The following is a 55,453-nucleotide window of genomic DNA, read 5'->3' as shown; positions in this document are numbered from 1 at the left end:
TGCTGGCGGCGATCCTGGAGCGCGGGATGGTGCGGGCCGGGCGACTGGCACGGGTGCGGGTCAGCGCGCGCGATGTGCCGGGGTCGCTCGCTCGCATCACGGCTATCGTGAGCGAAGCAGGCGCCAATATTGACGAGGTGCATCACCAGCGCGCCTTCACCGTGCTGGCAGCACAAAACGTCGAGATTGAACTCGTGATCCAGACGCGAGGGCGGGATCACATCCGCGCCGTGCTGGATGCCCTGCATGAAGGCGGCTTTCAGGCCGAGGAGCAATGATGGGTCAGCAAATGAATGAGCAGATGAACATTGAAGTGTTGCAAGGCGCGTTGGCGCAATATTTCGCGCCGTGGGTGCAGGCGCTGGGGCTGGCGGTGGAATCGTTCGACACCGACAGCGTGACGCTACGGCTTCCAAGCAACGACCAGCTCTCGCGTGTCGGCGGGATGCTGTGCGGCCAGGCCATGATGGCGGCGGCGGACACGGCGATGGTGCTGGCGCTGATCAACCAGTTCGGCGAGTTTCGCCCTTGCACGACGGTGCAGATGAACAGCAGCTTCCTCAAGCCCCTGTCCAACCAGGACGCGCTGGTGCAGGCCCGGGTGATCCGCGCCGGCAAGTCGCTGGCTTTCGGCGAAATCGACCTGAGGGGTGCCGACGACGGCAAGAGCGTGAGCCGGGCCAGCGTGACCTACGCGCTTCTTTGACCGTGCCGTTCACACGCTAAAATCCCGCAACCCCGAAGAATCCTCAAGGAAGCACCATGTCCAGCCCCGAAGCGCGCCACAGCCACGGCGAAGAAAAGCCCGAGCCCCAGGATGGCGTCGAAGCCATCGTTCCGATGATGCCCATCGTGCTGCCCCTGATGGGCGGCGTCCTGATGTTCCTGCTGGCGTTTATTGCTGTTTACATGGCCTGAAGCCGCAGCCCGGCGGCTAGCCGCCAACGCCACTGAAAGCCGCCTTCGGGCGGCTTTCGGCGTTTTGGGGTCATACGCTTGCATGCATAACCCTATGCAAGTTTTGCATTGTTTTCCGCCAAAGCGTAAGGCAGGACCCCTGCGGCGTCCCTAAAATCAGTTTCCCAGCCGACCCGCGGACCCGTGGAACATCCTTCACGATCCTCATGCTGCTCACCCTGCAGCACCCGCCCGCCGACTGCGCCAAGCCCGATTTCAAAAGGGCGCGCGCTCGTCACAGCCGTCCCGAGCCCTGCGTCCTCCTGAAATCAGGTTTTTACTTTAGGAGCTTTGGATGAACTCTCCCGTGATGCAGGGGCTGAACTTGAGCACGCCCGCCTACGTGAAGAACGCGAAACTGATCGCGTGGGTAGCCGACATGGCCGCCCTTTGCAAACCCGACAGCATTCACTGGTGCGACGGCAGCGACGAGGAATACAACCGCCTGTGCCAGTTGCTGGTGGACGCCGGAACCTTCAAGAAGCTCAACGAGGCCAAGCGCCCCAACTCCTTCCTGGCCTGCTCCGACCCGTCGGACGTGGCCCGCGTCGAAGACCGCACCTACATCTGCAGCGAAAAGCGCGAAGAAGCCGGCCCGACCAACAACTGGATGGCGCCCGCCGAAATGCGCGCAACGCTGCAACCGCTTTTTGACGGCTGCATGCGTGGCCGCACGATGTATGTGGTGCCGTTCTCGATGGGTCCGCTCGGCTCGCCCATCGCCCACATCGGCATCGAACTCTCCGACAGCGCCTACGTCGCGGTCAACATGAAGATCATGACGCGCATGGGCAAGGCCGTGTATGACGTGCTGGGCGTCGATGGCGATTTCGTGCCCTGCGTGCACACCGTCGGTGCGCCGCTGCAACCTGGCGAAAAAAGCGTCAGCTGGCCCTGCAACAAGACCAAGTACATCGTTCACTACCCCGAGACGCGCGAGATCTGGTCGTATGGCTCCGGCTACGGCGGCAATGCCTTGCTGGGCAAGAAGTGCTTCGCGCTGCGCATCGCGTCCAACATGGGCCGCGATGAAGGCTGGCTCGCCGAGCACATGCTGATCCTGGGTGTCACCAACCCGGCGGGCAAGAAGTACCACGTCGCGGCGGCATTCCCTTCGGCATGCGGCAAGACCAACTTCGCGATGCTGATTCCGCCGGCTGGGTTCGACGGCTGGAAGGTCACCACGATCGGCGACGACATCGCCTGGATCAAGCCGGGCGCCGATGGCCGCCTGTATGCGATCAACCCCGAAGCAGGCTATTTTGGCGTGGCACCGGGCACCAATACGCTGACCAATCCCAATTGCATGGCGAGCCTGAACAAGGACGTCATCTTCACCAACGTCGCGCTCACCGATGACGGCGATGTCTGGTGGGAAGGCATGGGCGAGCCGCCTGCACACGCGATCGACTGGCAAGGCAAGGACTGGACGCCGGAGATCGCCAAGGCAACCGGCGCCAAGGCTGCGCACCCCAACGCCCGTTTCACGGTGGCCGCCACCAACAACCCGGCGCTCGACCCGCAATGGGACGACCCGGCCGGCGTGCCGATCGATGCCTTCATTTTTGGTGGCCGACGCTCCACCACCGTGCCGCTGATTACCGAGGCACGCAACTGGGTCGAAGGCGTTTACATGGCCGCGACCATGGGCTCGGAAACCACGGCCGCCATCACCGGCCAGGTGGGCGTCGTGCGCCGCGATCCGTTCGCGATGATTGCGTTCGCCGGCTACAACATGTCCGACTACTTCCAGCACTGGCTCAACATGGGCAAGAAGCTCGAAGAGACAGGCGCCACACTGCCGCGCATCTACACCAGCAACTGGTTCCGCAAGGGCGAAGATGGCAAGTTTGTCTGGCCGGGCTACGGCGAGAACATGCGCGTACTCAAGTGGATGATCGACCGCATTGAAGACACCGCCAGCGGCACCGATCACGTGTTTGGCGTGAGCCCCGCTTACGAAGACCTGAACTGGGCCGGCCTGGAATTCACTGCCAGCCAGTTCGACAGCGTCATCAGCCTGGACAAGGAAGTCTGGGAGAAAGAACTGGAGCTGCACGCGGAGCTCTTCAAGCAGCTGGAACACCGCCTGCCGCGCGAGCTCGACGAGACGCTGACCCGCATCGAAAAGCGCCTGGCCGCCTGACCGCCTGCGCGGCCTCGCGCCATGCAAAAAGCCACCGCATGCGGTGGCTTTTTCAATTGGGGCGCAACCTGTGCTGCCCCTGGGTCAGCAGGTTCAGATGGCCGTGCGAATCAGGCGCTGCGAGCGTTGAGCCAGCTTCGCCTTGCGGCTGACTTCGGTCAGTTCGCGACGGGCGGCAGTCCAGTTCGTGAAGATGCCGCCAATGTCGTGGGCGAGTGCCTTGGCCGCAAAGGCCACGCGCTCGAAGCGGGCGACGCCGGGATGCTGGGCGATGCGATTGCTGTGTGAAAGAGTGGTCATGATGTTTTCCTTCGAGATTTGATTCGGTTCAGTCAGTTGTTCAGCGGCGGATTCAATCGCGCCAGGGCCGGACCTGGTAGTCGGTCGGCGGTGGAACGACGGGGGCCTTGCCCGCGTTGCGACGGCGTTCTGCATGCTCCATCGCGATGCGATAGGACCAGGCGTCAAGCGCGCTTCGCAGCGTCGCAGGCATCAGCCGCACGACGCCGGCAAACCAGGAGATGTGGACTGCGGCAGTCATTTCGTCGGCCTGGTTTCAGAAATAGTTCTTCAGGTCGCGCGACGCGCCTGCGGACATCGCCCGGCTGATGTCAGCCATGACGCGGGCATCGGTCAGTGCGACATCCCAGAGCTTCTGGTCTTCGGCAGCTTGCTTGCGGGCGGCCTTGAAGCCAGCGTAACCGGCGCGCATCGAGAGAGCGGCACGCTGAGCGGGTCCGGCCAGCAGGGCAAGCGCCGCAAAAGCCAGGGTCCACATCACGATCCAGGCACCCAGCAGGTGACCTTCGGTCCAGGTGTCGACGACCTGGTTGGCAGCCACCAGCAAGGCGGCGACGATTGCTGCGAGCAGCATGCTGGCGTTGGCGCGGGCGCTGTCCAGCCGATTGGCGATGTTCTTCACGCTTTCGGCGACACGCTCGGCGCGAATCACGCCGGGATGTTCGGCGGGATGGTCCACATGGGCAAATGCAGTCATGGTTTCTTTCCCTTCGTTCGCGAGGTGAAATTACCAATCGCGTTCGGCAATACTAGGGTTATCACTGATATATATCCAATTTAGATTAGTGATGGCTATCATTCACCACAGTGATTAATAGCCCCAACTTCAGGACACTGGACCTCAATCTGCTTCGCGTCTTCGACGAAGTCATGTCCGAGCGCAACCTCACGCGCGCCGCGCGCAACCTCCACATGACGCAGCCGGCGGTGAGCAATGCGCTCAGCCGCCTGCGCGATGCCGTTGGCGACAAGCTGGTGGTGCGCAGCGGCTACGGCGTGGAGCCGACGCCCCGGGCCATGTCGCTCTGGCCGGCCATTGCAGAGGCGCTGCGCCAGATGGAGGCGTCGCTCACGCCGGGCAATTTCACCGCCTCCGAGGCCAACAACACCTTTGTGCTGGCGATGGCAGACGCCACAGCGGCCAAGCTGATGCCGGGCCTGGTGGAAATCATCGAGCGCGACGCACCGGGCGTCTCGATGCGCGTGCTGCCCCTGCTGACCCGCGACCCGCGCGCGTTGCTTGACGAGGGGCAGATGGACCTGGCCGTCGGGTATTTCCCGGCCGTGCTCGCCGACCTGACTTCGCAGGAACAGCAGGCCGGGATGTCGGCTTTCGACCACCAGAGGCTCTACAGCGGGGAATATGTCTGCGTGATGCGCACCGGCCATCCCCTGGCTCGCGGCCCGATGACGCTCAAACGCTACTGCGAGGCGCACCACCTGCTGGTGAGCTTTTCGGGCAAGCCGTTCGGGTTCATTGATGAGGCACTGGCGTCGCTCGGACGCACCCGGCGGATCGTTCTGACGGTGAACCAGTTCTTCACCGCCGGCCGCGTAGTGGCGGCGTCGGACCTGCTCACGGTGCTGCCGAGGCACTTTGTATCGGTGACCGGAATGGCCAACGACCTGGTCCTGCGCGACCTGCCGTTCGAGGTGCCGCCTGTGCATGTCGACTCGCTCTGGCATCGCCGGCAAGGCACCCGAAGCGACCACGCATGGCTGCGGCTGGCCGTCGCCGCTGCGGCGATGGGTGCGTTTGGAGCCGTCGGGGATTAGCGGACCACGCGCAGGTAGGCGAATGCCGCTTGCCGCATTTCGTTGACTTGGGCGGAACCGAAGCCAGCGCGCGCTTCTGCGCTTTCCAATAAGGAGCGCGGCACTCCGCCTTTGCGGGACTTGTTCTTGGTGATGGGAATCTTGCGGAAAATCTGGGCAATCAGGGAGTACATGCTGTGTCGCGCGGGAAGGCGCTTTCGGATAGATGCCCAAAGAATAAGGGTTTTCCCTAGGCTTTCAAGCCGAATTCGGGCGATCGGTCATGCCGGTCCGGCATGGGTTGGACCGGGGGCTGGCATGTGATCGCTGCCGGTATGCTCGCTGGATGACAGCTCTCGCATCGGCTCCCGGATCAGATATTTCGCGCCGCGAGGCAGCCGAACGCGCGCTGGCCGAGTCAGAAGCCAAGTACCGCCAGGTGGTGGAGAACGTCAACGAAGGCATCCTGGTCACCGCGGCGGGGCGCATTCTTTACGCCAATCCGAAGGCGCTCGCACTCACCGGCCTGGATGACGAGACGGCGCGATCCCGGCCGTTCATCGAGTTCATCCATCCTGACGACCGGGAGCGTGTGCTGGGCAACCATCTCAAGCGCCTGCGCGGCGAGCCGGTGGAGAACTACTACCAGTTTCGCGTGATCCATCGCGATGACAGCGTCCGCTGGCTGGAGATCAGCGCGGTGGTCTTCCGGTGGCAGGACGCGCCGGCGACGCTGAACTTCCTGACCGATGTCACCGAGCGCAGGCGCATCGACCAGGAAATGCGGGCTGCCCTGGCGCGCGAGCGCGAACTGTCGGAGTTGAAGTCACGCTTTGTCGCGGTCGCCTCGCATGAGTTCCGCACCCCGCTGGCGGCCATCCTGTCTTCGGTCGAGCTGTTGGGCGACTACGGCTCGCGCTTGCCTGACGAGGAGCGCAAGGAGATCGCGGAGCAGGTCAAGAGCGCAGTCGGCCGGCTCAACCAGATGGTCGAGCAGGTACTGCTGACGAGTCGCCTCGAATCGGGCAAGTTCGAGTTCGAGCCGCGTCCGCACGATGTGTCGCAACTGCTCGTGAGAGTTGCATCCGGGATGGACCAGGCCCACCCGCAGGCCCGGCGGATCGCCATGCAATGCGAAGGCGTCGAGCAGCGCCGGCTGGTCGATGAAGAGCTGGTGAGCCACATCCTGGTCAACCTGCTGGGCAACGCGCTGAAATATTCAGCCGCCGACAGCGAAGTGACCTGCGTCGTCAGCGCCCAGGGGGATAGCCTGCACCTGGCCGTCACCGATCGCGGCATAGGGATTCCGGCGGCGGACCTGCCGCGGCTCTTCGAGAGTTTTCACCGGGGCACCAACGTCGGCAACATCCAGGGCACCGGGATCGGGCTGCACATCGTGAAGGAGTGTGTGGACCTGCATCGCGGCGCCATCGAGATCGACAGCAGCGCAGGCGCCGGCACCACCTTTCGCGTCAGGCTGCACGCACCCATTGCCGCAGGCCAGTGACGATGAAGATCCAGCTTCTCTCCGACCTTCACCTCGAAGTGCACCCGCATTTCGTGCCGCACCCAGCGCCGGGGGCGCAGTTGCTCGTGCTGGCCGGTGACATCGGCTCGTATCAAAACGGCAGCCTGCTCGCCGACGCCGATTTCGGCCTTGGGCGCTTCTCGCCCGAGAACGGATGGCCCGTCCCCGTCCTGTTCGTCCCCGGCAATCACGAGTACGACGGGCTCGACTTCGACGAGACGCATGCACGGCTTCGCCAGACCTGCGAACGGCTGGGGATCACCTGGCTGGAGAAGGAAGTCGTGCAGGTGGACAAGGTGCGCTTCATCGGCACCACGCTGTGGGCCGACTTCGACGCGCTGGTGACCGACGAAGACCGCGCCCAGCCCGGTCCGGCCGCCATCCTGCGCAAGCGGGACAAGGCGTTTCGCGCAGCCAACTTCTATCTGCGCAAGGCGGCGAGCACGCGGCGCGGCGAGCCCCTGCTTGCTGAACAATGGCGCGAGGTCGCCCTTGAGTCACAAGCCTGGCTGCGCAGCGCACTGCAATCGCCCTTCGATGGCACCACCGTGGTGGTGACGCATTTCGCGCCGACGCTGCAGAGCGCCGATCCGCGCTACGGGCTCACACCTGGCACTGCCGGTTTTTGCAATGCGCTGGACGACCTGCTGCCCAGGGCACAGCTGTGGCTTCACGGCCATCTGCACTGCCAGCACGACTACGTCGCGGGAGGATGCCGCGTGGTGGCCAACACGCTGGGCTATGCAGCCAAAGGCGAGCAGGCGGGATTTCGGGAACAACTGCTCATCGAAGTGCCGCAGGCAACCGCCAACGTCAGCTCATCCACAGCCGCCCCCAACTGAACGCGGCGCGCATCTTGCGTGCGGCGAGCAGTGCGAGCCGGGTGCACCATTCGCGTTACCTCCACCTACAAATCGGTTGTGGTCTTTACAAGCGCGATGCACCTTTTCGCAAGCCCCGTGAAACACTGTGGATCAGTGAGGCGATGATGAAAAGAACAATGTGGACACCGACGCTGGCCTGGCTCGCGGCCGCGTCAGCCGCGCTCGTGCTCGCCGTTGCCGGGCCTTCAGAAACCATCGTCATGGGGCAAGTGCCTTCATTCACGGCAAAGCGCCTCGACCAGACGCGCGTCGTCGTGCCCAGCGGCCTTTCTGCCGATCGCACGCTGGCATTGGTGGCCTACACCCGCAACCAGCGCGAAGAGATCAACAGCTGGATCAAGGGGCTGCAACTCGACAGTAACTCCAGCATCGCGTGGATTCGCATGCCCGTCATCAATGACCCCGGTGACGAGACCAAGCGAGCCGCCATCGAGAACACCCTGCTGGAGCGGCATCCCACGCCCAGGGACCGCAGCCGACTCGTGCCGGTCTTCACCAATCGCGAAGCATTCATCCGCGCAGCCGGCATCTCCAGCAGCGACCATGCGTCGGTTCTTGTGCTCAACCGCGAAGGCAAGGTGCTTGCGCGCGCCGAGGGCCACTACGACGAAGCCAAGGCGCAGGCGTTGCGCGAAACGCTGCTCGCCCGCAACGACTGAACCCGCGCGGTGGCCGTTTCAGGCCAGCGCCTCGCGCGCCGCCTGGACCAGCGCAGCGGTCAACACATCCAGCACGTCCGATTCGAGATTCCAGCAGTGCCAGTACAGCTGGATCGGTAGCGCGTGCTCCGGTGCCACGTTGACCAGCTGCCCCTGCTGGATCAATCCGCTGGCGAGCAACTCGGGCACCACGCTCACGCCCCAGCCGGCCAAGACGGCACGCACCTGCCCCTCGGAACTCGGCACGAACACCTGGTGCAATGCAACGCGCTTCAGGCCGAACGCGTGGCTGACGAACTCGCACTGCATGTCGTCCTTGCGATTGAACGCGATGAATGGCACTTCCCGGAAATTGTGGGCGTCCAGGCCCCTGGACAACCTGGCCTTCGCAAACTCCGCGTGAGCGACCGCCACATAGCGCATCGCGCCCAGGGGCAAGACCTTGCATCCGCGCAGCGCCTGCCTGAGCGTGGTCACGCAGCCCAGCACCTGCCCTTCGCGAAGCCACTCCTGCGTGAAGTCCTGGTCGTCCGCAATGATCTCCATCGGCAGTCCCTGCCGTGCCAGCTCACCCAGTGCAGGCAGGGCCCAGGTCGCGATGCTGTCGGCATTGATGGCGATGGAGACGCGCTCTTCTTCGCGCCCGCCGCCTATCGAGCTGGGCGCCAGCTCTTTCAGGTCGCGCTCCAGGTCGGCGCGCAGCAAGCGGATCTGGCGGGTGTGCTTGAGCAGCAGATGCCCGGCTGATGTGGGCTTGAGCGGCCTGCTGCGCACGATGAGCACCGTTCCCACCTGCGCCTCCAGCGCGCGCAGGCGCTGCGACACGGCTGATTGCGTGATGGACAGCCGCTGCGCCGCGCGCTCGAAGCCGCCCTCTTCCACGATGGCCGCCAGGCATTCCAGCGCGTCCGGATCAAAAGTGCTCATTCATCCCTCGTTCATTAGTCAAGCTGATGCTTTTTGCGAGAGTTTAATTTCACTGTTCAGCTGGCCTGGAATACGCATACTTGGCTTCCATGCAACTCCTCGTTCTTGGCGCTGGCATCATCGGCATCAGCACCGCCTGGCACCTGAGCGTGCTGGGCCATGAAGTAACTGTCGTCGAACGCCAGGACGGCGCTGCGCAGGAAACCAGTTTTGCCAACGCCGGGCAGATCTCGGTGAGCTACTGCGAGCCCTGGGCCAGCCGGCACGCACCAGCCAAGCTGCTCAAGTGGATGTTTCGCAATGACGCGCCGCTGCTGTTTCGCCCGCAGATGGATTGGCAGCAGTGGCGCTGGGGTCTGAAGTTTCTCGCGCAGTGCAACGACGCCGCGTTCGAGCGCAACTTGCAGCAGCTCGTCGCGCTCGGCGCCTACAGCCATCTCGCGTTGAAGGATGTCGTGCGCACGACCGGCATCGACTACCACCGGCTGGAGCGCGGCATCGCGCACTACTTCACCGATGAAGCGTCGTTCGACGGCGCAGCGCAGGCGGCGAACCTGATGCAGAAATACGGCGTCGAGCGCAAACTGGTGAGCCGCGATGAGCTGCTGAAAATCGAGCCAGCCTTCCAGTCGTTCGCGCACCGCATCGTTGGCGGCACCTTCACAGCGAGCGACGAGAGCGGCGATGCGCGCACCTTCACCGAGCAGCTCGCGCAGCGATGCGCAGCGCGCGGTGTGCAGTTTCTGTACGGCCATGACATCGAACGGCTGCAGGTCGCGGGCGGCCGGCTCGAAAGCGTCCTGGTCCGGGATCGCAGGACGCGCGAAACGCCCACCGCGCACGCATCAAGCGCTCTCAAGGCCGATGCCGTCGTGGTGGCCTGCGGCTCGTATTCGGCGCCACTGCTGCGCACGGTTGGCGTCGATTTGCCGATCTATCCGGGCAAGGGCTACAGCGCGACCTTCAGATTGAAAGAGCCGGGCCGCGCGCCCTTCGTGAGCACCATCGACGATGAAGTGAAGTGCGCAATGACACGCCTGGGCGATGAACTGCGCGTCGCAGGAACGATCGAGCTGGCCGGGTTCGACACATCGCTCACCACACCGGCGGCGCGAGCCCGTTGCCGCATGCTGGCCGCGCGAATCGAACAAGTCCTGCCGGGCGTTTGCGATACGCGAGCCGACGCCGAAGGTGGCAACCCGCGCTACTGGACGGGCCTGCGGCCCGCGACACCGACCAACATTCCGTACATCGGGCGCACCGCCGTGCAGGGGTTGTGGGTGAATGCCGGCCACGGCACGCTCGGCTGGACGCACGGCGCCGGTTCGGGCAAGGCGATCGCCGAGCTGATCGCGGGGCGGCAGCCGGAGATGGCGTTCAACTTCTACGGCATCGAACGCCGGGCATCACTTCGCGTGTGAACCGGCCCCACCCGCCATGCGCTCGCCCATCCACCGGTGCAGGTCCAGCCACATCTGGCGCATCTCGGAATCCAGCGGTGCGCGCATCGAGTTGGCCAGTTCAATCGTCACCACCGGCACACCCTTGTGTACGCCGCCGTAGTTGCCCAGCGATCCCGGAAAGATGCCGACCTGATCCAGGTAGAGGCGACCCAGCCGCGACGGCGGCACCGACGGGCCGTCGAAATCGAGCACGCCATACGGCGCATGAATCGCCACGATCAGGTTGGGCTTGAACGACTGCATCTGCTCATGCAGGAACCGGCTCTCCGGCTCTGACAGCGGCTTGGGGCCGGGCCAGCGACGCGGGTCTTTGCGCGTGCGCTTTTCCCAGTAAATGGCGGCGTCGCGCTCCCAGTTCGGCGTCGGAAAATTGCGGTTGAGGTCGACGCCCCTGGCATTGACGCGCCTGGGCGGAGTGGACAGCACGCCGTCCGGGTTGAGCATGGGGATGAAGCGCCAATGCACCGGCTGCGCAGTCTGCAGCGTCTCGACCTGGGCCAGGCGTAACCAGTGCAGCGCCACCGATGTCGAAGAAAGCTCGTCGCCATGAATCGCGCCCGTCACCAACACCCGAAGCTTCGCCTGGCCGGGGTCCACATCGCGCACATAGATCGGGTAGCCGCGCACGGACTTCACGCCGCTCGCGCGCAATTGCGCTTGCTCGCACAGCTGCTTGTTCACATGCGGAAGCCTGCGCACGAAGTCGATGCAGTGATGGGCTGCAGGCGTGAAGGCGCTCGCGCCTGCAGCCGCACTTGCAGCCGCACTTGCAGGCTTCGCAGGCGGCTGCGCGAGGCTCATGCCGGCTGCGAAGATCGCCGCGACCGCGAGCAGTGTCCGATCCAGCCGCATCAGGCGTCGTCCCTTTCGCCGGATTCATAAAGTGTCTCGCGTCCCATGCGGTCGAGCACAAGTTCGGCTGTCCACGGCAGCATGAGCGAGCCGCAGCGGCTGTCGCGGTAGATGCGCTCCAGCGGCAGGTGTTTCATCATGCCCTGCCCGCCGCAGGTTCGGATCGCCAGGCGCGCGATGTCATTGGCGCCTTCCATCACGCTGTAATGCGCGGCGTACAGGCGCATGCGCACGTCTTTCGAGGGGTTGGGTCCTGCCTCCTGGATCGCGCGGGCGAACAGGCTCTTCATGGCCTCCAGCTGTATGCGCATTTGCGCAACTGCAATCTGCTTGGTCGGATACATGCGGCGCTTGATGGGTGGCTCGCCCGCAACCTCACCGCGCAGGTAACTCACCGTGAAATCGTAGGCGGCGGTTGCCAGCCCGAGGTAAGTCGGTGAGAGCGTGAAGAACATGGCCGGCCAGGTCTGTGCGCCCTTGAAATACACGCCGCGCGGCATGAGCTGCTCATCGTCCGAAACAAACACGTCCTTGAAGGTGAGATTGCGGCTGACCGTGCCGCGCATCCCCAGCGGATTCCAGTCGCCACTGATCGCGAAACCCTCGCTGCTGGCCGGCACCGCCAGATAAAGCGTATCGCGGGCATCGGGCTTTTCGTCGCCCTTGTCTTCGGTGCACAGCACGCCGTAGTAGTTGGCCGCGCCGGACAGCGACGCAAAGATCTTCCGGCCGTTGACCAGCCAGCCGCCATCGACCTTGCGCGCTGTCGTGCCGAAGGGCGCGCGGCCCGCTGCGGCCGCGCTGCCTTCGGAGAACGGCTGCGCGTAGATCGCGCCTTCATCAACCACGCGCCTGAAATGAATCTCACGGCGGCGCGCATGTTCGGCCCGCTGTTCGTCGGTCATGGCGATGCCGTCGGCCAGCACGCCGGTCCACATCGTCGAGCAGATGTGCATGTTGTAGGTCAGCGCAGTGGCACCGCAAAAGCGCCCGATCTCCGCAGCCATCATCATGTAGGTCGCATAGTCCGCGCCCAAACCGCCGTTGGCTTCGGGCACGCACAGGGCCAGCAGGCGATTGGCGCGCAAGTCCTCGTAGTTGGCGAACGGGAAAGTGGCCGTCTCGTCCACTTGCGGCGCGCGCGGCGCGAACTTCGTGCGGCCCAGTTCATGGACCAGCGTCAACAGCGATTGCTGCTTGTCGGTCAGCGGCAGATCGCCGACTGCGGGTGTGAAGTTCATGTGATGGGCTCTGTCGTCAGCGTCAATGCAAGAGCGCGCGAGGCAGCGCCAGGAAGTTCAGGACCAGCCCATCGAAGTCATCGGGCTTTTCCAGGTTGGCCAGGTGCCCCGCACCGCGCAGCTCGATATAGGTGCTGTCCGCAATCGCATCGGCCATCTTCTTCATGACCGCAGGCGGTGCAACCTTGTCTTCGCTACCCGCGATCACCAGTGTCGGAACGCGGATGCGCGCAAGGTCGGCGCGTCGGTCGAACGTGACCAGTGCTTCCAGCGCGCGGCGATAGGTGGATGCCGGTATCTGGCTCATGCAGTGCATGGCGAGCTGCACGCCTTCTGGCAGCGCCTGGCTTCCAATCATCTGCGGCACCAGCATCTGCGCGAGGTCGGCCATGGTCTTGCCGGCGTCCAGCGGCGCAGTGCGACTGGCAATGAAGTCACGTTGCCAGCTGCCATCGGCTTTGCCAAAGGAAGGCGAGGTACCCGACAAAACCAGCTTGTCCACCAGCTCGGGCCGCCGCGCCACCACCTCCTGCGCCACCATGCCGCCCATGCTGTGACCCACCAACGTGACATGGCCGCAGTTGAGGCTTTCGATGAGGGCGATGCAGCTCTGCGCGAGCCCCTTGAAGTTGTAGGGCTCGATGGGCGCGCTGTGTCCGTAGCCGGGCATGTTCCAGGCGACTGCGCGGTACCCGAGCGACGCAAATGTCTCGACCTGCGGCGCGAACGCGAGATGCCCGCCGCCGATGCCATGCAGCATCAGCACCGTGGGCCCGCTGCCCAGCACGGTAAAGGTTGGAACGATCATGTTTCGACCTGCCCCTGGTTCACAACGACGACGCCATCGAGTGCCACCGTGCAGTTGCGCATCGGCAGGTCGAAGTGACCGCGTGTGTAGCGTCCGGCCACCTCATTGGCGCCGGTGCTGTACAGGAAGTTGCCAGAAAAGGCGCGCAGCTCGGTGCCGTTGAAATCGCGCTTGTCGTACAGCGCCATGCTGTCCCATCGCGCGTGTGCATTGAGGCCGTAACCGACGTGGCTCACGGCGTAGGCATCGCGATCGCCCCATGCCGCGATGTAGCTGCGCATCAGGTCGGCATCGACACCACTGCCTTCGATGGCGCGGATGTAGTCATCTTCGATTCTGAGGGTGATGGGTCGCTCGATGTAGCGCTTGAAGGTGAGATTGACATCGCCTTCGGCCAGCACCAGCGTGCCGTTGACGCACCCCGCTGCAGGAAACGCCAGCGCGAGGCCGCCGGGCCAGTGCGTCATGGTGCCGGGCCTCGTGGTGTAGCCCCAGTTGCCGCCGCAGGTCGCGCCCGCCAGCGAGATCGTGAGGTCGCTTCCCGCTGCGGAGGTGACGCGCATGTCGCGCGCGCCGCGCAGGCGCTTGATATGCGCCTTGACCAGCGGCTCCAGCGCATCGCCGGGAACGAGCCGCGCTAATGCTTCGGGATGCTCGTTGCTCACGTAGATCACGCGTGCGCCGCCGGCGAGGATGGCGGGCAGCTCAGGTGCATGCATGAGACCTTCAACCGTGCAGTCGACAACCAGCGTGCTCGCAGCCAGCGCGCCGACAACCGGCGCAATGCCCTGGAGCGCGGTGGATGCACCTGTCGATCGCACGACCGGGCCGGCGGCTTCAAAGGGGGTGGGAAGACAAATTGAAAAGGGTTTGCAGCCCAGGCGGGCGGCGGCCAGCAGGGCAAGCTGAGCGAGCACCGGACGGCTCTGGCTTTCGCTGAGAACGGCGACCGTGTCGCCGGGGACGAGTCCGCAACGCGACAGCACGGCCTGGAAGGAATCGAGCCACAAGGGCTCCAGTGTGTCCTGCAACATGGTTTTTGCTTCCGATTCATAATACATGAAAATTCATGCAACCCCACTCGTGAACCCGCCCCGAAAAGCCCTTCCGCCGAGCTTCTCCTCCAAAGAGTTTCGCACCGCGCTTGGCACCTTTGCCACCGGCGTCACCATCGTGACGACGCGCACGGCCCAGGGCGAAACCGTCGGGCTCACCGCCAACTCATTCAACTCGGTCTCGCTCGACCCACCGCTGGTGCTGTGGAGCTTGTCGCACGCGGCCGCTTCGCTGGCGCACTTTCGCGCCGGCTCGCACTACGCCATCCATGTTCTTGCTGCTGACCAGAAACCACTGGCCGAGCGTTTCGCCCTCAAGGGTGGCGACCGCTGGACCGGCGTGAGCTTCACCGAAGGCATGGGCGGCGCGCCGCTGCTGGAAGGCGCATGCGCCACGTTCGAGTGTTTCAACCGCAGCCGTTACGACGAGGGCGATCACGTCATCTTCGTGGGCGAGGTCGAGCGGTGCAGCCTGCGCCCGGGTGCGTCTCCGCTGCTGTATCACGGCGGACGCTTCTTCACCGAAACGCCCTTCTAGGCCGACCCGCCATGGCCGCCCCGCGCTTTGTCGATGACTATCTCGGCTACCTGCTGGGGCAGGCGAATCACGCGCTCTACAAGGACTTCGATGCGCACGTGCGTGCTGCCGGCCTGAGCTCCATCGAATGGCGCGTGCTCGCCACGCTGCACGATGGCGAGCCGCTCACCATCAGCCAGCTCGCGCAGGAAGCACTGTCCAAGCAGCCCACCGTCACCAAGCTCGTGCAGCGCATGTGCGATCAAGGCTGGCTCGCGTTGCACGCCGACGCGACCGACCACAGGCGCACACTGGTCACCGTGACTGCCGCTGGCAAGCGACTCGTGCGCCCGCTGGTGCGGCAGGCTCGCAGGCACGAGGCCATCATCCTGCAACCGCTGGGCGCCACCGAAAAAACAGCGCTGCGCCGGTTGCTGCAAAAGCTCGGCTCACGCGGCTGACCGCCACCCGCCCCCCACAACATGCGACAACGCAAAGAGCATCTCGATTCCCTGGCCGTTTCCCTCTTGCTGGTGTCATGCATTTTCTGGGGCTACCAACAGATCCTGATCAAGTCCACCGTCGGTGAAGTGCCGCCGCTGTGGCAGGCTTCGATCCGCTTCGTGGGTGCGACCGCGCTGCTCATGCTGTGGTGCTCCATTCGAGGCGTGAAGCTGTTCGAGCGCGACGGCACGCTCAAGGCGGGTCTTCTGGCCGGGCTGCTTTTCGCGGGTGAGTTCACCTGTATCTACCTGGGCCTGCGCGACACCACGGCATCGCGCCTCACCGTGTTTCTCTACACCTCGCCATTCGTGGTGGCGCTGGCCTTGCCGCGCCTGGTGCCGTCCGAGAAGTTGCGGCCCATCCAGTGGGCTGGCCTTGCGATTGCATTCATCGCGGTGGCCATTGCGTTCAGCGAGGGCTTCTCCGGCACCACCACTGCGCGGCAACTTCGCGGTGACGCGCTCGCGCTGGCGGGTGGCGTGCTGTGGGGCATGACCACGCTGGTGATTCGCAGCAGCAAGATGGGGACGGTCAGCGCCGAAAAAACGCTCTTCTACCAGGTGGCAGTAACCGCCGCTGTCGCGCCATTCGTCTCACTCGCGCTCGGTGAAACATGGTCGTTCAATTACTCGACGCAGGCGTGGACCTCGATCGGCCTGCAGACCGCCATCGGTGCATTCGCCAGTTATCTCGCCTGGATGTGGCTGCTGCGGCACTACCCCGCGACGAAGATGTCGTCGTTCACTTTTCTGACGCCGGTGTTCGCGCTCGTGTTCGGCGTGGTGCTGCTGAACGAACCGCTCACCCTTCAGCTGGTGCTGGCGCTTTGCGGCGTGGCAATCGGTATCGTCCTGGTCAACCGCAGGGCCTGATCGGCCTGCTCTTGCGCGACCAGTGCGTCGAACACCCGGCGAAAGTGGACCAGTGGCGCATCGGCCACCACCGCCAGCAGCTTGAAGTCCGGGTCTTCTTCCATTGCCTTTTGCTGCGCTTCGATGATGTGCTTGTCTTCCATGAAGCCTTCGATCAGGCTCGCATGCAGTGAGCGCGAAATCGTCGTGTCGTCACCCTCGAAGTTGTTCAGGTAGATCCAGAAGTGGTGCGAGGTGCTGCGCGTCTCCGGCGTCATGAACTGGCAATTGCGGTACTCGCGCGCGCCTTGCAGGTTGCCCTTCTCCGCGCCACTGCCGGCAGGCGAGAACAGGGTGAACAGAAAGAAGTTGCCAGGGATGTGCATGTGCCCGATGTTGCGGCGATCCACGTTCTGCACACGCTCTGCCGCAGGCAACACCTTCTTGTGAAACGGCGGCGGCGCGGCATTCATGTGCCAGCGCTCGACCCGAAAGCCGCGCTCCAGCCGCTCCATCGTGACCGGCTTGGTCACGTATGCGTACTCTTCCGATCCGCCGAGTGTCTTGGTGTGCACGAACGCAAGGTGCGCGAAGTCCGACAGGTTGTCCACGATGAGCAGCCAGTTCGCGTCGTAGTGCAGATAGCCCGGAATGCCCTTCCACTGCGGATCGCGCAGATACGGAAAGTCCAGGATGTCATCGGGATTGGCCAGCTCGGGCTCGCCCATCCAGATCCACACCAGATGGTCGCGCAGGACCACCGGATAACTGCGCACGCCAAGTTTGGCCGGGATGTTGTCCTGTCCAGGAATCTGCACGCACTTGCCGGTCTGGTCGAACTTCAGGCCGTGGTACATGCAGCGTATGCAATCGCCTTCACGCCGGCCCAGTGACAACGGCGCGCCCCGATGGCAGCAGCGATCTTTCAGCGCAACGACGTCGCCGCTATCGCCCTTGTAGAGCACGACGCGTTCTTCGAGCAGCGTGCGTGCCAGCAATTTTCCATCGATCAACTCGTGGTCCCAGGCGGCCACGTACCAGCAGTTTTTCAGGAACATCGCAACTCCGGTTTGCAAGGCGTGATCGTATGGCAACACAGCACTGTTCACCATCCGTTCAGCATTCGTTCATGCGCCTGCATGCATAGTGGGCTATCACTCATGGGAGCTTTTGAATGAAACACGTGCACCCGGGTAGTACCATCCGCCCCATCTCGTTGTCACGTCCCTGGTTGACGCCCTTGCGAATGAACCTGTTCATCCTGCCAATCCTCGCCGCGCTCGTCGTGCTGGCGACGCCCGCGTGGGCGGACCTCAGCCGTGACGAAGCTGTCGCAGCCGCCGCGCGAGTCAGCAGCGGGCGCGTGCTCTCGGTTGAAAAGGCAGAGGCTGCGCAGCGCCCGGTATGGCGCGTCAAGCTGGTGACGGCCCAGGGCGAGGTGCGCGTCATCCTCATCGACGCCATCACCGGAAAACCGCTCTAGGACGACACCCCGCATGCGCCTGCTCCTCATCGAAGACGACGCCGCGCTGCGGCTGGGGCTGGCGCGCAAGCTCGAAGCCGACGGCTATCGGGTCGATCAGGCCGTCGATGGCGAAGACGGCCTCTTTCAGGCGAGCGAGTATCCATTCGATCTGGCCATCGTTGACCTGGGCCTGCCACGCCTGAGCGGGCTGAAGGTGGTGGAGCAACTGCGCGCGAACGGTCGCACCGTCCCTATCCTGATCCTCACCGCGCGAAGCACCTGGCAGGACAAGGTGGTGGGCCTGGAATCCGGCGCGGACGACTACCTGGTCAAGCCCTTCGAGTACCCCGAGCTGGCTGCGCGCGTGAAGGCGCTGCTTCGCCGCTCGCTGAAGGCCGCGTCCGATGTGCTCACACTGGGACCGCTGGCCATCGACTTCTCGGCGCAGTCGGCGGCGATGAATGGCGTTGCTCTGGAGCTCACCGGTTTCGAGTACCGCGTGCTGGAGTTCCTCGCACGCGAACGCGCGCGCGTGGTGAGCAAGCAGGAACTGTCGGACTATCTCTATCCGCACGACGAAGACCGTGACAGCAACGTGCTGGAAGTCCTGGTAGGCCGCCTGCGTCGCAAGCTGGACCCGGACGGCACGCTCGCTCCCATCGAAACACTGCGCGGGCGAGGCTATCGCCTGACGCTCGGATGACGCCGCGCGGCTCCATTCGCACCCGGCTCATCGTCGGTGCCGCCGTGGTGTTGCTGGCCTTCATCGCGGGCGCTGGCGTCGCTGTACAGCGCGCACATGCGGACAGCGTGCAGGCAGCCCATCTGGCGCGCCTGCAGGGCACCGTCTACCTGCTGCTCGCAGGCACCGAGATCGATGCGGCCGGCAAGCTGTCCATGCCCGAATCGTTTGCCGAGCCCAGGCTCTCCCTGCCCGGATCGGGCCTCTACGCCAGCATCTTCAACATCAACCGGAGTGAGCAGTGGCGCTCGCCCTCCGCTGTGGGCATGAGCCCGGCGTTCAAGCGCGATGTGGCCGTGGGCAAGTGGGAATACGACACCGTCACGGACTCGGGCGCGAGCTACCTCGCAGTCGCCTACGGCGTGCGATGGGCAGGCCCGGGCGTGCAGGCGCCGCTCGTGGTTTCGGTTCTTGAAAACAAGGCCGGGTTCAACCGCGAGATCCGGGTCTTCGAACGCACGATGTGGAGCTGGCTGGGCGCGGCAGCCGCCTTGCTGCTGCTGTCGCAAACCATCCTCTTGCAATGGGGCCTGTCACCGCTGCGCCGCGTGGCACAGGAACTGAGCCGCATTGAAGCCGGCGAACAGGGGCAGGTCGAAGGCAGCTACCCGGCGGAGATCGCGCAACTCACCGGCAACCTCAACACGCTGATCGCCCAGGAGCGCGTGCGGCAGACCCGCTACAAGGAAGCGCTGAGCTATCTCGCGCACAGCCTGAAGACGCCGCTGGCCGTGCTGAAGAACGCCCTGTCGGAGCCGGCGCAGCTGGCGGACACCGTCACCCATCAGGTCGCGCGAATGGATGCGATCGTGCAGCACCAGCTCGGCCGCGCAGCCGCGAGCGGCGCTGCTCGGTTTGCGCCGCTGCTGCCGATCGCGCCGGTGCTGGGCCGCATTCGCGATTCGCTCGCCAAGGTGTATGCCGACAAGCAACTCGCCGTCACGATCGACTGCCCGGATGACCTGGCCTGGCGCATCGACGAAGGCGACGCATTCGAGATGTTCGGCAACGTGATGGACAACGCATCCAAGTGGGCGCGACATCGCGTGACGGTGCGTGCATGGCGCGAAGAAAAACAGCTGCACGTTCGCGTGGAAGACGACGGTCCCGGCTTCACCGATACCCAGGCCATACTGCAGATCCATGTGCGCATGGACGAGCAGGTGCCGGGGCATGGCGTGGGTCTCGCCGTGGTCAACGACCTGGTGGCGAGCCACCACGGCACGCTCGCGCTTTCGCGCTCATCACTGGGTGGCGGACAGGTCGATTTCGCACTGCCTGCCGCCTGATTCGCGGCTGGCGAAGAATCTGCAATCGGTTCAGGTTGCGTTCATGCACCCAGCAGCATCATGAAGCCATCCCAACCAAGGAGCTCTCATGAACCGCTTCATCTCTCCCCGAATCTCTCCCCGCTTTGCAGCCACTGCCGCCCTGGCGCTGGGCATCCTCGGCGCAGCCACCGCCGCGCAGGCACGCAGCGACGTGGTGTTCAGCATTGGCATCCAGCCCGCACCGGTTTACTACGAACCGGCTCCGGTCTACTACAACAACGCACCCGCCTACGTGCAGCCGCGCCCGGTGTACAGCCAGCCGCAGCCTGTCTATGCGCAGCCGGTCTATGCGCAGCCGGTCTATGCCCAGCCTGCGTACGTCCAGCCTGCATATGGCAATGACTGGCGCTCGCAGCGCTGGGAACGCGAACATCGCCATGCACGCGACACCGGTCCGTGGGGTGACATCGACCGCGACGGCATCCGCAACCAGGATGACCGCGATCGTGACGGCGACGGCATTCGCAACCGCAATGACCGCTTCCCCGACAACCCGTATCGCCGCTAAATGAGCAGCATCCGCCCGCGTCCTACACGCGGGTGGGTCCCGCGCTGACCCTTTGTACATGAGCTTCGCGCGTTACAGAGGTATCGTTGAATCTCTCCAAAAGGCTTCGTCATGATGACCACACAAACTCGCAATCTTCGCAACCATATCGCCGCAGCATTCCTGCTGATGCCCGTCGCCGCAACGCTGATGGCCCTGCCCGCTACCGCGCAAGCGCAGCGCGTCGCGCCCCAACTCGACTCGTTCGATGTCGCTGCCGATAACGGCCTCGCCCCTGGGTCGGAGCTGAGCTTCAAGGTAGAAGGCGCCCCACGTGCACAGGTCACGCTGCGCATCCGCGGCGTGCAGCGCCTGATCGTGCTCAAGGAAACCGATCGCGGCATCTACACCGGCACCTACACCATCCGCCGCACCGACCGCATCAACGAAGAGAGCGCGATTCGCGCATCGCTGCGCGCGCGCAACGTGACGACCAGCACCGTCTTCAACTTTCCGGCCAACATCGACCGCCCGGTCGTGACGCGTCCCCTGCCCCCGGTGGTTCAACCGGCACCGCTGCGCATCGAGCGATTTGTCGTCACCCCGATCAATCGGCTGGAGCCCGGCGCCGAGCTGGCCTTCTCCCTGACCGGCATGCCGGGTGCCCGCGCCGAATTCGACATTCCGGGCGTCGTGCAAAACGTCGCGATGCGCGAAGTGCGTCCCGGCGTTTATGAAGGCAGCTACACGATCCGCCGCATGGACAACTTCGCGCCTTCGCGCCCAGTCGTCGCAACCCTGCGCATCGGCGACCGTGTCGTGACGCAAGCGTTGACCCAGCCGCTGATCGCCGATGCGCGCCCGCCTGTGATTCGTCACACCGCGCCGCGTGACGGCGAAGCCATCATCGGCCGGGGCGCATCCATCACGGGCACCTTCGACGATGCCGGTGGCGTGGGCGTGGACCCGCGAAGCGTTCGCATCGTTGTCTCGGGCCGCAACGTGACGGCGCAAAGCGAGATCACGCCGCAGCACTTCACCTACCGCGCCGACCTGCCGCCAGGCCGCCACAGCGTTGAAGTGACGGCCAGCGATCTCGGTGGCAACACCGTGCGCCGCGCCTGGGACTTCGAGGTGGTGACCGTCGTGGCGCCAGCACCCACGGTGCTGCCGCTGCAGGTGACCAGCCATGCCAACAACGCGCAGATTCCTCCGGGCGCGACGCTGGTGCAAGGCCGCACGCTGCCGGGCGCGACAGTCGATGTGCGGGTGTTGGCCAGCGCTTCGGTGGTGGGCCTGGGCATCAACCAGGAAGTGCTGTCGCAGCGCATTCAGGCTGACGGCAACGGCAACTTCTCGTTCAGCTTCTCGCCGAAGTTCCCGCTGCCCGGCACGCGTTACGACGTCGAGATGACATCCACACGCGGCAACCTGAAGTCCGAGTCCACACTGGTCCTGTTCCAGCGTCAGGGCTGACGCAGGCGGCGCGAGGCCAGCTCCACATACCAGTCCAGGCATGCGGGGTTGGCCATCGCTTCCTTGTTGACCACTTTCTCCAGGGGCTGACCGAGCAAGAGTTTCTTGATCGGCAGCTCCTGTTTCTTGCCGGACATCGTTCGCGGAATTTCAGCCACGCTGAAAATTTCGTCGGGCATGAATCGCGGTGAAAGCGCAGTGCGAATGGCGTTGTTGATGCGTCCGCGCATCGCGTCATCGAGCGCAATGCCCGGGCGCAGCACCACGAACAGCGGCATGTAGCTTTCGCGCCCCAGATATTCCAGATCGACCACCATCGAGTCGAGCACTTCGGGCAACGCTTCCACCGCGCTGTACAGCTCGCTGGTTCCCATGCGCAGTCCGTGACGGTTGATAGTCGCATCGCTGCGGCCGTAGATCACGCAGCCACCAGTCGGCGCGACCTTGAGCCAGTCACCGTGGCGCCAGATGCCGGGCCAGGTATCGAAGTACGACGAGAGATAGCGCTTGTTGCCTTCGTCGCCCCAGAAGTAGAGCGGCATCGACGGAATCGGCTTTGTGCAGACCAGCTCGCCCACTTCGCCGATAACCGGCTCACCCTGTTCGTTCCACGCTTCAACCGCACACCCGAGCAACCGGCACTGCATCACGCCCGGCTCCATCGGCAGTTCGCGGTTTCCCCCGATGAAGGCACCCGCAAAGTCGGTTCCGCCAGAGATGTTGCACCACCAGATATCGGGCGTGCCTGCCCTTTCAAACTGGCTCGTGCCCCAGGCCTGCACGTCGGCGCTGAGCGGCGAGCCTGTCGTGCCGAGCGAGCGAATCGCCGTGAGGTCGCCGATGGCAGATAGCTCCAGCCCCGCCTTCATGCAACTGGAAAAAAACGCCGCCCCCGCGCCGAAGAACGTCACGCCGGTTTCGGCAGCGAACCGCCACAGCACGGTCCAGTCGGGATTGTCTTTGGTGCCTGCGGGGTTGCCGTCGTAGATGCACGCCGTCGTTCCGTTCAAGAGGCTTCCGGCCTGCAGGTTCCACATCACCCAGCCGGTCGAGCTGTACCAGTGGAACCGCTCGCCGAAACTGTTGGCGTGATAGCTGCATCCGACATCGTTGTGCAGGATGTTCAGCGCCATGCCGACGATGACGGTGCCGCCGTGTCCGTGAACGATGGGTTTGGGCAGGCCGGTGGTGCCGCTTGAATAAACGATCCACAGGGGATGGTCGAATGGCAACCAGACGGGCTCGAAGGCCGCAGTGTCTTGCGGCTGCGCTTGCAGCGCACGGGTGAAGTCCGTCCATGGCGCCAGCTGTGTCAACGGCTCATCCGGCGCACCCAGGTTGCGAAGCACGATCAGGTGTTCGACCGAAGGCAGCGCCGCCCGCATCTCGCCAATCACCTCCACGCGATCGAACTCGCGGTGTCCATAGGTCACGCCATCGGTCGCGATCAGCACCTTGGGCGCGATCTGTTTGAAGCGGTCGAGCACCGCATGGGTGCCCATGTCAGGCGCGCACAGGCTCCACACGCCGCCGATGCTGACCACGGCCAGGAAAGCGATGATGGTTTCCGGGATGTTGGGCATGTAGGCCGCCACCCGGTCGCCGGGCACGACGCCTTGCGCCTGCAGGTGCAGCGCCAACGCAGCGACCTGGTGGCGCAACTCGCGCCAGCCGATCTCGCGGTGATCGCCTTTTTCATTGCGGCTCACGATGGCTGGCAGTTGCGCTTCGCTGGCCGCATCGACATGGCGAAACACCTGCCTTGCATAGTTGAACTGCGCGCCCTCGAACCATTGCGCGCCGGGCATCTTCGGGTTGGCCAATACCGCGCGGTGCGGCGTGGGCGACTGCAGTTCGAAGTAGTCCCAGATGCTTTGCCAGAAGGCGTCAAGGTCGGTGGTGGACCAGCGCCACAGCGCGTCGTAGTCGGGAAAGGACAAACCTCGCTTGTCCTGCAGCCACTGCTGGTAGAGGCGGATCTGGGGAATGAACGCGGCGGTCATTGGCGCAGCGTAGCAGCGCAAGCGCGAGGTGACCTTCGCGACTTACCCTGACGGATGTGATCGCGAGCACGACGGTTGTCATTGCCACTCTGCCTGTCATTGCGGGCTTGACCCGCAATCCATCTGTGATCAAGCGCCGCTTGCGCTTCGCGGTGGATGCCGGATCGAGTCCGGCATGACTTTCAAAGCCTTGTGCAGTCCCGCCATTGCCCCTAGCATCGCTTCACCAAAAAAGCGAAGGAGCGGGGATATGGGCATGTTCGACTGGACCGAGAAGTCTTCCGAGGTGTTGAACCAGGGCGGGGTCATCGCTCCCGATGAACGCCTGCCCTGGCCGCAGACGGCGGTGATGGGCGTGCAGCATGTGATCGCGATGTTCGGTGCTACCGTGCTGGCGCCCATTCTCATGGGGTTCGATCCCAACATCGCCATTCTCATGAGCGGCATCGGCACGCTCATCTTCTTTTTCATCACCGGCGGCAAGGTGCCCAGCTACCTGGGTTCCAGCTTTGCTTTCATCGGCGTGGTCATCGCAGCCAGCGCCTATGCGGGCAAGGGCCCGAACGCGAATCTGGGCGTCGCACTCGGCGGCATCATCGCGTGCGGTGCCGTCTACACCATCATCGGTGCGATCGTGCAGGCTGTCGGCACGAACTGGGTCGAGCGACTGATGCCTCCGGTTGTCACTGGCGCAGTCGTCGCGGTGATCGGCCTGAACCTCGCCGGCATACCGGTCAAGAACATGGCAGCCAGCAATTTCGATTCATGGATGCAGGCCGTGACCTTCGTGTCGGTGGCCGTGGTCGCGGTGTTCACGCGCGGCATGGTGCAGCGCCTTTTGATCCTGGTCGGACTGATCGTTGCATCGGTGATCTATGCGGTGCTGACCAATGGATTGGGTTGGGGCAAGCCGATGGATTTCTCGGGCATTGCCAATGCGGCCTGGTTCGGCGCACCCGCATTTGCAGCGCCTGTTTTCAGTGCCAACGCCATGCTGCTCATCGCACCGGTGGCCATCATCCTGGTGGCAGAGAACCTGGGCCACATCAAGGCCGTCACGGCGATGACCGGTCGCAACCTCGACCCCTACATCGGCCGCGCCTTCATCGGTGATGGTGTTGCAACGATGGTCAGCGGCGCGGGCGGCGGCACCGGCGTCACGACGTACGCGGAGAACATCGGCGTGATGGCGGCGACCAAGATCTATTCGACTGCGGTGTTCGTCGTGGCTGCAGTGATCGCGATCGTGCTGGGCTTCTCGCCCAAGTTCGGCGCGGTGATCCAGGCGATTCCGCTGCCGGTGATGGGGGGCGTATCCATCGTGGTGTTCGGGCTCATCGCAGTGGCTGGCGCAAAGATCTGGGTCGACAACCGCGTGGATTTTTCGCAGAACAAGAACCTGATCGTCGCGGCCATCACGCTCGTGATCGGCACCGCCGACTTCACGCTCAAGTTCGGCTCGGGCCCGTCTGCCTTTGCGCTCGGCGGCATCGGGACCGCAACGTTCGGCGCCATCTTGCTGCATGCGCTGCTGAGCCGTGGAGGTGTCAGTGAACGCGGCGAAACCATCGCTCCTAAAATCGACCGATGACCTCCACGACCCCTTCAACATCCTCTCGCATCTGGAAGAAGCCGATCTCCATCGAGCTACTCGCAAAGTCGCACATCGGCACGGCACCCGAACACCTGGGCATGGAGTTCCTGGAAGTCGGTGATGATTTCATCCGTGGCCGCATGCCGGTGGACTCGCGCACGAAGCAGCCCTACGGCCTGATGCACGGCGGGGTGTCGGTGGTGCTGGCCGAGACGCTGGGTTCGTGCGGCGGCATGTATTCCAGCGATGTGGGCTATCGCGTCGTGGGCCTGGACATCAACGCCAATCACCTGCGCGGCGCGAAGTCGGGTTGGGTCACCGGCATCACGCGACCGGTGCACATCGGGCGCAGCACGCAGGTCTGGCACATCGACCTGCATGACGATGAAGGCCGGCCGACGTGCGTGTCACGGCTGACGCTGGCGGTGTTGAAACTGTAGCCAGACTGTCACTCCTGCGATTGCGAACGCGCGAGCCGCTCGCTTTTCCAGTAGACGTCGTCGCCGCCATTGATACGGTTGCACACGCGTGCCAGCACAAACATCAGATCGCTCAGGCGATTGAGGTATTGGCGCGGCGCATCGCGCAGCGATTCTTCTGTGCCCAAGGTCACCACGGCTCTCTCCGCACGCCTGGCAACCGTGCGGCACACGTGAGCCTGCGATGCAGCGCGGTTGCCTGCGGGCAATATGAATTCCTGCAGCTTGGGTAGCTGCGCGTTGTAGTGCGCGAGCGCGTCGTCGAGCGCCTCGACGGCCTCGGCCTTCAGCAACTCGAACCCGGGTATCGACAACTCGCCGCCCAGATTGAAGAGCTGGTGCTGGATCTCCACCAGCACATCGCTCACGCCTTCAGGCAGTTCTTCGCACAGCAGCACACCGATGTGCGAATTGAGCTCGTCCACTTCGCCCATCGCATGGACGCGAAGGCTGCCCTTGGATACGCGCGTGTTGTCACCCAACCCTGTCGTGCCGTCATCGCCCGTGCGAGTGGCGATCTGTGTCAGTCGCTTGCCCATGCCAAACCTCTGCTGTGTGCTTCGCCTCATTGTGCTTGAACGGATTGCCCCAAACCCCATCCGCCTTCCCAGCGCTAAGCCAAAGGTTTGCGGCGCTCGCCCCAAGTGACGGCCCTGGGCGCAGGCCTTAAACTGGCCCGGCTCCCGGAGACAAGCATGAACGCCCCCACCGATTTCGCGCACCTGGTTCCTGAGATCAACCAGCGTGACGTACCGCAAGCCCTCATAGACGCGCTCAAGGCGCGCTTTGGCGCCAACTGTTCCACCGCCATGGCGGTGCGCGAGCAGCACGGCCGCGATGAGTCGTCATTCGCGGCGCCGCCCCCCTCCGCCGTCGTCTTCGCCGAGAGCACGCAGGATGTGTCCGATGCGATCAAGCTCGCGGGTGACTACGAAGTCCCCGTCATCGCATTCGGTGTCGGCTCTTCGCTCGAAGGTCACCTGCTCGCGGTGCAAGGCGGCATCAGCATCGACGTGTCGCGCATGAACAAGGTGCTCTCGATCAACGCTGAAGACCTGACCGTCACGGTGCAGCCCGGCGTGACGCGCAAGCAGGTCAACGAGGCCGTCAAGAGCACCGGCCTGTTCTTTCCCATCGACCCCGGCGCCGACGCCTCCATCGGCGGCATGAGCGCCACGCGCGCCAGCGGCACCAATGCGGTTCGTTACGGCACGATGCGCGAAAACGTGCTGGCCCTCGAAGTCGTCACCGCCAGCGGCGAAATCATCCGCACCGGTACGCGCGCCCGGAAGTCCAGCGCAGGCTACGACCTCACCCGCCTGTTTGTCGGCAGCGAAGGCACCCTCGGTGTCATCACCGAAGTCACGATCAAGCTCTATCCCCTGCCCGAGGCCATCTCGGCGGCGATCTGCTCTTTCCCGAGCATCGAGGCCGCTGTGCGCACCACCATCCAGGTCATCCAGCTGGGCGTGCCGATCGCGCGGGTGGAGCTGATCGACGACAACACCGTGCGCATGGTCAATGCGCACAGCAAGCTCGGGCTGCGTGAAGAGCCCATGCTGCTGATGGAGTTTCACGGCTCGCCCGCCAGCGTGAAAGAGCAGGCCGAGACCGTGCAGGAGATCGCCACCGAGTTCGGCGGCAACGCATTCGAATGGGCCAGCACACCCGAAGAACGCACGCGCCTGTGGGCGGCCCGGCACAACGCGTACTTTGCGGCGATCCAGTCGCGCCCCGGCTGCCGAGCGATTTCGACCGACACCTGCGTGCCGATCTCGCGCCTGGCCGATTGCCTGCTCGACTCGGTGAAAGAAGCCGACGAAAGCGGCATCCCTTACTTCCTGGTGGGCCATGTCGGCGACGGCAACTTCCATTTTGGCTACCTGCTGAACCCCGATGACCCGAAAGAGCGCGAGGTCGCCGAGAAGCTCAACCATCAGCTGGTGGCGCGTGCCTTGAGCCTGGAAGGAACTTGTACGGGTGAACATGGCGTGGGCCTGCACAAGATGGGCTTTCTGGTGGCCGAAACAGGTGCCGGTGCGGTGGACGTGATGCGCACGATCAAACGCGCGCTGGACCCCAAAAACATCATGAATCCCGGGAAAATCTTCTCAATCTAGCCCCCGTGATCGAGGGGTATCCGTAGAGTGTGACCACCAGTAACCTCTGGTCACATTTCCAACCTAGCGGAGTACCCTGATGTCAGCAGTTACCAAACGACCTGTCCTGCTTTTGTGTGCGGCGCTTGCCGCTGTCGGCCTGATTGCGGCCTGCAGCGATGGCGGCGGTACTTCAACCCCGGCAACCCCTGCGCCCGTAGCCACCACCGCGGTCTCCGGTTCCGTGATCAAGGGCCCTGTCAACGGCGCCAATGTTTGCGCCTTCAAGGCCGTGGCCGCCGGCAAGGGCGACCAGCTCGCCTGCACGACGACCAACTCGACCGGCGGCTACACGCTCAACCTCGAATACATGGGCGACGTGGTGATCGAAGCCAGCGGCGGCACGTACATCGACGAAGCCACCAACGTTTCCACCCCGCTGTCCACCCCGCTGCAGGTCGTGATTGCCAGCAACGGCAGCGCCACCACCGGCATGGTGACGCCGCTCACCTCGGTCGCGTACAGCATCTCCAAGGGCTTGACGGGCGGCGTGAGCAGCGCCAACTTCGGCACGGCTTCATCGACGGTCGCGACGCAGTTCCAGCTTGGAACCGGCGTGAACGTTGCCACGCTCGCGCCGACGTTCGGCGCGGCTGCCAATGCCTACGGCAAGGCGCTGCAGGCATTTTCGAAGTACGTGGCCAACGGCGGCTCGTTCGCAGCCTTCGTGACCTGGGCCAACCCGTCCTCGTTCGCCGCCGCTTACTCGAGCGCCTACGTCACCATCAACGGTAACGGCATCACCTTCACCTTCACAGGTACGGGCATTCCTGGCAGCAGCACCGGCGGCACCGAGTCGTGTGGCATCACCGTGTCGGCCAGCGGCACCGTCACCACCAACGGCCTGACCATCCCGGTCAACCTGCCACCCACGAAGATCTGCATCACCGGCGTTCCTGCCGGCACCTGCAGCGCCGGCAATGCCAACCTGAACTCGCTCGCAGCCGCGGGATCGACACCGGGCGCAGGTTACTCGCTGAACTACACCTATGCCTACGCGGCCGGTGACTGCTCGGGTGCGCTGGTGACGGTGAACTACCAGTAAGTTCGCGGCGACAACATCGGTTGGGGACGCCACGTCCCCAGCGACTTCCAGGGGGCGGGCAAGCAATTGCCCGCCCCTTTTTTTTCGATCAGTCAGGCACTGCGCGCGGGCGGGGCTGCGAGCTCGTACCAGACACCGCGGCCGGCACCATGCAGCTGCAGGTGACCACGCTCCATCAATGCCCGGAAATGTTGCTTGAGCGTGTTGCGATTGCCACCGGTCAAGCGCATCGCATCGCCCATCGTGACACGCCCATGTTCGCGGGCGAACTCGACGATCTGTAGCGACAACTCGGGCAACGCAGCCAATACCAGCTTTTCGCGCTCGACCTTCCGGTTGAGACGGCGTACCTGCTCCGCCAGCGCCCGCAAAAAATAAATCAGCCAGGGTTGCCAGTTGGCGGCATCAGTGCGGATTGTTCCCTGCGTCTGCCGCAATGCGAGGTAATAGGCTTCCTTGCTTTGCTCGATGACGCTTTCAAGTGAGCTGTAAGGCACGTAGGCGTAGCCGGCCTGCAAAAGCAGCAATGTGGTGAGAACACGGCTAAGGCGGCCGTTGCCATCCTGGAAGGGGTGAATCTCCAGGAACACCACGATGCATATGCCAATGCGCAGCAGCGGGTGCAGGCGTTCTGCAAGCGAATCGCCACTCCCGCCATTGAACCAGGCCACCAACTCTGCCATCAAACGCGGGGTGTCGAACGGCGTTGCGGTCTCAAACACCACACCCAGTGGCTTGCCTTCTTCGTCGAACGCAACGACGCTATTTGATGATGTCTTGTAGTTGCCGCGGTGCCATGTGTCCTTCTCGCTGTACACGAGCAAGTCTCGATGCAATTGCCTGACGTGATTCTCGGTCAGCGCAATGTCCGCCCAGGACGAGAACACCAGTTCCATGACCTCGGCGTAGCCCGCCACTTCCTGCTCGTCGCGTGTGGCGAACGACTTGATCCTGAGATTGGAGAGCAAACGCTCGACCTCCCGATCGGAAAGTCGGCTGCCCTCGATGCGGGTGGATGAGCCAATGCTCTCGATCGTGGCCACGCGACGCAGTGCCGAGAGTCGGTCTGGCGCCAACGTGCCCAGAGCGCGCCACGCACCCTTGAACTCATCGATGCTCGCGATGAGACTCAGGATTTCCAGGGTGATAGGAATGGTGTTGGGGAGGGGCACCGTTCCAATATAACACCCAATAACACCCAATACGGCACTTGAAGCGCACCCTGACAGTCATCAAGACGCTGGCCAGCCCCGGGCGCGCCGCGTCAGCTGCGCAGCCGGTCGATCAACCCGTTCAACTCTTCGAGCGAGCCGAACTGGATCGCGAGCTCGCCCATCTCCTCGACGCGGCCGTGGCGCTTCACGCGCTTTTTCACGCGCACTTCGACTTCTGCGGTGAGCAGGTCGGAAAGCTCTTCTTCCACGCGCCGCAGGTCACGCGACTTTTCGTTCTTGGGTTTGGGCGAGACCAGGTTGAACTCGGCGCTGAGTTTCTTGACCAGGCCCTCGGCTTCGCGCACCGACAGTTTCTTCGCCGCGATCTGGTTGGCCGCCGTGATCTGCGATGCACGTTCCAGCGCCAGCAGCGCGCGCGCGTGTCCCATGTCGATGTCGCCTGCCATCAGCATCGTCTGCACCGGGTCGGCGAGATTGAGCAGGCGCAGCAGATTGCTCGCGGCACTGCGTGATCGGCCCACCGCCTGGGCAGCTTGCTCATGCGTGAGTCCGAATTCCTTGACCAGGCGCTGCAGTCCGTGCGCCTCTTCCAGCGGGTTGAGGTCCTCGCGCTGGATGTTCTCGATGAGCGACATCGCGGCCGCTGCTTCGTCAGGCACATCGCGCACCAGCACCGGCACGCTGTCCAGGCCAGCCAGCTTTGCCGCACGAAAGCGCCGCTCGCCGGCAATGATTTCGTACTTGCCGCTGTTGGGGCCGTTGGCGACGCGCCGCACAAGGATGGGCTGCATGATGCCCTGGGCCTTGATGCTCTCGGCGAGTTCGTAGAGCGCGCCCTCGTCCATGCGCGTGCGCGGCTGGTAGATGCCGGGCACCATGTCAGCCAGCAAAAGCGATGCGGGCTGGCCGGGACTGGCCGCCTCGGCTTCGTGTGCGGATTCGCTGGCCGTGGGGCCGAGCAATGCTTCCAGGCCGCGTCCGAGGCCCTTGGGTTTCTTCGTCGCCATTGTTTTTCTAGTCTTTCATTAAGTCCTGGAGCAGGACATGGCCTTCGGGCCAGCTCGCCAGGCCGGAGTCGGCGTTGATGTGGCCGCAATCGCCGTAGTCGATGAACTGCGAACCCCAGGCATGGGCAAACAGGCGCGCACGCTCGAACTCGCAATAAGGGTCGTTACGGCTCGCGACCATGACGCTCGGGAACGCCAGCGCGCTCAGGTCGATGGGCGACCAGGTCGGGATGACATCGCGCGCGTCGGGATGTTCGATGTCGCCGGGCGCAACGAGCAATGCGCCCTTCACCCGGTGCGTGTTGAGCGAGCGCTGCGACCATGCGGCCGTCAGGATGCACCCCAGGCTGTGGGCGACCAGCACCACCGGCTCATCACGCGACAACACCATTTCTTCAAGACGCGCGAGCCAGTCGCCCCGCAGCGGCTTGTCCCAGTCGTGCTGCTCGACGCGCACGTAGCCATGGCGCTTTTCCCACAGGGTCTGCCAGTGTTGCGCGCCGCTGTTGAACCAGCCGGGCAGGACGAGGACGTTGGATGGCTTCATTGCTCTTTATTTGATAGCTATCGAGTCAGTATTCATAAGGCTTTAGCGGCAGATGACTACAATTTCTTGATGCGATCGACCATCTCTTTGGCAAACTCGACATAGGCCTGGCTGCCCCGTGCATTGGGGTCGAAGACGACGCCCGGCAAGCCATAGCTGGGCGCTTCGGCCAGTCGCACATTGCGCGGGATCACGGTATTGAAAACCTTGTCGCCAAAGTGCGCCTTGAGCTGCTCGCTGACTTGCTGCTGCAGCGTGATGCGTGGATCGAACATGACGCGCAGCAGGCCGATGATCTGCAGGTCCTTGTTCATGTTGGCGTGCACCTGCTTGATCGTGTTGACCAGGTCGGTGAGGCCTTCGAGGGCAAAGTACTCGCACTGCATCGGCACGACGACTCCATGCGCAGAACACAGACCGTTGAGCGTGAGCATCGACAGTGAGGGTGGGCAGTCGATCAGCACGAAGTCATATTCAGCCGCGACCGCAGCGATGGCTTCTTTCAACCGCTTGTCGCGCCGCTCGACTTCGACCAGTTCGACCTCGGCACCGGCCAGGTCGCGGTTGGAGCCGAGCACGTCGTAGCCGCACTTCTCGCTGCGCACCCGAGCTTCGGTGATGGATGCCGATTCGAGCAGCACGTCGTACACGCTCATTTCAAGCTTGCGCTTGTCGATGCCCGAACCCATGGTCGCATTGCCCTGCGGGTCCAGGTCGATCATCAAGACGCGCTGGCCGACTTTGGCCAGGCCGGCTGCGAGGTTGACGGTGGTGGTTGTCTTGCCAACGCCGCCCTTCTGGTTGGCGACGCAAAAGATTCTTGCGCTCACTTGGAGATCGCCAGTTTGATGCCGAAGCCCAGCAGGAAGATGCCCGCCACTTTTTCGAGCACACGTCCGATCATCGGGTTGGCGCGCATGCGTTCAGCCAGATGATGGGTCAGCAGCACGACGACGAGGCCGTACGCAAAAGTGAGCACCGCAATGGTTGCGGCCATCACGGCGAAAGTCAGCATGCCCTGATGACGCGCCGGGTCCACGAACAGCGGGAAGAACGCCATGTAGAAAACGATGGCCTTGGGGTTGAGCAGCGTGATGAGCGCGCTCTGCTTGAAATAGTGGCGCGGCTCGATGTTAAGGATGGGCGCAGCGCCGGGTTTGGCCAACAACATGCGGACGCCGAGGTAGGCCAGGTAGGCAGCGCCCATCCATTGGACCGCATGAAAAGCGGCGGGATAGGTTGCCAGCAAGGTCGCAACGCCGGCAACGGCGGCCCACATCAACACCTGGTCACCCGCGATGACGCCCATCGTGGCGCCCAAGCCGCCAGCCACGCCGCCCTTGCTGGTCGAAGTGATCAATGCCAGGTTCCCCGGGCCGGGAATAGCCAGAAAAATGATGATTGCGGCAACGAATGCGCCGTAGTCTGCAACGCCAAACATGAATTTCCCCGGGGTCTTGGAAGACCGAGTTTACGTTACGGCGTCAGCGGCGAATCCACAGCAGGCAGCGGTCGGCGTGCAGCTCAGGCACCTGGAGTTGTTCCACGTGAAACACAGTGACGCCCGGTGGAAGGGCGGCCACTTCCTCATCAGGTGACTTGCCCTTCATCGCCATCCAGACGCCCTGCTCTGCCAGCGCGCCGGCGGACCAAGTGACGAAATCGACCAGCGAGGCGAATGCACGAGATACGATCACATCGTAGGGACCGGTCAGATTTTCGACCCGATCATGGACACCGCGCAGGTTGCCCAGCTTCAAGGTCAATGCCGCCTGCTGGATGAAAGCCGCCTTCTTGGCAACCGTGTCCACGCAATCCACCTGGATCTCGGGGCAGCAGATGGCGATGACTGCGCCCGGCAGGCCCGCGCCAGACCCGACATCCAGAAGCCTGATCGCCCGCCCCTGGGCAAACCGGCGCAACGGAGCAATCACGGCCAGGCTGTCCAGCAAGTGATGGGTCAGCATCTGGGCCGGGTCGCGGACAGCCGTCAGGTTGTAGACCTTGTTCCACTTCCCGATCTGCTCCAGGTAGTCGAGCAGCCGCGTGACCTGCTGATCCGTCAACGCCAGCTCAAGGGCAACGAGCCCTGCCCGTAGTCGGGCTTCCAGCTCAGCTCTCATGTTGCCGCGTCGTTGACAGGGGTCTCGTCCCGGCGCTTCTGGCCGTCGAAACCCTTGGCTCGGCGCTTCTTCAAGTACACCAGCAACAGCGAAATCGCGGCCGGTGTGACGCCAGAGACACGAGATGCCAGGCCCAACGTTTCAGGCCTGTGCTTTTGGAGCTTCTGCCGAACCTCGATGGAAAGCGCAGGAACCTCCAGATAGTTGAGGTCTTCCGGCAATTTGAGGTTCTCGTAATGGGCCGAGCGCTCGATCTCACCCTTCTGGCGCTCGATATACCCGGAGTACTTGGCAGCAATCTCCAGCTGCTCAACCACCGGCTCGAACAGCGCACCCAATGCCTCGCGCGAAACAGCCGAGCTGGCGAGCGCCCCGCCGTCCAGCGACATCAAGGCCGCGTAACTGATCTCGGGGCGGCGCAGTAACTCGGCCAGGTTGTATTCATGATCGATGGCCTTGCCCAGCACCCGCTCGGACTCAGCTGCAGGCAAATTCTGCGGGCTGATCCAGATCGACCGCAGCCGTTGTGTTTCACGTGAAACAGCATCGCGCTTGCGGTTGAAGGCATCCCAACGGGCATCGTCCACCAGGCCCATCTTGCGCCCTGCTTCCGTCAAGCGCATGTCGGCATTGTCTTCACGCAATTGCAGCCTGAACTCGGCGCGGCTCGTGAACATGCGATACGGCTCAGTCACACCCTTGCTGATGAGGTCGTCCACGAGCACGCCGAGATAGGCCTCGTCGCGGCCCGGGAGCCAGGCCTCTTCGCCCCTGCATTGAAGCGCGGCATTGATCCCGGCGAACAGCCCCTGGGCCGCTGCCTCTTCATAGCCGGTGGTGCCATTGATCTGCCCCGCAAAGAACAGTCCCGCGATTGACCGCGTCTCGAAGCTGCTCTTGAGCGAACGCGGATCGAAGTAGTCGTACTCGATGGCGTAGCCCGGTCGCAGGATGTGCGCATTCTCCAGGCCGACCATCGAGCGGACCAGGTCGTATTGAATGTCAAACGGCAGGCTGGTCGAAATCCCGTTGGGATAGATCTCGTTGGTCGTGAGCCCTTCCGGCTCCAGGAAAATCTGGTGACTGTCCTTGCCTGCGAAGCGGTTGATCTTGTCTTCGACGCTCGGGCAATAACGCGGGCCGACCCCCTCGATCTTCCCCGTGAACATCGGGCTACGGTCAAAGCCAGATCGGATGATGTCGTGCGTCCGCTCGTTGGTGTGGGTGGCCCAGCACGGCACTTGCCGCGGATGCATCGCCGCGGTACCCATGAAGCTGAACACCGGCACCGGATCGGTGTCACCCGGCTGAATCTCGCACTTCGAAAAATCGATGGTCCGCCCGTCCAGTCGCGGCGGCGTCCCAGTCTTGAGCCGGGCCTGGGGCAGCTTGAGTTCCTTGAGCCGGGCCGACAGCGAAATCGCCGGCGGATCGCCCGCCCGCCCCGCCTGGTAATTGTTGAGCCCCACATGGATGCGTCCGTCAAGGAAGGTCCCGGCCGTGAGAACGACTGTTCGAGAACGGAAGCGAATACCAACTTGCGTTACAGCACCCACCACCCGGTCGCCTTCCACCATCAGGTCATCGACGGCCTGCTGAAAGAGCGTGAGGTTGGGCTGGTTTTCCAGGCGGTGCCGGATGGCCGCCTTGTAGAGAATGCGGTCGGCTTGCGCGCGCGTCGCCCTGACGGCAGGGCCTTTGGAACTGTTGAGGATGCGAAACTGGATGCCCGCCTCATCGGTCGCAATCGCCATGGCGCCACCAAGCGCATCGACCTCCTTGACCAAGTGACCCTTGCCGATCCCGCCAATGGACGGGTTGCAGCTCATCTGCCCGAGGGTCTCGATGTTGTGGGTGAGCAGCAGCGTCTTGCAGCCCATCCGCGCCGAAGCCAGGGCGGCCTCGGTACCGGCATGGCCGCCGCCGACGACGATGACGTCGAATTCCTGGGGATAGAGCATAGGGGTCCCGCGTAGACCGCGAGTCATTCCAGAGGGGGGAGCGCGCAATTTTACCGGGCGGTCACCTGCGGATGTTCAGTACGGTCTTGATGTAGAGCTTGACCGCCCACCAGCACAGCCGTGGTGCGCGACTGAGCGACAGGGCCTGGGCCAGCAGCGACCTGACGGACTTTGCGTCAAAACCCCATCTCCAGAGGTTGCCGGCTGAGCGCACCGCATCCAGCGCGATCAGGGCGACGGCCTGTTTCGCGACCGAATCCCGGACGTCGGGCGGCAGGTAACGCGCAGTCGCCTTCACCGCCCACAACAACTCCTCGACGTTCTGGCCAGAGACCAGCTTGGCACCGGTGATGGAGGCGCCGTGCACACGGTAATCGGCGAGCGTGCGCGGGGTGTACGCAAACGGGTACCTGCTCGCGATTCGCACCCACATCTCCCAGTCAACACCCACCTCTGCGCCGAAGAATCCGCCCAGCGCCTCATACACGCTGCGTCGAATCGCGATGCAGACAAATTGCAGGCGCTGCTCCGTCGCAAGCGTTTGCAGCCAGTGCGGAACCAGACCCTCGACCGGCAGTTCCGCTTCGGTGACGTAGCCCTCATTGCCATCCGAGTCGATGTGCCGGTGCCTGCAGAACGCAGCGCCCGCCTCCGGGTATCGAACAAAGAGGTCTCCCAGGCCAGCATAGAAGCCTGGCTGCACCCGATCGTCGGCGTGCAACAGGTGTACCCAGTGACCACGCGCCAGCTCGACGCACTTGTTGTAATTGGCGACGCTGCCCACGTTGTGAGGCTGGCGGACATACTCGATGCGGCCCTGCCCCATTTCGCTCACCAGCTGGCGCACATCGATATCGGTGCTCGCGTCGTCCACCACGCAGATCTGCATCTGGTCGGCCGGCGGTGCCTGCGCGAGAACCGATTGCAGCGTACCGCCCAGATAGCGCCCCGCATTGAAGGCGGGAATCATCACCGACCACTGCGGCCGCTCCACGCCCTGCGGGACTGGAGAAATCGGAGGGGGTGATGAGGGGAGTGGGCTCACTGTTCGTTTCGCAGCCGCGGACTCTTTACCGGCCCGTCAACATTGGCGTACTCTAGCCCAGTTCCCAGACTCACCCGACCCACACGCCACCCCTGAACATGCTGCACGCCGCCGCCAACGAATCCGCCCAGTGACCTGATGACGCTTCGCGCAATCGTCGGCCATGCCGCCCCCTATCGCTTCCAGCTGTCCCTTGCTGTCATGTTGACGCTGCTGGATACGGCGGCGTCCCTGTGCATTCCGTGGCTGGGCGGGCGCTACGCCGCGCTCATGCTGTCCGATGCGCCGGCGTCCACCGGCCCGATCCTGCTCGCACTGCTGGGCGTCCTGGTCGTTCAGGCGCTGCTCAAATTTGCCAGCAACTACGTCTCGGGCGCGGCGGCTGCAGGCGTGCTCGCCGAATTGCGAACACGCGTCTATGACCACCTGCAGGCGCTGCCGTTGCAGTTCCATCACAAGCGCAACCAGGGCGACATCCTTGCGCTCCTGACTTACGAAGCAGCGCAGCTGGCCGGCTTCATCACCCAGACGCTGCTGTCGATTCCTGCGCTGCTGCTGACCGTGACGGGCGCGTTGATCCTGATGTTCAGGGTCGATCCCCTGCTCGCGGCGCTCGTGGCGTTCCTTGTGCCAGGCTTTTTTCTCGTGGCCAAGATCGTTGGGCGGCGCCTGCGTCCGCTGGCTCGCGAAATCCAGCGCGCCGATGCACAGGCGATCTCCGTCGCCGGAGAAAACCTGGTCATGCTCCCGGCCATCAAGACGTTCACGCGAGAGCTGCACGAATCGGATCGGTACGCACGCCAGGTCGAACGCGTGCGATCGCTGGGGCTGAAAGAACTGCGCATCTACTCTGCGCTCGAACCCTTGGTCCAGATCATGGCAGCGGCCTCTGTCGTGCTGCTGCTGTGGGTCGCAGGTGAACGGCTGGGCACAGCGCGGATGGACGCGGCGCAACTGGTGAGCTTCCTGCTTTACGGCGCGCTCATCGTGCGGCCGGTGTCGTCGCTGGCGGGCGTGTGGGGCCAGTTCCAGATGGCACGCGGAACGCTCGCGCGCCTGATGCACGTGCTCACCGAAAAGCCCGAAGCCATCGCCCAGGCGGGGCACGACGTGCCGCCACTGCACGGCGACATTGAATTTCGCAACGTCAGCTTCAGCTACCCCGGACGGCCCGCTGCCCTCAGTGGCATCGACCTGAAAATCGCAGCCGGCGAGCGCATCGCCATCACCGGTGCAAATGGCGCCGGCAAGAGCACCCTCACGCACCTGCTGATGCGCCTGCACGAACCCCAATCCGGCGAGATCCTGGTGGACGGCATCGACATCGCAACGGTCAGCCTCAAGAGCCTGCGAAGCCAGATCGGGGTCGTTCCCCAGCACGTCCTGCTGTTCAATGGCACCGTGCGCGAGAACATCGCTTACGGCCGGCCCGAAGCCACTGCAGCGGCCATCGCGCATGCAGCCGAGGTTGCGCAAGCCCACACCTTCATCGCGCAGCTGCCGCAAGGCTACGACACACTCATCGGCGACCAGGGCGTGCGCCTGTCGGGCGGCCAGCGCCAGCGCATTGCCCTTGCGCGCGCGCTGCTCAAGGACCCGCGCATCCTCGTGCTCGACGAAGCCACCGCCATGTTCGATCCTGCGGGCGAGCAGGCGTTCATCAGCGATTGCGAAGCGGCGCTGGCCAACCGCACCGTCATTCTCATCACGCACCGGCCCGCCAGCCTCGCACTGGCCGACCGCATCGTCGCCATGCATGACTCCAGGATCTGCTCCATCACGCAGGGTGCGCGCACTGCGCCAGAATGACCCGTGCCCTCTCCGTCCATGCAACCTCTTCGCCAATGGATTCGCCAATGGATTCGGCGCACCTTCAGCGTGAGCACCCGGCACCGGATACGCCGCGTGATCCGCCCCGCCTTCATGGGCACGCTTCGCCGCACGACACCGATCAGCCCGATCTGGGGCTTTGACCGCGGCAACGCCGTCGATCGCTTCTACATCGAGCGCTTCCTGGCGCAGCACCGAAGCGATATCACAGGCCGGGTGCTGGAGGTGCAAAGCCCGGCATACACGCAGAGGTTCGGCACCGCAGTCACCCGCTCCGACGTGCTCGACATAGCCGCGGCCAATCCGCTGGCAACGCTGGTCGCCGACCTCGCCGCTGCAGATGCACTGCCATCCGACGCGATGGATTGCTTCGTGCTCACCCAGACGCTGCACCTGATCCACGACCTGCGCGGCGCCCTGCACCACGCGCACCGCATGCTCAAGCCCGGGGGCGTGCTGCTCGCCACGATTCCTGCGGTCAGCCGGATCGACCCGGACAGCAAGGCAGACCAGTGGCGCATGACACCTGCCTCGGCCGAACGGCTGTTCACGGAAGTTTTTGGGCCCGGCCAGGTCAGCGTGCAAGGTCATGGCAATGTCCTGACCTGCATCGCATTCCTTGCGGGCATGGCGGCGCAAGAGCTGTCGACGCGCGAACTCAATCATGTGGACGACGCGTTTCCAATGCTCATCACGATCCGCGCGGTGAAGGCAGACCCCGAGCGCAAGCCCGTGGACATCTCGGTGGTGATACCGACCTACAACCGCAGTCATGCCCTGGCGAAATGCATCACATCGCTATGCGCACAAGACCTGGATGCGCATCGCCATGAAATCGTCGTCGTCGTCGATGGCTCCACCGATGGCACCGGGGCTATGCTGAAGGGCCTGAACACCGCCTGCCGGCTCACCGTGGTGGAGCAACCAGAAAATCTGGGGCAGGCCACATCCATGAATGCGGGCGTGCGGGCCGCCACCGGGCGCATCGTGCTGTTCATCGACGATGACATGCACTGCCCACCGACGCTGCTGTCCGCTCACCTTGCCGCGCATGCGCAACGCAGCGACGCGAGCGTCGTCTTCGGCCCGATCCTCGCATCGGGACCGGGCGAAGATTTCTCTTCCAGCCAGCTGGCCGCCAGCTTCGATGTGAAGTTCAGCCGCCTGATGAACGACCCGACACCCATCTGGCCGGGCGATGCCGTGCTGATGCCCAACACCTCGCTCTCACGCGAGCTGTTTGCGTCAGTCGGCGGATTCGACACAGCCAACTTCGCGCGGCGCAGGTTCGACGAGGAACTGGGCCTGCGCCTGTGGCGCAGCGCAGTCCGCTTTGTGTTTGCGCCCGACGCGCAGACATCGCACGCATGGCAAAAGGGCGCCGTGCAGATGCGCCACGACTGGATCGAAGGCGGCGCGGCGCTGGTGCGCCTGCATCGCAAGCACCCCGAACTCATCGGTGTGCGCCCTACGTTCGGCAAGCTGCTGGCCGCCCCGCCCTGGAAACGCAGGATGTCGGCGGCGGCGTCGAACTTTCCGCGCCTGACCGGATGGTCCATCGACGCGCTGATGCTGGCTGCAAGGCTCGTCGCCTCATCGGACAAGGCGGCCCGCCGCGAGCAGCAGCTCCAGTCGGCGAAGGTCGCGCTGTTCGCGCTGCACGGCGCGCTTCGCGAAGCCGGCCGCTGGAGCGAATTCGCACGACTGTTCAAACCAGACACCCACACGCCGCGCAGCCTGCAATGAACCCACGCGTGTCCATCATCGTTCCGGTTTTCAACGCCGCGCCCTTCCTCGAAGAAACGATAGCGAGCGTGAAGGCGCAGACATTCGATGCCTGGGAGCTGCTGCTGATCGATGACGGATCGACCGATGCGAGCACCGGCATCATCGAGCGCGCACGCGCATCCGACCCGCTGCGTGTTCGCGTGCTCTCGCATGAAGGACGCATCAATCGCGGCCTGCCCGCCAGCCGCAACCTCGGCCTGCAAGAGGCGCGCGGCCCATACATCGCCCTGCTCGACGCAGACGATGTGTGGCATTCGGACAAACTGGCTCGGCAGGTCGAGCTGCTGGACCAGCATCCGCAAGCCGCCATGCTCATGGGGCCGAGCGAGTACTGGCGCAGCTGGAACCCGGACGACCCCGAGCCCGACTCGACACCCACTCTGGCGCCTGGACCCAAAACCTATGCCCCACCCGAACTCAGGCGGCTGACCTACCCATTCGGCCCCTGCGGCTCGCCCTGCCCGTCCAACCTGATGATCCGGGTGGATGCCGCCCGCGCCGTTGGCGGCTTTGCCGAGGAATTCAGCGGCGACAACTCGGCCTGGGAAGACATCGCCTTTCTTTCCCGAATCTTCATGCGCTATCCCGTGCACGTCACGGACCAATGCTGGGACCGATACCGCATCCACTCCCGGTCCATGTCGGCTCGCCTGCTGCAAGACGAGAAGCAGGAGGCGGTGCGGGAATACTTCTTTGCATGGTTCGACCACTACATGCGCTCGAACGGCCTGAACGACGCGCACCTGCAACGGCAAACCAGATCAGCGACCTGGCGCTATCGTCACCCGCTGGCGTGGCGGCTGTATCGGGCGCTTCGCAGCCGTGCCCGGCCGCTCAAGAGGTTGATGCGCGGCCGGACAGCCTGAGCCACTGCGCACGCGCCCTGCGCTGCAGGCCCCGCCGGATGTCCTTGCCGGTCAGCACCTTGCTCACCATGTCGGGCAAGGTGTCGTTCGAGGTCAACTCCACGCGCCGGATGCCGAGCCTGTCGCCGCCCGTATCGAGCCCGGGCGCCAGCGTCACGGCGGCCTTGAAGCCGGCCTCTTCAACAGCCGCACGCACCCGGCTATCGACTTCGCCATAGGGATAGGCAAACCAGTCAACGCGGCTGCCCAGGGCGTCTTCAAGGCGCGACTTGGAGTCTTGCACCTCGCGCGTGATCGCGTCAACGCCAAGCGTGGGCAGCGCCGCATGCGACACCGAATGCGCGCCGATCACGGCCCCGGCCTGCTGCATCTCCCGAAGCTGCGCCACCGTCATGAGCGACCGGGGCCGCATGCCCGTTTCCTGGTCCCAGACATTGGAGCCACCGAGCTGGCCGGCCACCGCAAACAGCAGCGGCGAGAAGCCCTCCTCGCGCATGATCGGCAATAGCTCCTGATGCAGATCGTCGTAGCAATCGTCGAACGTCAGGATGAGACTCCTGCGCGGCAGCTTGCCCGCCAGGAAGGCATCGGGATGCGCGTGCCGCATGCCCAGCCAACCGGCCGTGCGCAAAAACTGGCGCAAGCGTGGAGCCGGCAGATAGAACCTTGCTTCCCGAGGCGTCTGCGGCTGCGACAAGCTGTGCAGCGCGACCAGGCAAGCAGCGTGACCGCCCAGCGCGTGCAACACGCTCAAGCGCCTTTGATCGTTGCCACGTCGGAACGCCGACGGTCCACTGGTTCATGAGGGTCGGCGTTGCTGCTGGCTGCAGGAGACACCGCCGGCCGCGCTCCGCCCGGCTTCAGCGGCGGTGCCGACCGGTCCAGGCGGTCGAGCAGAAAACTCCGCAGCCCCGACAAGACGGCCAGGGCCGACTTCCAGCGCGGCGCAAGACGAACACGCGGGGCGGCCCCGCCAGACCGCCACGTTCTGGGCGTACCCCGCAGGGCCTCGACCAGATACGTTGCGACCTTGCGCCTGTAGAGCGGCTGCTGCGCAAAGAGCAGTGCGATGTAGCCGACCGAGGCCGACAGATAGCGCAGATGCCGTTGCTGCAGGGCCTGCATCGACGTGGGCACAGGGTGGCTCACGACAGCGGTGGGCGAATACACCACGCTGTATCCGCGCTCGACCACGCCAAAGAATGCGTAATGCTCCTCGCCCCCGACAATGCGGGCGCCCGCGCCCAGCGATTCGCAGAAACCGGGCCAGACCGCGAACGCCTCGCGCCGGAAGGCGAGGTTGGCACCGCAACCCACACCGCCGAAACAGGCGCGTTCGAACCACTGGGGGCATGAGCGGTCCAGCACCTGGCGCTCCAGCCCGCCATCCGCGCCGCCGAGCACAGCGCAAATGCGCTCTTCATCCGTGGATGGCTCGAACGCCTTGATCCTGCCTGCGACTGCCATGACCTGCGGGTCCGCGAACTCGCGCAGCAGCTGGGTCAGCCATGAGGGATCGGCCACCGCCTCGTCGTCGATCATCGCGATCAACGGTGCCTGGCTCGCTCCCACGCCACGGTTGCGGGCCCGGCTGACCCCTGGCAGCGGTTCCCGGATGTAGCGGGCGCCCCAGCGCTGCGCAATGTCGCGCGCCTCTGCGCCCAGCGAGGCGCTGTCGACCACCAGTACCTCGAAGTCATCAAAGTCCTGGCACCGCACCGACGCCAGGCAGCGGTCGAGCTCCACCGGTCGGTCGCGGGTGCAGACAAGTACGGTAATGGCGGGGTTGATCGAAAGCTCCAGCGGCCGGGCAAACAGCTTGCAGGGTACCGCAGAACGGTACCCCCCTCAAGCCAAAAGGCTCATGGCAACAGCAGGCGGCGGACAGCCTCCCGATGCTCCCGGGATATCCGTCCGCGCATGAACTCGATGGCGATCAATGCGGTCACGAGCGCGCCATAAGACAGCACGGCCACCATGCCCGGATGGATGCGCGTGGCGCGGGCGAAGCGGCTCGCCCTGTCCAGCGTGCCAAACCACGCGTCGAAAGCCCACCAGGTCACCCCACCCCAGCACAGGCAGACCAGCACCAGCGGCCAGAACCCGGACAGCAGGATGAGGGTTTCGCGCAGCGGACGGCCAAAGTGCAGATGCACCGAGCCCACCAGCCGGATCGCACTGGCCGACATGGCCGTGGCCGTGCCGATCGCCGCGCCCAGCAACCCCCAGTTGAGCACCAGGTACAGGCTGAGCGGCACGTTCAGCGCAATGGACAGCAAGGCCGCGCGCGCCTGGAAGTCCGGCCGACGCGCGGCCTGCGCCATCGTGGCGGCCGGAAGCGCCAGCACACTGGTGACGGCCCCCAGGCACAGCGCAACAAAAACACCACGCGCCACGTAACCCATCTCGCCGGTCCAGGCGTACAGGAAGACGGGCGAAACCGCCAGGGGCGCCAGCAGGAACAGGCAGACACCGTAGGCAACAACACGCGTGCTCGTCAGGTACCAGCCCCACGCATGATCGCCCTGAAGGCCCTGCGCAATGGCTGTGGGCAGCAAGGTCTCCGCGCCGCTGGCCGGCACACTGCGCAGCGCCGCCACGGCCCGGTTGGCAACCTCATAAGGCGCCACACCCCACAGGCCGACAAGACCTGCCACGATGAACTTGTCGAACTGGAAGTTGATGAAGTGCGCCCATCCATCCATCTGGTTCGCGATGGAATAGATGGCGATCTCCCGCATCCGTGACGCGGAAAATGCGGCCCTGGTGAACATCGGCGTTGCCAGGGCGCGCGCACGGACGAAGACGACCACCAGCACCGCCAGCTGCGCACCCCAGAACGCCAGCAGCGTCAGGTCCAGGCGCCCCGTCTGCTGGGCCGCCAGGATGGCAGCAATATTGGAGCCGAGCGGGATGGCCATCGAGACGCCCGACGCCAGCGCAAACCGCTCGTCGGCGATCAAGGCCAGGGTCGACGTCTGCAGGAATGCCCGCAGGGCGACCGCGACAAAGACGACATAAACCAGCTCATGAGGTGCGAACAGCGGGCTCGCGGGAATGCCGAGCCAGTGCGCAAAAGGCCCGGCGATGCCGATGACGACCAGCGCCCCCAGCAACATCGAAATCGCAAGCAGGACCCAGAACGATCCGAACAGCCGCCGCAGCTCCTGGGGATTGCGACTATGCCGGGGTCCGTTCAAAAAACGCAGCAGCGTTGAAGGCAGGCCCAGCCCGATCTCGAACAGCGAACAACCCGCAGCCACTGCCAGCAGCAGGGCCCACGCCGCAAAGCCATCGCCGCCCAGATAGCGAATCAGAAAAGGCAGCGTCAGCAGGCCGAGCGCCATGCTGAGCACGCGCGAAACCACCGCGAACGTCGCAGCCCGCGCAGGCACAAGACTGCGCTCGGCCGTCATGCCGGCGCAGTGCCTCGTGACCGGACGGCCGCCGCACTGTGCGCCAGCGCCAGGCCCAAAAGCGCATTGACGGGAAACAGCTCCATCACATTCATCGTCAGGCTGCAAATCGCGACCGCCGCATAAAACGGCATGGCCACCGGGTCGCGGCGCGATGCCCACAGCAGCGTGACATAAAACATCACCGCGCCAGCGAGTCCGCCCTGAAAGAGCAACGCGGTGAGTGTCGAATCGAAAGGCAGCGCCGCCACAACCGGAACCAGCCCCGCCGCAACAGGGCCGCCAGCATCCAGGACATTGCGCACGAAATTCGTGTTGATCCCGATGCCGCTGCCAAACGCTGTTTGCACCCAGCCCCGATCAAAGAGCGCCACGGCAAGGCCTTCGACACGGCCCTCCGGTCCCCAGAGCGAATCAAAAATGTCGATGCGGCCGGTGATGGAAGGCAGCGCCAACGCCGCCGCGAACGCCAGCAGGACCCCAGCCACCGCAGCCGGAATGCGCAGGCGCCCGGGCATCTTCAGCCAGCCCATCAACAAGGCTGTGGCGACAAAGCACGCCAGGCCCGTGCCGGAGCCGCTTGCCAGCACCAGCAATAGCGCAGTTGCGCACAACAGCGCCGTGACGACCGCCCGCCTGCCGCGCGCAAAGCAGAAGTAGAACGCGAGCGAACAAACCGCAAAAACGCCCAGGCTGTTGGGCTGCACCAGCGTGCCCGAGGCCCGACGAGCCAGGTCCAGGAACGACCACTGGCCAAACAGGTGGATGCCCCTCCAGAGCTCGAACGGGACGGCAGCGAGTTCCACCGCGATCAGTGCCGCCGCAGCGACTGCAAACACATGCAGGCGTGGCACCAGCCAGCCGGCAGTCAGCGCAACGCCCACGAAAAACAGCGACCTGAAACCCGCCGCAGCCGGCACAAGGCCATTGACCAGAAGGGATGTCACAAGCAGCAGCGAGAGATACGACACGAACAACACGAACGCCGGCTGCGCGATGCGCCTGCGCAACTCGCCCGATCGCGTTGCGAACCAAACCCCCAGACCCACCAGCGTGACAAAAAACAGATCCTTCGCAAGCTTCAACCATCGCTGGGAAGGCGGCACCTCATAAACGTGGCGATAGTGGTCATCGCCGTCGTGCCAATTGCGCGCCGCCAGGATCTCGGGTGGCGTTGTGTGGTGAGCGCACTGGCGCTCTCTTGCCAGCGAAGGATGATCGACATCGAAATGGCAATGCACCGACCAGAAGCCGCGGTACTTGTCGTAATCCATCAAGCCGACTCGCTTGAGATAGAAGCCCAGACCATTCAGCACGGCGGCGGCGACCAGCGCGATGGCAAGTGCGCGGACCAGTGCGGGGTTTGGCGGCATTGCTGGCAATATAGTCGGCTTGAGCTTGTGTTGTGGGAATCCGCCACACTGGGGGCAATCAGTCGCCTGCCAAGCCTCGTCGTTGCGGCAGGCCGGGTAGTGTAATAAAGTGAAATTCGATGACATCCCAACCCAAGATTTTTGTAGCAGGTCACAACGGGATGGTCGGCAGCGCCATTTTGCGCAGGCTCAAGGCGCAAGGCCGGAGCAACTTCGTGGTCAAGCCGCGCGCCGAACTCGACCTCACCGACCAACGCGCCGTCATGGACTTCTTCGCGGCCGAACGCCCCGACCAGGTCTATCTGGCAGCCGCGCGCGTGGGCGGCATCCATGCCAACAACACCTATCCGGCCGAATTCATCTACAGCAACCTGATGGTGCAGGCCAACGTGATCCACGCGGCCTACACCCACGGCGTGAACAAGCTCCTGTTTCTGGGGTCCAGCTGCATCTACCCCAAGCTCGCGCCGCAGCCGATGACCGAAGACGCCCTGCTCACCGGCGCGCTCGAACCCACCAACGAGCCGTACGCCGTCGCCAAGATCGCGGGCATCAAGTTGTGCGAAAGCTACAACCGGCAATACGGCACCGACTATCGCAGCGTCATGCCGACCAACCTCTACGGCCCCGGCGACAACTACCACCCTGAAAACAGCCACGTCGTGCCGGCCATGCTGCGCCGCTTCCACGAAGCCAAGCTGGCCGCCGCGCCCAGCGTTGCGGTGTGGGGCACCGGCACGCCGCGCCGCGAGTTCCTCTACGTGGACGACATGGCCGCAGCGTCTGTGCACGTCATGAATCTCGCGCCCGACGACTGGAAGGCCAGCACCCGCCCCATGCAGGCGCTGCTCAACGTCGGCTACGGATCGGACGTGAGCATTGCGCAGCTGGCGCACACCGTGGCGCGCGTCGTGGGCTACACCGGCCAGGTCGAATTCGACGCCACACGCCCCGACGGCGCACCGCGAAAACTCATCGACAGCACCCGACTGCATGCGCTGGGCTGGCAACCGCAAGTCGACCTTGAACGCGGCCTTGCCCTGGCATACGCGGACTTCATGGCCGGAACCGCCCGATAGCCGCCGGCAGCAACAGCAGCACCGCAGTACCCCGACCACACCAGGCACCCAGGCACCCACCATGCGCAACTACAACCCGCAAAAGCGGATTCTCGTCACAGGCGGCGCAGGCTTTCTGGGCTCGCATCTCATCGACCGGTTGCTCGCGCAAGGCAACGAAGTCGTCTGCGCAGACAACCTGTTCACCGGCAGCAAGCGCAACATCGCGCACCTGCACACCAATCCGCTGTTCGAGTTCCTGCGGCACGACGTGACGTTTCCGCTGTACCTCGAAGTCGACCAGATCTACAACCTCGCCTGCCCGGCCAGCCCCATCCACTACCAGCACGACCCGGTGCAGACCACCAAGACCAGCGTGCACGGCGCGATCAACATGCTGGGCCTGGCCAAGCGCCTGAAGTGCCGCATCCTGCAGGCATCGACCAGCGAGGTGTACGGCGACCCGGCTGTGCATCCGCAGACCGAAAGCTACTGGGGCAATGTCAACCCGATCGGCATCCGCTCGTGCTACGACGAAGGCAAGCGCTGCGCCGAGACGCTGTTCTTCGACTACCACCGCCAGCACCAGCTGGACATCAAGGTCGCGCGCATCTTCAACACCTACGGCCCGCGCATGCACCCCAACGATGGCCGCGTGGTGTCCAACTTCATCATCCAGGCCCTGAAGAACGAGCCGATCACCATCTACGGCGACGGCAGCCAGACCCGGTCGTTCTGCTATGTCGATGACCTGGTCGACGGCCTGATGCGGCTGATGGACACGCCCGCCGGATTCACCGGCCCGGTGAACCTGGGCAACCCGAATGAATTCACGATCAGGCAGCTGGCAGAAAAAGTGATCGCCCTGACCGGCTCGCGCTCGACCATCGTGCAGCAGCCGCTGCCCAGCGACGACCCGCTGCAGCGCCAGCCCGATATATCGCTGGCACGCAAGCACCTGGACTGGACACCGGCGATCGAGGTGGACGAAGGCTTGAAGAAGACGATCGAGTACTTCGACAAGTTGCTGGAAACGGCTTGAGCAACGCACCGGCTGCGCGACCCAGGGTCCTGGTGTCGACTGCCGCCCCCGGATTGGGCGGCGTGGATGCCATGACCCGGTTTGCGGTGGATTGCCTCTCACGCAACGGCATGGAGCCCGTCCTTGCGCATTACGCGCCCTACAGCACACACCCGCAGCTCTCGGTGCCCTTGTATCGCCTCGGGCAGCGGGGCATCGGCTCCAGCCGCACCGAGTCCTACGCGGGCATTGAAACGCATGCCTTCGGCGCGTGGCTGCCCGAGCTGGAGTTCACTCATTACGCAGCAACGGCGCAGTGGAAGGCGTTGATGGACAGTTGCGATGCGCAGATATCCGTCTCTGGAAACGTGCTCGCTGCGACGCCTTTCCAGCAAACGGACAGGCGCTACCTCGCCTGGGTCGCGACCGACTGGGACGGCGACCGCAAGGACCGCGTCAAAGGCTTCCCGATGGTGCGCCGATGCCTGGATGCAAGCGTCAACGGACCGGTGATCCGCCGACTGGAAAAACGCCTGCTGACCGCAGCCAACGTCCTGTCGCTCAGCGAGTACACCGCGCAGCGCCTGGCCGAGATTGTCGGCACGGCATTCCAGACGACCTTGCTGCCGGTTCCAGTCGACACGACGCTGTTCTCGCTTTCGCCCGCGCCTGCCACCGTCGGCCGGATCGGCTTCGCGGGCCGCTTCACCGACCCACGCAAGAACATCGGCCTTCTTCTGGAAAGCGTGGCGCTGCTGCGGCAACAAGGACACGACGCCACACTGGTCCTCATGGGAGACGCTGCCAGCCAGCCGATCCTGGATGCCATTGAAAGCCTCGGCATTGGGCAACAGGTTGTGCTGCCCGCACAGCTCTCGCGCACGGAACTGGCGCACCTGATGCAGACGCTCGATGTGTTCGCCCTGCCGTCCCACCAGGAAGGCCTGTGCATCGCCGCGCTCGAAGCGATGGCCTGCGGCGTTCCGGTGGTGTCGACCCGATGCGGCGGCCCGCAGGAATTTGTCATTGACGGTGAGACCGGGTATCTGACGGACGCCAGGCCGCCGTCGATGGCAAGCGCGATCGCCTCTATCATCGGGGACAGGCCGCTGCGAGCGAAGATGTCGGAAAAGGCTCGCCGCATGGTCGATGACCGTTACACGAATTCCCGCACGGAAGCAGTATTTCTCCATGCACTCCGCACCACATTTCCGCAATTGGCTTCCTGATGGCCGGCGTAGAAGCTGACTCCCCCTTCGACCACCAGCACGTGACGCGCATCGAGCCTCCCAAGGCCTGGCGCACGGTGGACTGGCGCGAGCTGTGGGCCTATCGGGAACTGCTGTGGGTGCTCACCCGGCGCGACATCAAGGTCAGATACAAGCAAGCCGTACTGGGTGCCGGTTGGGCCATCCTCAGGCCGGTGCTGACCATGGTGATCTTCAGCGTGATCTTTGGCCACTTCGCCAAAATTCCTTCGGATGGATTTCCTTACCCGGTGTTCCTCTACGCAGCGCTGCTGCCCTGGACCTTCTTCGCGGGTGCCATCGGCTCGTCGGCCAATTCGCTTGTCGGCTCGGCGCACCTGGTCAGCAAGATCTACTTTCCACGCCTGATCATTCCGATCGCATCGGTCGGGGCCGGTCTCATGGACCTGCTTGTCTCCATGGCAATCCTGCTGCTGATGATGGTCTGGTACGGCGTCGGATGGTCCTGGAACCTGCTGGCCGCACCCCTGCTGATCCTGGCCGTGGTGTTTGCTGCACTGAGCGTCGGCGCGCTGCTATCGGCCCTCACGGTGGCGTATCGCGACTTCACGCAGCTGACGCCTTTCCTGGTGCAGCTGTGGATGTACGTCACGCCGGTGATCTTTCCGGTGTCCATGGTTCCCGAACGCTGGCGATGGCTGCTCTACCTGAACCCGATGACAGGACTGGTCGAGGGATTCAGGTCGGTCTTCCTGGGCAAGCCATTCGACCTTGCGGGCCTGGCCATCTCGATGGCCATCGTGTCCGTGGCGTTCGTCGTGGCGGTCGCCTATTTCCAGAAGGTCGAGCGGCGCTTTGCCGACATCATCTGAAATGAGCATGCCGCCATCGATCCGGGTAGAGGGCCTGTGGAAGGAGTACATGGTCGGCCAGCAGGTCGAGCGGCACGGCACTTTCTATGACCTGCTGAGTCACTGGCTGCGATTGCCCGCGTCGCGTCGCAACCCGACATCGCCGGTCGCCAGCAACTCCGGACCCTCGTCTTTCTGGGCGCTGCGAGATGTGTCCTTTGAAGCCTACCCCGGCGAAGTCATCGGCGTTATCGGGCGCAACGGAGCGGGCAAGAGCACGCTTCTCAAAGTCCTGAGCCGCATCACCGCGCCTACGCGTGGGCACATCGAAATTCGGGGCCGCCTTGCCAGCCTGCTTGAAGTCGGCACCGGTTTTCACCCGGAACTGAGCGGCCGTGAAAACGTGTTTCTCAATGGCGCGATCCTGGGCATGTCGCAAAAGGAAGTGGCGCGCAAGTTCGACGAGATCGTCGCGTTCGCCGAAGTCGAGCGATTCATCGACACACCCGTCAAGCGCTACTCGAGCGGCATGTATGTACGGCTCGCGTTCGCCGTTGCGGCCTTCCTGGAGATGGACGTTCTCATCGTGGATGAAGTTCTTGCAGTGGGCGATATGGCATTCCAGAAGAAGTGCCTGGGCAAGATGCATGAAGTCGCTTCCAGCGGTCGCACCGTGTTCTTCGTGAGCCACAACCTGGCCGCCGTACGCAAGCTCTGCACGCGCGCGATCCTGATGGACCAGGGCGCTGTTGCAATGGACTCCGATATCGCGACAGTGTTCTCCAGCTACATACGCAGCTTCACGCTCAGCGACGAAGCCAACCCGATCGTGTTCGCCCCGGACGCAACGCTGGATACCGACATCGAGCGAATCGAATTGCTCAACGAAGCCGGCGAGCTCGTCCCGTCGGTCGCAACCTTCGACTTCCTGCGGGTTCGCATTCGCATCAAGTCCAGCGTCGAGCTGCCTGGGGCATCGGTGGTGTTCCAGGTGGCAGCGCTTGACGGCACGGTGCTGATCCTCACCTCCACGCAGCCCGACCACACAGTGCCCGTCGATATCAGCGTGGGCGAATCGTTCTACGACTGCGTCTTCGAGAAGTTTCCTTTTTCTGCCGGTGCATTTCGCATCGGTGCGGGTATTGCAATTCCCGGTGTGCGCTGGATCGTGGACCGCCTCGACCAGGCCATCCTCAACGTCGCTGCCCGGGACGTTTTCCATTCCGGCCAGGCACCGGAATCATCGAGATACCTGCTCGTCGCCCCCCACCGATGGGAGACTGGCGCTGCGCCAACCGCTCAAACCAAGGACCCCTCGCTGTGAATCGCGTCATCGCCGCCTTGCCGCTTGAATTGCAGGGCGCAATCGAGTTCCTGACCGTTCCCGAGACCCGCAAGAGTTGGGGCGGGCCTTTCAACGGCCAACTGCGCCGGTCCGACCAGGTGCGCGAAATCTTCGAGGCCATCAAGCCCGATGCGGTGTTCGAAACCGGAACGTATCGGGCAACGAGCACGCTCGCATTGGCCGCGCTTTCAGATGCACCGCTCTACACCATGGAGCAATCGGCAAAGCAATGGGGCTACTCGCGCACGCGGCTGCTGCTCCATCGCGGGGTGACCTTGCTCAGGGGCGACAGCCGCGTTCATCTGAAGCGCCTGTGCGAGCAGTTGCATCGCACGAAGCGGGCGCCCTTCTTCTATCTCGACGCACACTGGGAAGAAGACCTGCCGCTCGCGCAGGAGCTGGAGATCATCTATTCGTTTCCCTGGCAGGCAACCGTCATGGTGGACGACTTCAAGGTCGAAGGCGACCCTGGCTATGCCTACGATGACTACGGTCCCGGCAAGGTGCTCGACCTGGGCTACGTCAAAGGCACAGTTGAACGCCATGCGCTGCAAGTGTTCTTCCCGAGCGCGCCCTCCGGTGAGGAAACCGGTGCGAAGCGCGGCTGCCTCGTGCTTGCACGCAAGGGCGCTGTTGCCGACAAGCTCGATTCGCTCGCCAGCATGCGCAAGCACCAGGTCGAGCCGGCATGACACCTATCGCCCACCTGTGACAGAAGCGGTCCTCCATTGAGCAATCAGCGCGCAGCCCACTTCATCAGCTGGCCCTACCTCCTGGATGGCCCGCCCAACCGCGCGCTCGTCTCTGCGCTGCTGGAGCTGGGCTACGAGGTCGATATCTACACGAGCGATCCCGCTCTGGACGTTACCCATCTCGGGCCCCGGGTGCGCGCCCACCACGTTGAATACCGCTATCAATGGATGGCCAGGAACATGCTGCGCGCATCGTGGCTGCGTTACGACCTGTTTTGCGGCACCACCGAAGACCCGATGGCCGTGGCCGGACTGCTGGCCCGCCTGTATCGCCGACGGTGCGTGACCATGGCCGACGAAATCAAGAACGGAAGCACCGGCGGCATGCGTGGCAACCGCTGGAAGGCGCTGTGCCGGTTCGGCATGCGCGCGTCCGACCTCACCATCGTCAATACGCCCGAGCGCATCGCCATCCAGCGCGAGTACGCGGGGCTGGACGCCACGCACCCCTTTGTCGTGATGCCCAACAGCTTCGTCACGCCACCTGCGCCGGGCGACCGCTCAGCCTTGCGCCGCGAGCGCGGCATGCCGCCCGATGCGCTGGTCGTGTGCTACTCGGGCGTCTTCAGTGTGGGCAACGGCGCGGCCTGGTTTGCGCAGGCGCTGGCCCAGCGCACCGACGCATGGTTCTGGGGACAAGTGGTTCCGCACGATCCCACCATCGCGGGCCTGCTGCCGTGGCTGGACGGACACGAGCGACTGGTGATCGAGCCGGGGCCGCTGGGCTGGACCTTTCCATCGGTCAGCATGGCCGCAGCTGATATCGGCGTCGTCGTTTACCTGCAGGACGCGCCGCAGTTCATCAACATGGGCACGGCCTCGCAGCGGCTGTGCATGTTCCTGTCGATGGGCGTTCCGGTGATCGCCAGCAGGCAAGCCAGTTTTCAATTCATTGAAGACTACGACTGCGGCGTGCTGGTCGATACCGCTGATGAGTTTGTCGCAGCCATCGGCACCATCGCCGGCCGCCTTGCCGAGATGAAAGCCAACGCGCTGCGTTGCGCAACCGAATTCATCGACGCTGCCGGGCATCACGCACGACTCGTCGAAGCCCTGCGCAAGCTGGACGCGAGCAACCAGGCCCGCCAGAATTGACGGCGACCCCAAGCCGATTGCCCAACCCCTGATCGCCATGCCAGCATCCCCCGCCGTCACCTCGCGCGCCGCATCGGCAGGCGATACCGCATGGCCCAAAGTCAGCATCGTCACCCCCAGCTTCAACCAGGGCCCCTACATCGAGGAGACGATCCGCTCGGTGCTGATGCAGGACTATCCCAACCTCGAATACGTGATCATCGATGGCGGCAGCACTGACGAAACTGTCTCCATCATCCGCAAGTACGAAGCATCGCTGACCTACTGGGTGAGCGAGCCTGACCGCGGCCAGACGCACGCCATCAACAAGGGCTTCGGGCACACCACCGGCGAGATCCTGTGCTACATCAACAGCGACGACATCCTCCTGCCCGGCGCGCTGCGCGAAGTCGTGAAGCAATTCCGCCAGCAGCATCGCCCCACGCTCGTGTGCTGCTCGGGCCAGTACTTCGGCTCGGGCGTTGACCAGGTGATGGGTGCGCGCGCAACAGAAGACGGCAGCCCGCGCCCGTGGGCCCCACCCGACGCGCCGCGCCTGACCGACTGGCTCACCACGCACACCAGCTTGCTGCAGCAATCCACCTTCTGGAACCGCAAGCTGCACACGGCGCTCGGCGGCTTTCCTGAAGCATTCAATTTCTGCTTCGACAAGGACTTCTTTCTTCGCGCCATCTTCGAGCAGCAGGCCTACATCGCGTGCCCTTCGATTCTTGCCGCAGGCCATCGCATGCACAGCGAGATGAAGACGGCCACCATCCCCGATGTGATGATCCGCGAGAACGAAACGATCTGGCGTCACTACACGCCGTTGCCATGGGCGCAGCGCCTGCTGGAGCGTGAGCGCCGCGCGCAGCGGGCACAGGAACTCATGGCGTCATGCCTGGACCACCGGGGCCTTGCTGCGCGGCTCAAGTGCCTTGCCACCAGCGCGTTCCTGTGGCCGCGCGTCATGAACCAACGCATGTTCTGGGGTGCCGTGCGCCGCACCCTGTCGCTGCGCGCGCAGTTGCCATGAAGGTGCTGTTCGTCACGCAGACGGCGGCCGTGCGCGGCGGCGTCGAGCGCTGGCTCGCCAACCTGTGCACAGGCCTCATCGCCAGTGGCGTCGATGTCGTGCTCGCCTATGTCGACGGCCCCGTGTTTCACGACGCACAGGCCTACCTCACCGCCTTTCCTGAACTCGAAGCCGTGCCGCATGTCATCGTGCGCTCGCCATCGGGCACCGCACGCGGCCGCATCCGCGCGCTGGAGCAGGCGTTGAAGGCGCTGCGGCCCAACATCGTGGTGCCGGTGCTGGTTCACGAAACACTCGCCGCCACACAGGCCCGAAAGCTCGCGGGCGACAACATCCGGCTGGTCTACCCGCTGCATGAAAACGAGGTGTGGGCCTTCGAGGCGGTGGCGCGCAACGCCGATGCAATCGACGCCGTCATCTCTGTCAACCGGCTGATGCTGCAGGCCCTGCAAGCCTGGGCCGGCTGGCCTGCCGATCGAAGCCATCACATACGTGCGGGCGTGGCCGTACCCCTGCACGCACCGCACACACCCCGCACATCACATGGCAGCGAACGGCTCGTCATCGGCTACTGCGGCAAGCTCGTCGAAAACCAGAAACGCGCAGCAGACCTCATCGGCTTTTGCCGTCAGCTCGACATCGACATGCCCGCCTACGAGCTTCGCATTGCAGGCGAGGGCGATCTGCAGCCGACGCTCGAACACGAGCTTGCCGATCAGGTGCAGGGTGGCCGTGTGCGCTTTGTCGGC

Annotated in this window: 57 protein-coding genes (2 of these 57 only partly in view); 33 read left to right on the top strand and 24 right to left on the bottom strand. The window is 64.2% G+C overall.

From position 1 onward, the window contains the following. The 4 genes from AQ12_RS01215 to AQ12_RS01205 all read left to right on the top strand — a co-directional run. Positions 1–278, top strand: partial view of a threonine ammonia-lyase gene (locus AQ12_RS01215; RefSeq protein ID WP_048438011.1) — the 3' portion only. It extends 922 nt beyond the left edge of the window; 278 of the gene's 1,200 nt are visible here — the last part of the coding sequence; the start codon falls outside the window, past its left edge; the stop codon is at positions 276–278. Next, entirely contained in the window at positions 278–706 is a 429-nt protein-coding gene (locus AQ12_RS01210) for a PaaI family thioesterase (RefSeq protein ID WP_238587618.1), read from the top strand. Before AQ12_RS01215 ends, AQ12_RS01210 begins: the two co-directional genes overlap by 1 nt. Before the next feature lie 56 nt (positions 707–762). Next, the gene (locus tag AQ12_RS23080) at positions 763–918 is read left to right on the top strand and encodes a hypothetical protein (RefSeq protein ID WP_193387942.1); all 156 of its coding nucleotides are present in this window, start codon (positions 763–765) and stop codon (positions 916–918) included. 334 nt (positions 919–1,252) lie between these two features. Continuing rightward, positions 1,253–3,103 carry a phosphoenolpyruvate carboxykinase (GTP) gene (locus AQ12_RS01205; protein ID WP_048438010.1) on the top strand — a complete coding sequence of 617 codons (1,851 nt, stop codon included), beginning with the start codon at positions 1,253–1,255 and terminating at the stop codon, positions 3,101–3,103. A 93-nt stretch (positions 3,104–3,196) separates the two neighbouring features. On the opposite strand, the gene AQ12_RS01200 is transcribed toward AQ12_RS01205, so the two are convergent. Genes AQ12_RS01200 through AQ12_RS01190 form a run of 3 tightly spaced genes read right to left on the bottom strand, consistent with a single transcriptional unit; the run spans position 3,197 to position 4,100 of the window. Beyond that, a complete protein-coding gene (locus AQ12_RS01200) occupies positions 3,197–3,403 on the bottom strand; it encodes a hypothetical protein (protein ID WP_048438009.1) in 207 nt (68 codons plus the stop codon). A 52-nt stretch (positions 3,404–3,455) separates the two neighbouring features. Next, positions 3,456–3,644, bottom strand: coding sequence for a hypothetical protein (locus AQ12_RS01195; RefSeq protein ID WP_048438008.1), 189 nt, complete (start codon positions 3,642–3,644; stop codon positions 3,456–3,458). A gap of 15 nt (positions 3,645–3,659) precedes the next feature. After that, positions 3,660–4,100 (bottom strand): hypothetical protein, encoded by a 441-nt coding sequence (locus AQ12_RS01190; RefSeq protein ID WP_048438007.1) that lies wholly within the window; start codon positions 4,098–4,100, stop codon positions 3,660–3,662. Positions 4,101–4,213: 113 nt separating this feature from the next. On the opposite strand from AQ12_RS01190, the gene AQ12_RS01185 reads away from it, so the two are divergent. Continuing rightward, positions 4,214–5,179 (top strand): LysR family transcriptional regulator, encoded by a 966-nt coding sequence (locus AQ12_RS01185; RefSeq protein ID WP_082151357.1) that lies wholly within the window; start codon positions 4,214–4,216, stop codon positions 5,177–5,179. Here AQ12_RS01185 and AQ12_RS22910 read toward each other — a convergent pair. Next, a complete protein-coding gene (locus tag AQ12_RS22910) occupies positions 5,176–5,352 on the bottom strand; it encodes a hypothetical protein (protein ID WP_161798966.1) in 177 nt (58 codons plus the stop codon). The two genes, AQ12_RS01185 and AQ12_RS22910, sit on opposite strands and share 4 nt — an antisense overlap. Before the next feature lie 152 nt (positions 5,353–5,504). Between AQ12_RS22910 and AQ12_RS01180 the strand changes: the two genes are divergently transcribed. From AQ12_RS01180 to AQ12_RS01170, 3 genes are all read left to right on the top strand, one after another. Beyond that, entirely contained in the window at positions 5,505–6,665 is a 1,161-nt protein-coding gene (locus tag AQ12_RS01180; RefSeq protein ID WP_048438006.1) for a PAS domain-containing sensor histidine kinase, read from the top strand. Between the two features lie 2 nt (positions 6,666–6,667). Continuing rightward, positions 6,668–7,528 (top strand): metallophosphoesterase, encoded by an 861-nt coding sequence (locus AQ12_RS01175; protein ID WP_048438005.1) that lies wholly within the window; start codon positions 6,668–6,670, stop codon positions 7,526–7,528. Positions 7,529–7,671: 143 nt separating this feature from the next. Next, a complete protein-coding gene (locus AQ12_RS01170) occupies positions 7,672–8,229 on the top strand; it encodes a hypothetical protein (protein WP_238587617.1) in 558 nt (185 codons plus the stop codon). Positions 8,230–8,247: 18 nt separating this feature from the next. Here the strand turns inward: AQ12_RS01170 and AQ12_RS01165 are convergent, their stop codons facing one another. Next, positions 8,248–9,156, bottom strand: a complete 909-nt coding sequence (locus AQ12_RS01165) for a LysR family transcriptional regulator ArgP (RefSeq protein WP_048438004.1) — start codon at positions 9,154–9,156, stop codon at positions 8,248–8,250. An 89-nt stretch (positions 9,157–9,245) separates the two neighbouring features. Here AQ12_RS01165 and AQ12_RS01160 point away from each other — a divergent pair, with 89 nt between their 5' ends. Next, positions 9,246–10,577 carry a D-amino acid dehydrogenase gene (locus tag AQ12_RS01160; RefSeq protein ID WP_048438126.1) on the top strand — a complete coding sequence of 444 codons (1,332 nt, stop codon included), beginning with the start codon at positions 9,246–9,248 and terminating at the stop codon, positions 10,575–10,577. On the opposite strand, the gene AQ12_RS01155 is transcribed toward AQ12_RS01160, so the two are convergent. The 4 genes from AQ12_RS01155 to AQ12_RS01140 are packed head-to-tail and all read right to left on the bottom strand — an operon-like array spanning position 10,563 to position 14,554. Continuing rightward, entirely contained in the window at positions 10,563–11,471 is a 909-nt protein-coding gene (locus AQ12_RS01155; RefSeq protein WP_053076495.1) for a M14 family zinc carboxypeptidase, read from the bottom strand. The two genes, AQ12_RS01160 and AQ12_RS01155, sit on opposite strands and share 15 nt — an antisense overlap. Then, positions 11,471–12,712: an acyl-CoA dehydrogenase family protein gene (locus tag AQ12_RS01150; RefSeq protein ID WP_048438003.1), complete on the bottom strand. Its 1,242-nt coding sequence runs from the start codon at positions 12,710–12,712 to the stop codon at positions 11,471–11,473. The genes AQ12_RS01155 and AQ12_RS01150 overlap by 1 nt, the downstream gene beginning before the upstream one ends. Positions 12,713–12,734: 22 nt before the next feature. After that, positions 12,735–13,520, bottom strand: a complete 786-nt coding sequence (locus AQ12_RS01145; RefSeq protein ID WP_048438002.1) for an alpha/beta fold hydrolase — start codon at positions 13,518–13,520, stop codon at positions 12,735–12,737. After that, positions 13,517–14,554 (bottom strand): peptidase M29, encoded by a 1,038-nt coding sequence (locus AQ12_RS01140; RefSeq protein ID WP_048438124.1) that lies wholly within the window; start codon positions 14,552–14,554, stop codon positions 13,517–13,519. The genes AQ12_RS01145 and AQ12_RS01140 overlap by 4 nt, the downstream gene beginning before the upstream one ends. A gap of 25 nt (positions 14,555–14,579) precedes the next feature. Between AQ12_RS01140 and AQ12_RS01135 the strand changes: the two genes are divergently transcribed. From AQ12_RS01135 to AQ12_RS01125, 3 genes are read left to right on the top strand one after another with little or no spacing between them, the layout of a single operon-like run. Next, a complete protein-coding gene (locus AQ12_RS01135; protein WP_048438001.1) occupies positions 14,580–15,113 on the top strand; it encodes a flavin reductase family protein in 534 nt (177 codons plus the stop codon). Between the two features lie 11 nt (positions 15,114–15,124). Continuing rightward, positions 15,125–15,553 carry a MarR family winged helix-turn-helix transcriptional regulator gene (locus tag AQ12_RS01130; RefSeq protein ID WP_048438000.1) on the top strand — a complete coding sequence of 143 codons (429 nt, stop codon included), beginning with the start codon at positions 15,125–15,127 and terminating at the stop codon, positions 15,551–15,553. 21 nt (positions 15,554–15,574) lie between these two features. Further along, the gene (locus tag AQ12_RS01125; RefSeq protein ID WP_048437999.1) at positions 15,575–16,468 is read left to right on the top strand and encodes a DMT family transporter; all 894 of its coding nucleotides are present in this window, start codon (positions 15,575–15,577) and stop codon (positions 16,466–16,468) included. Here the strand turns inward: AQ12_RS01125 and AQ12_RS01120 are convergent. Next, positions 16,405–17,505 (bottom strand): aromatic ring-hydroxylating dioxygenase subunit alpha, encoded by a 1,101-nt coding sequence (locus AQ12_RS01120; protein WP_048438123.1) that lies wholly within the window; start codon positions 17,503–17,505, stop codon positions 16,405–16,407. The genes AQ12_RS01125 and AQ12_RS01120 overlap by 64 nt on opposite strands. Positions 17,506–17,621: 116 nt before the next feature. Between AQ12_RS01120 and AQ12_RS01115 the strand changes: the two genes are divergently transcribed. From AQ12_RS01115 to AQ12_RS01095, 5 genes are all read left to right on the top strand, one after another. Beyond that, positions 17,622–17,930: a PepSY domain-containing protein gene (locus tag AQ12_RS01115; RefSeq protein ID WP_238587616.1), complete on the top strand. Its 309-nt coding sequence runs from the start codon at positions 17,622–17,624 to the stop codon at positions 17,928–17,930. Between the two features lie 13 nt (positions 17,931–17,943). After that, entirely contained in the window at positions 17,944–18,615 is a 672-nt protein-coding gene (locus tag AQ12_RS01110) for a response regulator transcription factor (RefSeq protein ID WP_048437997.1), read from the top strand. After that, entirely contained in the window at positions 18,612–19,943 is a 1,332-nt protein-coding gene (locus tag AQ12_RS01105) for an ATP-binding protein (protein ID WP_048437996.1), read from the top strand. The genes AQ12_RS01110 and AQ12_RS01105 overlap by 4 nt, the downstream gene beginning before the upstream one ends. Before the next feature lie 88 nt (positions 19,944–20,031). Then, positions 20,032–20,493 (top strand): hypothetical protein, encoded by a 462-nt coding sequence (locus AQ12_RS01100; RefSeq protein ID WP_048437995.1) that lies wholly within the window; start codon positions 20,032–20,034, stop codon positions 20,491–20,493. A 111-nt stretch (positions 20,494–20,604) separates the two neighbouring features. After that, on the top strand, positions 20,605–21,948 hold the full coding sequence (locus tag AQ12_RS01095) for a hypothetical protein (protein WP_238587615.1): 1,344 nt from the start codon (positions 20,605–20,607) through the stop codon (positions 21,946–21,948). Here the strand turns inward: AQ12_RS01095 and AQ12_RS01090 are convergent. Then, positions 21,939–23,951 carry an acetoacetate--CoA ligase gene (locus AQ12_RS01090; RefSeq protein ID WP_048437994.1) on the bottom strand — a complete coding sequence of 671 codons (2,013 nt, stop codon included), beginning with the start codon at positions 23,949–23,951 and terminating at the stop codon, positions 21,939–21,941. The genes AQ12_RS01095 and AQ12_RS01090 overlap by 10 nt on opposite strands. Before the next feature lie 250 nt (positions 23,952–24,201). Between AQ12_RS01090 and AQ12_RS01085 the strand changes: the two genes are divergently transcribed. Both AQ12_RS01085 and AQ12_RS01080 read left to right on the top strand, forming a co-directional pair. After that, on the top strand, positions 24,202–25,542 hold the full coding sequence (locus tag AQ12_RS01085) for a solute carrier family 23 protein (protein ID WP_048437993.1): 1,341 nt from the start codon (positions 24,202–24,204) through the stop codon (positions 25,540–25,542). Continuing rightward, positions 25,539–25,985 carry a hotdog fold thioesterase gene (locus AQ12_RS01080; RefSeq protein WP_048437992.1) on the top strand — a complete coding sequence of 149 codons (447 nt, stop codon included), beginning with the start codon at positions 25,539–25,541 and terminating at the stop codon, positions 25,983–25,985. Before AQ12_RS01085 ends, AQ12_RS01080 begins: the two co-directional genes overlap by 4 nt. Before the next feature lie 8 nt (positions 25,986–25,993). On the opposite strand, the gene AQ12_RS01075 is transcribed toward AQ12_RS01080, so the two are convergent. Continuing rightward, positions 25,994–26,563, bottom strand: coding sequence for a cob(I)yrinic acid a,c-diamide adenosyltransferase (locus AQ12_RS01075; RefSeq protein WP_048437991.1), 570 nt, complete (start codon positions 26,561–26,563; stop codon positions 25,994–25,996). Between the two features lie 156 nt (positions 26,564–26,719). Between AQ12_RS01075 and AQ12_RS01070 the strand changes: the two genes are divergently transcribed. Together AQ12_RS01070 and AQ12_RS01065 are read left to right on the top strand one after the other, a co-directional pair. Continuing rightward, entirely contained in the window at positions 26,720–28,144 is a 1,425-nt protein-coding gene (locus AQ12_RS01070; protein ID WP_048437990.1) for an FAD-binding oxidoreductase, read from the top strand. 79 nt (positions 28,145–28,223) lie between these two features. Next, on the top strand, positions 28,224–29,228 hold the full coding sequence (locus AQ12_RS01065) for a hypothetical protein (protein WP_048437989.1): 1,005 nt from the start codon (positions 28,224–28,226) through the stop codon (positions 29,226–29,228). 92 nt (positions 29,229–29,320) lie between these two features. On the opposite strand, the gene AQ12_RS01060 is transcribed toward AQ12_RS01065, so the two are convergent. The 8 genes from AQ12_RS01060 to AQ12_RS01025 form a co-directional block, all read right to left on the bottom strand. Then, positions 29,321–30,400 carry a Fic family protein gene (locus AQ12_RS01060; RefSeq protein WP_048437988.1) on the bottom strand — a complete coding sequence of 360 codons (1,080 nt, stop codon included), beginning with the start codon at positions 30,398–30,400 and terminating at the stop codon, positions 29,321–29,323. Positions 30,401–30,492: 92 nt separating this feature from the next. Then, positions 30,493–31,410, bottom strand: a complete 918-nt coding sequence (locus tag AQ12_RS01055; protein WP_048437987.1) for a ParB/RepB/Spo0J family partition protein — start codon at positions 31,408–31,410, stop codon at positions 30,493–30,495. 7 nt (positions 31,411–31,417) lie between these two features. Beyond that, positions 31,418–31,957, bottom strand: a complete 540-nt coding sequence (locus AQ12_RS01050; protein WP_048437986.1) for an alpha/beta hydrolase — start codon at positions 31,955–31,957, stop codon at positions 31,418–31,420. A 56-nt stretch (positions 31,958–32,013) separates the two neighbouring features. Next, entirely contained in the window at positions 32,014–32,787 is a 774-nt protein-coding gene (locus AQ12_RS01045; protein WP_048437985.1) for a ParA family protein, read from the bottom strand. Continuing rightward, the gene (locus AQ12_RS01040; RefSeq protein ID WP_048437984.1) at positions 32,784–33,398 is read right to left on the bottom strand and encodes a LysE family transporter; all 615 of its coding nucleotides are present in this window, start codon (positions 33,396–33,398) and stop codon (positions 32,784–32,786) included. The genes AQ12_RS01045 and AQ12_RS01040 overlap by 4 nt, the downstream gene beginning before the upstream one ends. A gap of 43 nt (positions 33,399–33,441) precedes the next feature. Then, positions 33,442–34,080: a 16S rRNA (guanine(527)-N(7))-methyltransferase RsmG gene (gene rsmG, locus AQ12_RS01035; protein WP_048437983.1), complete on the bottom strand. Its 639-nt coding sequence runs from the start codon at positions 34,078–34,080 to the stop codon at positions 33,442–33,444. After that, the gene (mnmG, locus tag AQ12_RS01030; RefSeq protein ID WP_048437982.1) at positions 34,077–36,041 is read right to left on the bottom strand and encodes a tRNA uridine-5-carboxymethylaminomethyl(34) synthesis enzyme MnmG; all 1,965 of its coding nucleotides are present in this window, start codon (positions 36,039–36,041) and stop codon (positions 34,077–34,079) included. Before mnmG ends, rsmG begins: the two co-directional genes overlap by 4 nt. A 61-nt stretch (positions 36,042–36,102) precedes the next feature. Beyond that, positions 36,103–37,086, bottom strand: coding sequence for a glycosyltransferase (locus AQ12_RS01025; RefSeq protein WP_048437981.1), 984 nt, complete (start codon positions 37,084–37,086; stop codon positions 36,103–36,105). Positions 37,087–37,224: 138 nt separating this feature from the next. Between AQ12_RS01025 and AQ12_RS01020 the strand changes: the two genes are divergently transcribed. The 3 genes from AQ12_RS01020 to AQ12_RS01010 are packed head-to-tail and all read left to right on the top strand — an operon-like array spanning position 37,225 to position 41,570. Further along, entirely contained in the window at positions 37,225–38,895 is a 1,671-nt protein-coding gene (locus AQ12_RS01020) for an ABC transporter ATP-binding protein (protein WP_048437980.1), read from the top strand. Positions 38,896–38,913: 18 nt separating this feature from the next. Next, a complete protein-coding gene (locus AQ12_RS22345) occupies positions 38,914–40,662 on the top strand; it encodes a glycosyltransferase (protein WP_082151344.1) in 1,749 nt (582 codons plus the stop codon). Then, positions 40,659–41,570: a glycosyltransferase family A protein gene (locus tag AQ12_RS01010; RefSeq protein ID WP_048437979.1), complete on the top strand. Its 912-nt coding sequence runs from the start codon at positions 40,659–40,661 to the stop codon at positions 41,568–41,570. The genes AQ12_RS22345 and AQ12_RS01010 overlap by 4 nt, the downstream gene beginning before the upstream one ends. Here the strand turns inward: AQ12_RS01010 and AQ12_RS01005 are convergent. The 4 genes from AQ12_RS01005 to AQ12_RS00990 form a co-directional block, all read right to left on the bottom strand. Beyond that, on the bottom strand, positions 41,539–42,318 hold the full coding sequence (locus AQ12_RS01005; protein WP_048437978.1) for a polysaccharide deacetylase family protein: 780 nt from the start codon (positions 42,316–42,318) through the stop codon (positions 41,539–41,541). The two genes, AQ12_RS01010 and AQ12_RS01005, sit on opposite strands and share 32 nt — an antisense overlap. A 2-nt stretch (positions 42,319–42,320) precedes the next feature. Further along, the gene (locus tag AQ12_RS01000; protein WP_255352431.1) at positions 42,321–43,349 is read right to left on the bottom strand and encodes a glycosyltransferase family 2 protein; all 1,029 of its coding nucleotides are present in this window, start codon (positions 43,347–43,349) and stop codon (positions 42,321–42,323) included. A gap of 83 nt (positions 43,350–43,432) precedes the next feature. Next, a complete protein-coding gene (locus tag AQ12_RS00995) occupies positions 43,433–44,986 on the bottom strand; it encodes a lipopolysaccharide biosynthesis protein (protein ID WP_152682622.1) in 1,554 nt (517 codons plus the stop codon). Next, positions 44,983–46,359, bottom strand: a complete 1,377-nt coding sequence (locus AQ12_RS00990; RefSeq protein ID WP_048437975.1) for a hypothetical protein — start codon at positions 46,357–46,359, stop codon at positions 44,983–44,985. Before AQ12_RS00990 ends, AQ12_RS00995 begins: the two co-directional genes overlap by 4 nt. 119 nt (positions 46,360–46,478) lie before the next feature. Between AQ12_RS00990 and AQ12_RS00985 the strand changes: the two genes are divergently transcribed. The 9 genes from AQ12_RS00985 to AQ12_RS00945 all read left to right on the top strand — a co-directional run. Continuing rightward, positions 46,479–47,438 carry a GDP-L-fucose synthase gene (locus tag AQ12_RS00985; RefSeq protein WP_048437974.1) on the top strand — a complete coding sequence of 320 codons (960 nt, stop codon included), beginning with the start codon at positions 46,479–46,481 and terminating at the stop codon, positions 47,436–47,438. 61 nt (positions 47,439–47,499) lie between these two features. Continuing rightward, positions 47,500–48,459, top strand: a complete 960-nt coding sequence (locus AQ12_RS00980; protein WP_048437973.1) for a UDP-glucuronic acid decarboxylase family protein — start codon at positions 47,500–47,502, stop codon at positions 48,457–48,459. Next, the gene (locus AQ12_RS00975; RefSeq protein ID WP_048437972.1) at positions 48,456–49,667 is read left to right on the top strand and encodes a glycosyltransferase family 4 protein; all 1,212 of its coding nucleotides are present in this window, start codon (positions 48,456–48,458) and stop codon (positions 49,665–49,667) included. The genes AQ12_RS00980 and AQ12_RS00975 overlap by 4 nt, the downstream gene beginning before the upstream one ends. Continuing rightward, positions 49,667–50,518, top strand: coding sequence for an ABC transporter permease (locus AQ12_RS00970; RefSeq protein ID WP_048437971.1), 852 nt, complete (start codon positions 49,667–49,669; stop codon positions 50,516–50,518). The genes AQ12_RS00975 and AQ12_RS00970 overlap by 1 nt, the downstream gene beginning before the upstream one ends. Before the next feature lie 7 nt (positions 50,519–50,525). Then, entirely contained in the window at positions 50,526–51,821 is a 1,296-nt protein-coding gene (locus tag AQ12_RS00965) for an ABC transporter ATP-binding protein (protein ID WP_048438120.1), read from the top strand. Further along, complete coding sequence (locus tag AQ12_RS00960; protein WP_152682621.1) at positions 51,818–52,534, top strand: hypothetical protein; 717 nt, start codon at positions 51,818–51,820, stop codon at positions 52,532–52,534. The genes AQ12_RS00965 and AQ12_RS00960 overlap by 4 nt, the downstream gene beginning before the upstream one ends. Positions 52,535–52,570: 36 nt before the next feature. Beyond that, positions 52,571–53,689, top strand: a complete 1,119-nt coding sequence (locus tag AQ12_RS00955) for a hypothetical protein (RefSeq protein ID WP_048437969.1) — start codon at positions 52,571–52,573, stop codon at positions 53,687–53,689. Positions 53,690–53,726: 37 nt separating this feature from the next. After that, positions 53,727–54,704 (top strand): glycosyltransferase family 2 protein, encoded by a 978-nt coding sequence (locus AQ12_RS00950; protein WP_053076492.1) that lies wholly within the window; start codon positions 53,727–53,729, stop codon positions 54,702–54,704. Beyond that, positions 54,701–55,453 carry the 5' portion of a glycosyltransferase family 4 protein gene (locus AQ12_RS00945; RefSeq protein ID WP_048437968.1) on the top strand. Its footprint extends 582 nt past the window's final position, so only the first 753 of its 1,335 coding nucleotides appear in the window; the start codon lies at positions 54,701–54,703; its stop codon lies off the right edge, out of view. The genes AQ12_RS00950 and AQ12_RS00945 overlap by 4 nt, the downstream gene beginning before the upstream one ends.

This window comes from Caenimonas sp. SL110, from assembly GCF_001044395.1.
Classification (GTDB): Bacteria; Pseudomonadota; Gammaproteobacteria; order Burkholderiales; family Burkholderiaceae_C; genus Ramlibacter.
This window is presented reverse-complemented; position numbering and strand designations above follow the sequence as displayed.

What these genes read in the sequence shown, in the direction of transcription:
- AQ12_RS23080 (WP_193387942.1), top strand. Translation starts at nt 763, where the DNA reads ATGTCCAGCCCCGAAGCGCGCCACAGCCACGGCGAAGAAAAGCCCGAG.
- AQ12_RS01055 (WP_048437987.1), bottom strand. Translation starts at nt 31,410, where the DNA reads ATGGCGACGAAGAAACCCAAGGGCCTCGGACGCGGCCTGGAAGCATTG.
- AQ12_RS01190 (WP_048438007.1), bottom strand. Translation starts at nt 4,100, where the DNA reads ATGACTGCATTTGCCCATGTGGACCATCCCGCCGAACATCCCGGCGTG.
- AQ12_RS01145 (WP_048438002.1), bottom strand. Translation starts at nt 13,520, where the DNA reads ATGATCGTTCCAACCTTTACCGTGCTGGGCAGCGGGCCCACGGTGCTG.
- AQ12_RS01040 (WP_048437984.1), bottom strand. Translation starts at nt 33,398, where the DNA reads ATGTTTGGCGTTGCAGACTACGGCGCATTCGTTGCCGCAATCATCATT.
- AQ12_RS00970 (WP_048437971.1), top strand. Translation starts at nt 49,667, where the DNA reads ATGGCCGGCGTAGAAGCTGACTCCCCCTTCGACCACCAGCACGTGACG.
- AQ12_RS01100 (WP_048437995.1), top strand. Translation starts at nt 20,032, where the DNA reads ATGAACCGCTTCATCTCTCCCCGAATCTCTCCCCGCTTTGCAGCCACT.
- AQ12_RS22910 (WP_161798966.1), bottom strand. Translation starts at nt 5,352, where the DNA reads ATGTACTCCCTGATTGCCCAGATTTTCCGCAAGATTCCCATCACCAAG.
- AQ12_RS01080 (WP_048437992.1), top strand. Translation starts at nt 25,539, where the DNA reads ATGACCTCCACGACCCCTTCAACATCCTCTCGCATCTGGAAGAAGCCG.
- AQ12_RS01150 (WP_048438003.1), bottom strand. Translation starts at nt 12,712, where the DNA reads ATGAACTTCACACCCGCAGTCGGCGATCTGCCGCTGACCGACAAGCAG.
- AQ12_RS01200 (WP_048438009.1), bottom strand. Translation starts at nt 3,403, where the DNA reads ATGACCACTCTTTCACACAGCAATCGCATCGCCCAGCATCCCGGCGTC.
- AQ12_RS00985 (WP_048437974.1), top strand. Translation starts at nt 46,479, where the DNA reads ATGACATCCCAACCCAAGATTTTTGTAGCAGGTCACAACGGGATGGTC.
- AQ12_RS01010 (WP_048437979.1), top strand. Translation starts at nt 40,659, where the DNA reads ATGAACCCACGCGTGTCCATCATCGTTCCGGTTTTCAACGCCGCGCCC.
- AQ12_RS01135 (WP_048438001.1), top strand. Translation starts at nt 14,580, where the DNA reads ATGAAAATTCATGCAACCCCACTCGTGAACCCGCCCCGAAAAGCCCTT.
- AQ12_RS01155 (WP_053076495.1), bottom strand. Translation starts at nt 11,471, where the DNA reads ATGCGGCTGGATCGGACACTGCTCGCGGTCGCGGCGATCTTCGCAGCC.
- AQ12_RS01085 (WP_048437993.1), top strand. Translation starts at nt 24,202, where the DNA reads ATGGGCATGTTCGACTGGACCGAGAAGTCTTCCGAGGTGTTGAACCAG.
- AQ12_RS01210 (WP_238587618.1), top strand. Translation starts at nt 278, where the DNA reads ATGGGTCAGCAAATGAATGAGCAGATGAACATTGAAGTGTTGCAAGGC.
- AQ12_RS01065 (WP_048437989.1), top strand. Translation starts at nt 28,224, where the DNA reads ATGTCAGCAGTTACCAAACGACCTGTCCTGCTTTTGTGTGCGGCGCTT.
- AQ12_RS01115 (WP_238587616.1), top strand. Translation starts at nt 17,622, where the DNA reads ATGAAACACGTGCACCCGGGTAGTACCATCCGCCCCATCTCGTTGTCA.
- AQ12_RS01120 (WP_048438123.1), bottom strand. Translation starts at nt 17,505, where the DNA reads ATGTTCCTGAAAAACTGCTGGTACGTGGCCGCCTGGGACCACGAGTTG.
- AQ12_RS01140 (WP_048438124.1), bottom strand. Translation starts at nt 14,554, where the DNA reads ATGTTGCAGGACACACTGGAGCCCTTGTGGCTCGATTCCTTCCAGGCC.
- rsmG (WP_048437983.1), bottom strand. Translation starts at nt 34,080, where the DNA reads ATGAGAGCTGAGCTGGAAGCCCGACTACGGGCAGGGCTCGTTGCCCTT.
- AQ12_RS01125 (WP_048437999.1), top strand. Translation starts at nt 15,575, where the DNA reads ATGCGACAACGCAAAGAGCATCTCGATTCCCTGGCCGTTTCCCTCTTG.
- AQ12_RS01165 (WP_048438004.1), bottom strand. Translation starts at nt 9,156, where the DNA reads ATGAGCACTTTTGATCCGGACGCGCTGGAATGCCTGGCGGCCATCGTG.
- AQ12_RS01090 (WP_048437994.1), bottom strand. Translation starts at nt 23,951, where the DNA reads ATGACCGCCGCGTTCATTCCCCAGATCCGCCTCTACCAGCAGTGGCTG.
- AQ12_RS01170 (WP_238587617.1), top strand. Translation starts at nt 7,672, where the DNA reads ATGATGAAAAGAACAATGTGGACACCGACGCTGGCCTGGCTCGCGGCC.
- AQ12_RS01205 (WP_048438010.1), top strand. Translation starts at nt 1,253, where the DNA reads ATGAACTCTCCCGTGATGCAGGGGCTGAACTTGAGCACGCCCGCCTAC.
- AQ12_RS01105 (WP_048437996.1), top strand. Translation starts at nt 18,612, where the DNA reads ATGACGCCGCGCGGCTCCATTCGCACCCGGCTCATCGTCGGTGCCGCC.
- AQ12_RS01180 (WP_048438006.1), top strand. Translation starts at nt 5,505, where the DNA reads ATGACAGCTCTCGCATCGGCTCCCGGATCAGATATTTCGCGCCGCGAG.
- AQ12_RS00950 (WP_053076492.1), top strand. Translation starts at nt 53,727, where the DNA reads ATGCCAGCATCCCCCGCCGTCACCTCGCGCGCCGCATCGGCAGGCGAT.
- AQ12_RS01160 (WP_048438126.1), top strand. Translation starts at nt 9,246, where the DNA reads ATGCAACTCCTCGTTCTTGGCGCTGGCATCATCGGCATCAGCACCGCC.
- AQ12_RS00965 (WP_048438120.1), top strand. Translation starts at nt 50,526, where the DNA reads ATGCCGCCATCGATCCGGGTAGAGGGCCTGTGGAAGGAGTACATGGTC.
- AQ12_RS22345 (WP_082151344.1), top strand. Translation starts at nt 38,914, where the DNA reads ATGCAACCTCTTCGCCAATGGATTCGCCAATGGATTCGGCGCACCTTC.
- AQ12_RS01175 (WP_048438005.1), top strand. Translation starts at nt 6,668, where the DNA reads ATGAAGATCCAGCTTCTCTCCGACCTTCACCTCGAAGTGCACCCGCAT.
- AQ12_RS01095 (WP_238587615.1), top strand. Translation starts at nt 20,605, where the DNA reads ATGATGACCACACAAACTCGCAATCTTCGCAACCATATCGCCGCAGCA.
- mnmG (WP_048437982.1), bottom strand. Translation starts at nt 36,041, where the DNA reads ATGCTCTATCCCCAGGAATTCGACGTCATCGTCGTCGGCGGCGGCCAT.
- AQ12_RS00995 (WP_152682622.1), bottom strand. Translation starts at nt 44,986, where the DNA reads ATGACGGCCGAGCGCAGTCTTGTGCCTGCGCGGGCTGCGACGTTCGCG.
- AQ12_RS01050 (WP_048437986.1), bottom strand. Translation starts at nt 31,957, where the DNA reads ATGAAGCCATCCAACGTCCTCGTCCTGCCCGGCTGGTTCAACAGCGGC.
- AQ12_RS00980 (WP_048437973.1), top strand. Translation starts at nt 47,500, where the DNA reads ATGCGCAACTACAACCCGCAAAAGCGGATTCTCGTCACAGGCGGCGCA.
- AQ12_RS01110 (WP_048437997.1), top strand. Translation starts at nt 17,944, where the DNA reads ATGCGCCTGCTCCTCATCGAAGACGACGCCGCGCTGCGGCTGGGGCTG.
- AQ12_RS01075 (WP_048437991.1), bottom strand. Translation starts at nt 26,563, where the DNA reads ATGGGCAAGCGACTGACACAGATCGCCACTCGCACGGGCGATGACGGC.
- AQ12_RS01195 (WP_048438008.1), bottom strand. Translation starts at nt 3,644, where the DNA reads ATGACTGCCGCAGTCCACATCTCCTGGTTTGCCGGCGTCGTGCGGCTG.
- AQ12_RS01070 (WP_048437990.1), top strand. Translation starts at nt 26,720, where the DNA reads ATGAACGCCCCCACCGATTTCGCGCACCTGGTTCCTGAGATCAACCAG.
- AQ12_RS01020 (WP_048437980.1), top strand. Translation starts at nt 37,225, where the DNA reads ATGACGCTTCGCGCAATCGTCGGCCATGCCGCCCCCTATCGCTTCCAG.
- AQ12_RS01130 (WP_048438000.1), top strand. Translation starts at nt 15,125, where the DNA reads ATGGCCGCCCCGCGCTTTGTCGATGACTATCTCGGCTACCTGCTGGGG.
- AQ12_RS00990 (WP_048437975.1), bottom strand. Translation starts at nt 46,359, where the DNA reads ATGCCGCCAAACCCCGCACTGGTCCGCGCACTTGCCATCGCGCTGGTC.